Below are 55,783 nucleotides of genomic sequence, written 5' to 3'. Positions count from 1 at the left end.
GTACCTTCGCGCAAGAACTGGAGATAGCGCCCCGCCGTCATGGAAAATGACTTCAATGTCGGCGTTTCGCGCTCAAGCACAAAGCCGCTGCGCAGAAAGGCTTTCAGCGAGCGCGCGTTGTCCGGGTGGATCTTGGCGATGAGCTTCTTGGCCCGCATGTCGAGGAAGGCCAGTTTCATGCCTTCGCGGATCGTGCGGGCGCCAAGGTTTCGGCCCCATTTGTCGCTGTCTCCGATGACCAGGACCATCTCGCAATTTGAGCCGGTCTTGATGAGACGGACAAAGCCCACCGGGGCGTCATGCCGGTCATAGGCCATGAAGAATCGGCCGCCCTGATTGAATAGATGGGTCAGGATCGGCGACTGAGTCCGATCGATGACTTGCTCGATGGAGCGGGAGACATGACGCGAATCGCTCAGATAGCAGGTAACGCGCTCATCTTTCAACCAATCCATCAGCGTCAGTGCGTGTGCCCGAGTAATTTCTGGGCACAGCGAAATGAAAGGCTTGTTCATCTTCACCACAGTTATTCGTAAAGGATGAAAGCCCTTCATGGCGATGGCCATGACGGTTCTTTCGGCAACCGGCTATTTTAAGCCATTACGCGAGTAATGCCGAACAGCCTGGAGAGTTCGAGGAAAACCATCGTTGCAGCCCAGGCTGCGATTTTTTTATCCAGCCCGAGGACAGGCAATGGACCGTTTTCAGGAAATGCAGGTGTTCATGGCTGTGGCCCATGACCAGGGCTTCGCGGCGGCAGCCCGGCGCCTTGGGCTGTCGGCTGCCAGCGTGACCCGGGCGGTGGCGGCGCTGGAAGCACGGATCGGCGCGCAGTTGCTGATACGCACCACCCGCACTGTGCAACTGACCGAGGCCGGGCAGCGGTACCTGGAAGACTGCCGACGAATTCTCGCCGACCTTCAGGACGCCCAAGAGTCCGCGGCGGGTAGCCATGCCGAGCCTCGGGGGCAATTGACGATTACCGCGCCGGTGCTGTTCGGCGATTTGTATGTCACGCCGGTGGTGGTGGGTTTTCTGGAGCAGTATCCGCAGGTCAGCATCCATGCATTGCTGGTCGACCGGGTGGTGAGCCTGGTCGAGGAGGGTGTTGATGTGGCGGTGCGCATTGGCGAGCTGCCCGACAGCAGTCAGTACGCAATTGCGGTCGGTGAGGTACGCCGGGTGGTGTGCGGCTCTGCCGACTACCTCAGGCGTTATGGTCGCCCCCAGCACCCGGAGGACCTCGGTCGCGCGCGGATTATTGCCACATCGGCCATCGGTCAGCAGCGCAGTTGGCCTTTCATGGCAGCGGGCGCCTCGATAAGCGTGCGCCTGGAACCACGCATGGTGGTGACGGCCAATCAGGCCGCCATTACTGCGGCGACGCTAGGCCTGGGGTTGACCCGGGTGTTGTCCTATCAGGTGGCCGACAAGGTGGCGGCCGGTGAGCTGGAAATCGTCCTCGAGGATTTTGAGCTGCCGCCGTTGCCCATCCATGTGGTGTACCAGGGGGGGCGCAAGGCGCCGGCGCGGGTGCGCTGTTTTGTCGACTACGCCGTGCAGGCACTGCGCGAACATCCAGCATTGCGCAACTGAGGCACTATTGCAGTGGGTGAAATGACGGATTGCCTTTTCTGGTGATTCTGTTGTTTTTTCACCTGACGCAAGATGGACTTCGTCAGCGCCGTTCGCTCCTGAGCGGCGCGATTTACCCCAGGAGTCGATCATGCACAGCATCAAACTCTACAACTTCCCTCGCTCCGGCCACGCCCATCGGGTGGAGCTGATGCTGTCGCTTCTGGATTTGCCCACCGAACTGATTTTTGTCGATCTGGCGAAGGGGGAGCACAAGCAACCCGATTTCCTGGCGTTGAATGCGTTTGGCCAGGTGCCGGTGATCGATGATCAAGGCGTGGTGCTGGCCGACTCCAACGCCATTTTGCTGTACCTGGCGCAAAAATATGGCCAGGGTCGTTGGCTGCCTGCCGATCCTGTGGGGGCTGCCCGGGTGCAACGCTGGCTGTCGGTCGCCGCCGGGCCAATCGCCTATGGCCCGGCCGCCGCACGCCTGATCACAGTCTTTGGCGCCTCCCATAACGCGCCAGAAGTGATCGCCCGCGCCCACGCTCTGCTCAAGGTGATGGATCAGGAACTCGCCACCTCCCGCTACCTGGTAGGTGAAGAGCCGACCATTGCCGATGTCGCCGGCTACAGCTATATCGCCCACGCCCCGGAAGGCAATGTTGCCCTGGACGAGTACCCCAGCGTGCGCGCCTGGTTGGCGCGAATCGAAGCGCTGCCGGGTTTCGTGGCCATGCCCCGCACCGTCGCCGGCCTGCAAACCGCCTGAAACTGCGCCAGGTGCGCAGGGGAGTTGTGTGATGGAGGTTTCACCCTGGCATGCAGGCGAGCGACAGTTGCAAGCCATCGTGGGCGTTGCCGAACGCATGGAGGCGTTCGGGCCCAAGGTGATCCGCACCGAGATGCCGGAGCAACATCGCCGGTTCTATGCCCAGTTACCCTTCATGCTGTTCGGCGCAGTCGACGCTCAAGGCAATCCCTGGACCAGCCTTCTCGAAGGCCCGCCCGGTTTTGCCCATTCTCCGGGACCTGCGCGGTTGCGCCTGGACAGCTTGCCCAGTGTCGATGACCCGGCTCAACTGCGGGCTGGCGCGACCATCGGGTTGCTGGGGATCGAACTGCACAGCCGGCGGCGCAACCGCCTCAATGGCCGGGTGCTGACGGTGGACGAGTCGGGGTTGAGTGTTGCGGTCGAGCAGGCCTTCGGCAATTGCCCACAGTACATTCAGCTACGCCAGTACGAAGCCGTGCCGCTGGCCGATCCCTCCATGCGCATCGCGCAACACCTGGAGGCCCTGGATGACGCGGCCCGGGCGCTGATTCGCACAGCCGATACCTTCTTTGTCGCCAGCTATGTGGATGTGGATAACTCACGGTCTGTGGATGTTTCCCACCGCGGCGGTGCGGCCGGCTTCGTTCAGGTGCAGGGCAACCGCCTGACCATTCCCGATTTCGCCGGTAACCGCCACTTCAACACTTTGGGCAACCTGCTGCTCAATCCCCGCGCCGGACTGCTGTTCATCGATTTCACCACAGGCGATGTGCTGCAGCTCAGTGGGCGTACCGCGATCATCCTCGACGGGCCGCACGTGGCGACCGTGCAAGGCGCGGAAAGACTGTGGACGCTGGAGGTGGAGCAGGTCGTACGGCGTCCGGCGGCGCTGGCTTTACGCTGGCACCGTTCAGGCGTAGGACAGTGACCTCTCGGCCAGCACTTGCTGGTACAACGCGGCCCACTGGCGACCCATTTCATCGGCGCTGAACAACTGCCGATAGCGGGCTTCGGCCTTGACGCCCATGACGGCGGCCTGTCGTGGGTTGTCCCACAGGGTGGCCATGGCCTGGCGCAGGGCTGGTGGATCGCTGGGTGGCACCACCAGCCCGGTTTCGCCGTGACTGTTGATGTAGCTGGTACCGGTACCGATTTCGCTGGAGATCATGGGTTTGCCATACATCGCGCCTTCCAGCAGCGAAATGCCAAAGGCTTCCGAGCGCAGGTGCGAAGGAAAGACAATGGCGTAGCTCAGTTCCAGCACGGCGGCCTTGTCCTCATCGTCGAGGCGACCGAGGAACTGGATATTGCGCAGACCCAATGCGGCGGCTTGGGCGTGCAACTCGGCCTCCAGTGGCCCGGCACCGACGATCACCACCGGGTAGTCGACGCCCTTGAGTGCCTCGAGCAGGATGTGCAGCCCTTTGTAATAGCGCATCACCCCGACGAACAGGAAGAAGCGCTCGCCCAGGCGTTCCCGCCAGCGGGCCATACGCTCGGGGTCGGATTTGGGGTAGGCGGCCTTGTTCAGGCCATAGGGAATGACCCGGGTCTTGTCCGGGAATTTCTTCAGTACGTCACTGGTATGCAGGTAGTTCGGTGAAGCGACGACGATCCGGTCGGCGCTGGCCAGAAACCGTGTCATCAGGGGCTGGTAGAGTTTGAGCAGAAGCTTTTGCCGGATGATGTCCGAGTGATAGGTCACCACGCTCGGTTTATTCACGCCACTGAGAAAATGCACCACATCCATGAACGGCCAGGGGAAGTGATAGTTGATCACGTCCGCTTCGGCGGCCAGCTCCCGAAACTGTTTGAGCACGCTGTAGGAGAACCCGGTGGAGGCAACCTGCACATCGAGTTTGGCCCGGTGCACCTGGTGCTGGCCAAACGGGATAACCGCCGGTACGGGGTTGGCGCTCAATGTCAGTACCTGGCTCTGGATGCCATGGGCGGCGCCACTTTCACAGAGTTCGAACATCACGTGTTCGATGCCGCCGACGGTTTCCGACAAATAGGTTTTATAGAAATGTAGGACGCGCATTCAACCTCCCAAAACCTGGCGATAGGCGCGCGCGGTGAGCGTCGCACAGCGATCCCAGGAAAAAAGCTTCGCCTGTTGCAGCCCGGCTTCTCGGCTTACCTGCCAATGCACTTGATCGTCGGCCAGCCGGCGCATGGCATCACGCAAGCCGTGCAGGTCTTCGGGTTCAATATAGTTGCCCGCAGCCCCCGCGACCTCCGGCATGGCCGAGCGTCGGGTCAGGATGACTGGCGTACCGCTGGCCATGGCCTCCAGCACGGGCAGGCCAAAGCCTTCATAGATCGATGGAAACACCAGGGCCAGGGCGCCGGCCATCAGGTGGGCGACATCCTCATCGGGCAGGTACCCGAGCAGGCAGACATGCCCGCTGGCCAGGCCCTTGCGCAGTTCATCGTCGAGCTGCTGGGCCTTCCAGCCGGCCATCCCGACAATCAGCAAGGGCAAACGCTGGCGCAGCGATTCCGGCAGTTGGGCATGGGCGCGCAGGGCCAGCCCCAGGTTCTTGCGCGGCTCCAGGGTACCGACACACAGGAAGTAGCCACGTGGCTCGACCCCGTGAGCCTGCAGTACCTGGCGCAAGGCTGGGTCGGTACGTGGATGAAAGCGTGGGGCGACGCCCAGGGGGGCGACAACGAAGCGCTCCGGGCCCAGGCCAAAGTACGCTTGCGCCTCATCGGCAATGAATTGGGAATCGGTGAGGATCAGGCGGGCCTGCTTCATCCCCTGTTCCAGGCGTCGTTCGATTTCTTTCAAGCGTGCCGCCGGCTGGGTGGCGGGGTAGTGCACGTGCGTCAGGTCGTGCAGGGTGACGACCGTCGGCCCCTTGAATGCCAGCGGCCACAGGCTCGGTTCGTGGTACAGCTCGATGTTGCCGGGGCACCCCTGATCGAAGCGTCGTTGCTCCAGCCAGCGCCGTGCCTGATACGCACCGGGGATCTGCCGCAGCACCGGACTCAGCCGTGAGTAACCGGGCATCGCGGCGCTCGGTAGCTGGGAACTCCAGCCCCAGCCGTGGAACAACGACAGGGTGATGTCCGGCTCCTGGCCGAGGGCGTTGACCAGCTCCGCCAGGTAATGGCCAATGCCCGTGCGTGGCGCCTGCAGGATTCGCGCATTAAGAGCAATCTGCATGCTGCCTCTCAACCGCCGTCGGGGTCTTGCGCACCTGGCGCAGGACGCGCTCCACCAGTTGCGCACTGGCCTCGCGCCAGCCGAGCCAACGCCACTCCTTGACGTCGCGCTGCGCCGGGAAGGTGCCGGTGGTCTCCATCTGCGTCATCAGCTCGACCAGGGTCTGCGGCTGATCCAGGTCGAAATACGCCATGAACGGACCACCGATCTCGCGGAACACCGGGATGTCACTGCCCATCGCCGGCAAGCCGCGTTGCATGGCCTCCACCAGCGGCAGGCCGAACCCTTCGACATAGGACGGGAAGACCAGCGCGGTGGCGTTGGAGTAGGCGTACTCCAGGCTCTTGTCGGTGAGCGCATTGAACATGAACAGGCGTTGGTTGAGTTGTGGGTGCTGGCGGATCCGCTCGATCAGCGCATCGCATTTCCAGCCAATACGCCCGGCTATGCACAGCCGGGCGCGCGAACCTTTGGCCCAGGCCAGCTCGAAGGCATCGAGCAAGTAGGCGTGGTTCTTGCGCGGCTCGATGGTGCTGACCATCAGGTACACCGGGTCCTTGTTCTTGAACATCTGCTTGAGGGCCGGCTCCACCGGCAACGCGTCGTTGCACAGGTCCAGCTCGCTGCCCAGGTGAAAGTAGTCGAACCAGCGTTGCGCCACCTGTTCGGGGCCAACGCGACGCAGCATTTCATTGCGTACCTGATCAGCAATGGTCGCGGAAATGGCCACGTAGCCGTCGGCGGTTTTTGCGATCCAGTCGAACCAGTCGTTGAACACCCGCACCAGCCCGGCGTCGCAGAACTGCGGGTGGGTCAGCGGGATCAAGTCATAGATCACCGAGACAATGCCCACGCCATCGCGCTTGAGCTGTTCGGCCAGGGGGAAAAAGTCGGCGTGCCAGGAAGAGTCCAACAGCACCAGTTGATCGCCCGCCTGATGCTGCAAGGGTTGGCAGCGGGTGGGGATTTCCTGGCGTCTGAGGCAATAGTTGAGTAGCCGGATCGGCAGGCTCAACGCGGCAAATGCCGCCAGCCGGCAGCCCACATACAACACGCGGCGAGCGAACCGGGATTGGCGAAACGGCGTGCGCCGCTCCAGCGAGCGGTGCATCAGCCAGAACCGGTTGGCGAGCTGCTCCAGCCGTACGCGCACGCCCATCAGGTCCAGCTTGGGCACCTTCAGGGGCGCCAGGCTGGTCACTTGATACAGCGCGCCCTTGAGCATCACCACGGGAATGCATTCGACTGCCGGGTTGTTTTTTGGCAGCTCGGTAATGACATTGCGCACCACGCGCTGGATACCCGAGTTGGCTTCAGGGTGTTCGAACACGTAGGTGCATTCAACCAGCAGTCGCGTCATGGGGCGATCTCCGGTGCCTTCGGTTGTGCCGGGGTGTCTGATGAACGGGTGATGCTGGTATGTGCCTCCAGCCACGAGCAACCGACAAAGTCTTCCTGGCGGTTGTTGATCACGTGGAACACCAGGCCGTAATCGCGCCATTCGAAGTTGCGGTCCAGGTGCGAGTCCAGGCGTGACAGGCTCAGGGCCACGGAATAGTTCCCCTTGCCCAGGCGCATGGGGAACGCAAAGCGGTAGGTCACCCGTTCGCCGGCGTGCAGGTCGCTCAGGGCCTGGTCGAGGCGGTGAGTGTTGATGCCGTACATCGCCTGGCCAAGGCGGTCCTTGATCATGAAGCCCAGGACCAGGCGCTCGATGTCCTGGCGCACATCCACCTGCACCTCCAGCACCATGGGCTGGCCGACTTCGGCGACCTCCACCGAGCGCTGGCGCTGGTCCAGCAGGCGCACGCTGTGGATGGTCGCTTCACCGGTACCGGAGATGGTTTGCACCTGGCCGTTGGCGAGCATTTCCTGGCGCACGATCTGGCCTTCGCGCTCGGCCAGCATGGCGTTGTAGTAGTCCATGACTTCTTCCGGCTTGCCGTGCATCGCCATGCGACCCTTCTCCAGGAGGATCGCGGTGTCGCAGATCGACTGGATGGCCGAGCGATCGTGAGACACGATCAGCAAGGTGGTGCCGGCGCGGCGGAAGCTGCGGATGCGTTCGAAGCTTTTGTGCTGGAAATAGGCATCCCCGACCGACAGCGCTTCATCGACGATCAGGATGTCGGGCCGGCGCGCAGTAGCAACACTGAACGCCAGGCGCATCTGCATGCCACTGGAATAGGTGCGCACCGGGTGATCGATGGCCTCGCCAATCTCGGCAAACCCTTCGATTTCCGGCATCAGTGCCTCGATTTCCTCGACCTGCATGCCCAGCAACTGACCGGCCATGTAGGCATTCTGCCGACCGGTAAAATCCGGGTGAAAGCCCATGCCCAACTCCAGCAGGGCCGCCACGCGGCCTTGCAGGTGAATCTGTCCACAGGTGGGCTGGGTGGTGCCGGTGATCATTTTCAGCAGGGTACTTTTGCCCGCGCCGTTGACCCCGACAATGCCCACGGCTTCACCGGCCGGAATTTCGAAGTCGACGCCTTGCAGCACCCAATGCTGTTCATGGCGAGGACGGGAGAAGGGCACCAGCCATTCAATCAGCCGGCTCCAGCGGTTCGGGTATTGTTTGTAGGCCTTGCCCAGGCCAGTGACACGTATGGTTCCCATCAGAGCTCATCCACCATTTCACCGACACGCTGGCGGAAAAGCCGCAGCCCCATCGCACAGAACAGCAGGCCGATCACCAGCACGGGGGTCAGCGAACTCCAGTCCGGCCACTGGTTGTAGAGAAACACGTTCTGGTAGCTGTGCATCAAAGCGGTCAGCGGATTGAGCGCCAGGACGCGCTGGATGCCCTCGGGCAGGATCGACATCGGGTAGACGATGGGCGTCAGCCAGAACCAGAACTGCAGGAGGATGCCGAAGAATTGCCCGACATCCCGGAAGAACACATTCAGCACACCCAGAATCATCCCCAAGCCGGCCGAGAACATCACCTGCAGGGCCAGCAACGGCACCAGCGCCAGCAACGCCATGCCGGGCAAACGCCCGCTAATCAGCAAAAAGCCGAGGAACAGGCCGAGGATGATCGCGAAGTTGATCCCGGCGTTGAGCAGCACAATCACCGGCAGGCAGATCCTGGGGAAGCTGATCTTCTTCAGCAGGTTGGCGTTTTCCAGGAACATGCTCTGGCTGCGCAGGGTGATCTCGGAGAACAGGCCCCAGGTCAGCAAGCCGGCGCACAGGTACACGCTATAGGCCAGCCCGTCCTCCACGCCCGGCAACCGGGCGCGCATGATCTGGGAGAAGATCACCGTGTAGACCACGATCATCGACAGCGGGTTGAGCACCGTCCACAACGCACCGAACAGGGAGTTGCGATAACGCGACTGGAACTCGCGCTTGACGCTGCCGAGGATGAAACCCCGGTAGCTGCGCAGCGAGCGATAGAGGTTGAGCAGCATTCAGACTGTCCTGCCGTACTGATCTTCGAAGCGGACAATATCGTCCTCTCCCAGATACTCACCGCTTTGCACTTCAATGATGACCAGGTCGATGACCCCAGGGTTTTCCAGGCGATGCTTGTGGCCGGCGGCGATGAAGGTGGACTCGTTCTTGGCCACCAGGTGCGAACCCGATCCGTTGTTGGTGACCTTGGCCATGCCTTCGACCACGACCCAGTGTTCGTTGCGGTGATGGTGCATCTGCAACGACAGCTTGGCCCCGGGCTTGACCACGATGCGCTTGATCTTGAAGCGCGGGCCTTCTTCCAGCACGGTGTAGGTGCCCCACGGACGGCTCACGGTACGGTGCAGGCGGTAGCTCTCGTGCGCCTGGTCCTTGAGCTGCTTGACCACCTTGCGCACGTCCTGTGCCCGGTCGGCGTGAGCCACCAGCACCGCATCGGCGGTGTCGATGACAATCAAGTTATCCACACCCACCGTGGCGACCATGCGCCCGTCGCTCTGCACGAAGTTGTGGTGGCTGTCGATGAACAGGGCTTCGCCACTGGCGCGGTTGTTCTGCGCATCGGCGGCGATCAGGCTGCTGACCGCGCCCCAGGAGCCGATGTCGCTCCAGTCGAAGCTGGCCGGAACCACCACCACGTTGGCGGAGCGCTCCATCAGGGCATAGTCGATGGAGATATCGCTCATCTGCTCGAAATGGCTCGCCGATAGCTCCTGCTGCAGGCAGCCGCCGGCTTCCACCAGGGTACTGGCCGCCAGGCAGGCATCTGCCTGCTCCAGCAGCTCGGGGGCATGGACTTGCAGTTCTGCCAACACGCTGGCGACCGAAAAACAGAACATGCCCGAGTTCCACAGGAAATTGCCGCTCTCCAGGTAGTGGGTGGCGGTCTGCAGGTCGGGTTTTTCCTTGAACTGCGCGACCCTGGCCGCCCCGTGTTCGTCGAGCAGGGGGCCACGTTCGATGTAGCCGAAACCGGTCTCGGGGGCAGTCGGGACGACGCCGAATGTCACCAGGTGGCCGCCCTCGGCCAGGGCCACGGCATGCTTGACCGCCGCCCGGAAGGCCTCTTCGTTCTGGATCAGGTGATCGGCCGGCATCACCACCATAATCGCTTCGTTGCCGTGCAGGGCCTGCAGTGACAGCGCCGCCGCGGCAATGGCGGGGGCAGTGTTGCGGCCCATCGGCTCGAGCACGAAGTGACCACGGTGATGACCCAGGTGGGCTTCCTGATAGTGATCCTTGCTTTGAAAGTAGTAGTCGCGGTTGGTCACGGTGACGATATCGCCGTGGCTGCCCAGCAACGAGGCCGCGCGCCGATAGGTCTTGCCCAGCAGCGTCTCGCCATCGGGCAGGGTCATGAACGGCTTGGGGTGACCTTCACGCGAAACCGGCCACAGGCGCGTCCCGGCGCCGCCGGAAAGAATCACAGGTATCAGCATGACCTACTCCTTGGCGACGCGTTTGATGTCCGCTTCCATCATCATGCGGATCAGGGTCTGCAAATCGGTTTTCGGTTTCCAGCCCAACAGCCGTTGCGCCTTGGCCGGGTTGCCCAGCAGCACATCGACTTCGGCCGGGCGGAAAAACGCCGGGTCGATCTTCACGAAGTCGCGGTAGTCCAGGCCCACATGATCGAAGGCGATCTGGCACATCTCGCGCACCGTGGTGGTGACGCCGGTGGCAACCACAAAGTCGTCGGCCTTGTCCTGTTGCAGCATCAGCCACATGGCTTCGACATAGTCACCGGCAAACCCCCAGTCGCGCCTGGCGTCGATGTTGCCCAGGCGCAGTTCGTGCTGTTTGCCCAGCTTGATGCGGGCGGCGGCGTCGGTGACCTTGCGGGTCACGAACTCGATCCCGCGCAGTGGCGACTCGTGGTTGAACAGGATGCCGCTGCTGGCATGCAGGTTGAAGCTTTCGCGGTAGTTGACCGTGATCCAGTGGCCGTAGAGCTTCGCCACACCGTAGGGGCTGCGCGGGTAGAACGGGGTATTTTCGTCCTGTTGCTCGGCCTGGATCAGGCCAAACATCTCACTGGTCGAGGCCTGGTAGAAACGGGTGTGTGGACTGAACTGACGGATCGCTTCGAGCAGGTGGGTCACGCCCAGGCCGTCGACAATCCCGGTGGTCACGGGTTGGTCCCAGGACGCCGCGACAAAACTCTGCGCCGCCAGGTTATAGACCTCATCGGGTGCTGACGTGATCACCGCGCGCTGCACCGAGCAGGCGTCGGCCATGTCGCCGTCCAGGTAATGGATATCGCCCTCCACACCCATTTCCCGCAGGCGCCAGCGCGAATCGCTGCTGCGCCGTGCGACCAGGCCAAAAACCTGATAGCCCTTGTCGAGCAACAGTTTGGCCAGATAGGCGCCATCCTGGCCGGTGATCCCTGTGATCAGTGCACTTTTTGTCATTCTTGTCGTACCCGTGACTCCCAGTCGGACAGGATCGCCCGCAAGGATTGTTGTGTTGTAAGTTCAGGCGTCCATCCTGTGGTCTGGTGCAGCCGGGCATGGCTGCCGCAGACGCGACGCTGCTCTGCACGGCGAAGGCGCTCAGGGTCTTGAATCAGTTGCACCTCGACCTGGGCCAGGTCGGCCAATTGCTCGATCAGCCCGCGTACGCTCTGCTCGACGCCGGAGCAGATGTTGTACACCTGCCCGGGTACCCCCTTCGCCAGCAAGGCCAGGTAAGCCGACACCACATCCGCGACATCGAGGAAGTCGCGCGTCACGTCGATATCGCCGACCTGCAGTTGCGCCGATTGCAGGCCTTGTTTGATCCGGCAGATCTGCCGGGCAGCACTGGCAACGACAAAGCTGTCCATCTGCCCAGGACCAATGTGGTTGAACGGGCGCGCGACCAGCATCGGCCAGCCCTCGGTCATGCCCCATTGCAGGCACAACAATTCCGCTGAGAGTTTGCTCACTGCATAGGGGTTGCGCGGGCAGGGTGGCTGGTGTTCGTCAATCGGCAAGGCGCTTTCGCTGACCTGGCCGTAGACATCGCCCGAACTGACATACAGGAAGGTGCCGCTGAAACCGCGGGCCTTGAGTGCCTGCAACAGGTTCAGGGTGCCCAGCAGGTTGACTTGCAAGGTATTGGCCGGGTTGCGGAAGGCTTCGGGAACGAAGGTTTGCCCCGCCAGGTGAATCACCGCGTCCGGCAGTTCCGGCCACAGGCCTTCGAGACTTGTTGGCTCGCGCAGGTCGTAGCCCGGGGCAACGGGGAGCAGTTGCCACGGCGAGTCGACAGCGTGCAGGCGTGATTGGATATGACGGCCGACGAATCCATTAAGGCCTGTAACGAACAGACGCTTTTTCAAGCAGCAGCCCCTCAATCGGTAAACTTTGCCATACCCCAGTCTTTTCGTTGGGCGAGCCTGAAAAGTGCTTCTGACTTTTCGGAAGGTTCTGAATATGCAAAGTCGTTGTTGTAGTTGTTTGCGTCAATCTGTGCCAATTGCGCGGCAATTTCAACAGGTCTTAACGTGACCGGGCAGTTCTCGTCAGGACCGTCGGATTTATTCACCGACGGTGTTCACGAATCCCCAACGGATGTGTTTAGAATGCCCCTCAGCACGATTGCCCAGCGATCAGCAAAGTGGTCATTCGACCACACAAAGCTGACCACAAAAACAAGAACGTAGACGGGCATGCAGGCGCTGGACGAACTGCGCTATGGCGGGTCGATCCAGAGCTGTGCCGTCATAAGAATGAGGCTGCCCACAGGGCAGTTTCAGCGTGGGATGCCATGAATTTCATTCTTTACTCGGATGTGAACGACCGCTCGATCAGCCAGAGCCTCGGCCGTCCTGAATACAGCTACTACTTCGTCCTCAAGGCTTATCGTCCGGTCCTTGAGAGCCTGGGCCGGGTCCATGTGGTGGAGGCGGTCAGCGACGTCGACCCACTGTTTCGACGCCTCGCCGCCGAGGGTGAAGAAAGCCTGTTCCTTTCGTTCGCACCGCCGCACAAGACCCCTACCGACCTGAGCTGCCCGACGACCTGCGTGGTTGCCTGGGAATTCGACACCATCCCCACCGAGCACTGGGACAACGACCCCCGCCAGGACTGGAGCCGCACCTTGGCGCAGCATGGCCGGGTCATCACCCTGTCCAGCCATACGGCGCAGGCGGTGCGTCGGGCCTTGGGCGAAGATTTCCCGGTGCTGGTGTTGCCGACCCCGCTCTGGGAACGGTTTGCCGACATTCGCCAACTGTCCGCGAGCCAGCCGGTCAACCCCGGCACCACCTTGCAGACCCTGGGGTGCATCATCGACAGCCGTACGCTGGGGCTGTCGGCGGACGGCCTGATCGCGCCGATCGTCGCTGAAGCTGAGCCGCAACCCGAGCCTGAGCCGCAACCCGAGCCGGAACCCGACGTCGTGGCCCCGGCGCCACCGCTGACCTGGCGTCGCCGCCTGTTCATCGCCAAACATTACCTGCGCCAGAGTCTGCGCGAGGCTGCCGGCCAGCCCGTGCGCCGGCAGTGGTTGATCTTTCGCCATTACCTGCACCAGACCTACGGCGAAGGTTTTCGTGATCTGCTGCCGCAACGCTTGCGAGCACACCTGCGCGGCGGGCGACCTGCCGCCGAAGTAGCGCCGCCCGCCCCGGTGGTGCAAGTGCTGCAAGCACCCCCAGCGCCCCAGGAGCCGGTCGAGGATGCACACCCGCAAGCGGTGTTTCCCGACACCCATCAGGTGGTCGAAACCCAGGTCGAGGGAGTGGTGTACGTCAGCGTGTTCAACCCCGATGACGGGCGCAAGAACTGGCACCAGTTGATCACCGCTTTCTGCTGGGCGATGCGCGATGTCGAAGACGCCACTCTGGTGTTGAAGATGACCCAGAACGACCTGTCCACCTACTACGTACACATGCTGACCCTGCTGTCGCAGCTGTCGCCTTTCAGCTGCCGGGTGGTGGTCATGCACGGCTACCTGGACGACCCGCAGTTTGCCCGGCTGTACGGCGCCGCCAGTTTTTATGTCAACGCCTCGCGCTGTGAAGGGCTGTGCCTGCCCCTGATGGAGTTCATGGCCTGTGGCAAACCGGTGATCGCGCCGCGGCACACCGCGATGCTGGACTACATCGACGACCGCGTGGCTTTCATCGTCGACTCCAGCCAGGAGCCAACCGTGTGGCCGCAGGACAGGCGGATCCTGTTCCGCACCGTCTATCAGCGTCCGGATTGGGGATCGCTGAAAAACGCCTACTTGGCCAGTTATCGCATGGCCAAGGAGCAGCCCGAGCGTTACCAGGCGATGGCCAGCGCGGCCAGCGAGCGGATGCGCGACTACTGCAACTTCCCAGGGGTGCAACAACGCCTGGCGGACTTCCTGCAACTGCAACAGCCAACCCGCCCGGTGCTTGAGTCGCCGGTCGCGTCCGCAGGGGCGAGCTCATGCTAATCATCATCCATTCGGAAACCAACAAAAGTAACATCGAGCAGAACCTTGGCCGTCCCGAGTACAGCTACTACTTCGTGCTCAAGGAGTTCCGCCCGGTACTGGAACGGCTGGGGCAGGTGATCGAAGTCAGCCACCCCGACGAACTGGTCGACCGCCTGTATTTCGACTGCCAGAGCCGCGGCGAAGACTGTGTGTTCCTGTCGTTCTCGCCGCCCCATCGCACCCCGATCCACTACGCCTGTCCGACCATCCCGGTGTTTGCCTGGGAGTTCAGCACCATTCCCACCGACACCTGGCACGGTGAACCCCGGCACGACTGGCGCCTGGTGCTGGACAAGGTCGGCGCTGCGATTACCCATTCCAGTTTTACCGTGACCGCGGTACGTGATGCCATGGGCCCCGACTATCCGATCAGCGCGATTCCGGCGCCGGTCTGGGACCGTTTTGCCGGGCGCGGGCGCACTCTCGGGCAGCCGCCGGTGGCCGAACAGGTCAGGCTCAGCCTGCGGGGCCTGCTGATCGACAGCCGCCACCTGGACCTGCGCCCCTATGGCCCGGTGGCGCTGCGTGAAGGCGAGCCGATGGATTTCGACGCGCCTGTCGGCGAGCACGCGTTGGTGCTCGACGGGGTGATCTACACCTCGGTGTTCAACCCCTACGATGGGCGCAAGAACTGGCAAGACATGCTCAGCGCGTTCTGCACCACGTTCCGCGAGTGTGCCGATGCGACCCTGGTGCTCAAGCTCACGCACCACGACATCGCCGACGCCTTGAACGACATGCTGCACCACTTGTACAAGAACCAGGACTACCGTTGCCGCATCGTGTTGATCCACGGCTTTCTCGCCGATGCGGACTATGAGCGCCTGGTGCAGGCCACCCGCTTTGTGGTCAACAGTTCATTCGGCGAAGGCCAGTGCCTGCCGCTGATGGAGTTCATGTCCTGCGGCAAACCGGCGGTGGCCCCGTGCAACACGGCGATGGCCGATTACATCGATGGGCAAAACACCTTCATCGTCGACTCGACCGACGAACTCACCGCCTGGCCCCATGACCCGCGCGCCGCCTACCGCACCCTGCGGTACGTCACCAATTGGGATTCGCTGTGTTCGGCCTACCAGGCCAGCTATCAAGTGGCGCGCCACGATGCGCCACGCTATGCGCGCATGTCGGCCCACGCCGTCAGTCGTCTGCAGGCGTTCTGCAGTCAGGCGGCTACCGAGCAGCGCTTGCAGGTGTTTCTGGCAAACGTGATCGCCCAGGCGAAACACCCATGATGGGCCGTTTGCTCGACTGGCTGCGCCCTGCGGCCGCCCCGGTAGCGGAGCCGGAACCAGTACCAGTCCCGGCGGTATCGCCGCGAGACTGTGGTTTCACCGACGCGGTACTCGACGGCTGGTTTCTCGGCGCCACTGGGGAGTTGCTCAAAGGCTTTGCCATTGGCGCCGACGACACCCTGCTCGACGTCGGTTGTGGCGAGGGTGCGGCGACTTTGTTTGCGGTACGCCAGGGCGCCGCGGTGATTTTTACCGACAGCGAACAGGACAAAGTCCGCGAGCTGGCGCGACAGGTCGATGCCATGACCCAGGCCCCAGCCCTCGGCCTGGTCAGCAACAGCCTGCCGCTGCCGCTGGCGGACGGCTGTGCGAGCAAAGTGGTGTGCATGGAAGTGCTGGAACATGTCGATACCCCCGAGCAGTTCATGGCCGAGCTGGTGCGCATGGGCCGTCCCGGTGCGCAGTACTTGCTCAGCGTGCCCGCGCCGGTGGGCGAACACCTGCAACAGGGCATCGCGCCGGCCGCCTATTTCCAGGCACCGAACCATGTGCAGATCTTTTCCCATGAACGGTTTGCCGCCCTGGTCGAAGACGCCGGGCTGATCATTGAACACCGCCAGGCCACCGGCTTCTTCTGGGTGATGGGCATGATTTTCTTCTGGGCCAGCGAGCGTGCAGCCGGGCGGGATATGGCGGGCGCGGTGCGTGACCGGATTCAGGCGCCTTACCCGCCCCTGATGGAAGGCTGGGCCCGCACCTGGCATGACTTGCTGATGCAGCCCGACGGGTTGGCCATCAAGCAGGTGCTGGACCAGTTCATGCCCAAGAGTCAGGTGATCATCGCGCGCAAGCCCATGGCCGGCGACGTAACGCCTGGGAGCGCGGGATGAGTGACAAGCGGATCATGGACATCGAACTGCTGCGCGGCATCGCCGTGCTCGGGGTGTTGTTTCATCACCTGCAAGACAGCCTGTTCACCGGGCAGGTCCCACTGCTGCAGGCGATCCATGCCCTGGGCCAGCCCTGGTGGGGCGTCGATCTGTTTTTCGCGATTTCCGGTTTTGTCATCGCGCGCAGCCTGATCCCCGCATTGCAGGGTTGCAGCACACGCCAGGAGTGCTGGGAGCAGACCCGCAACTTCTGGTTGCGGCGTGCCTTTCGGCTCTTGCCATCGGCCTGGTTGTGGCTGGCGCTGATGCTCCTGGCCTGCCTGTTCATCAACCGCTCAGGCGCCTTCGGCACCCTGGCCGCCAACCTGCAGGCGACGCTGGCCGGGGTGTTGCAATACGCCAACTTCCGCTTCGCCGACAGCTTCTTCCACTATGAGTACGGCACCAGCTTCGTGTACTGGAGCCTGTCGCTGGAGGAGCAGTTCTACCTGTTGTTTCCGCTGTTGATCATGGTCTGCCGCAAACACCTGGTGTGGGCCTTGCTGGCCCTGGTGGCGGTGCAACTGCTGACGTTGCGCACGCCGATCCTGATGGTGATCCGCACCGACGCGCTGGCGCTGGGGGTGTTGCTGGCCATGTGGAGTGCACAACCGTCCTACCGCCGTTGGCAGCCGACCTTCCTGTGCCGGCCCTGGGCAGGTATCGCGGTGCTGGTGGCGATTGCCTTGCTGATGAGCTTTCTGGCAACCGATCGTTTTACCTTCACCTCCTACCGCATCGGCGCCATCGCGGTGCTCAGTGCGGTGCTGGTCTGGCTGGCGTCCTACAACGGTGACTACCTGATGCCGCCAGGGCTGTTCAAGCGGGTGATGACCTGGATCGGCAGTCGCTCCTATGGCATTTACCTGATTCATATCCCGGCCTATTGCCTGGTGCGCGAGTTGATCTTTCGCTTGCAGGCGGCTTCTTTGCCGAGCCCGGCCGGCCACCCGATCATCACGTTGTTGCTGGCGTTCGGCCTGATCGTGCTGTTGAGCGAGCTCAACTTTCGTTTCATCGAAATGCCCATGCGTAATCGCGGCGCGGCGTTGGTCAAACGCTTGAGTACGTCTCGAGCGGCCACCCCATCCCCAGGAGTCACCTCATGCTGAGCCTGTTGAAGAAGCTGACGGGGGGCGCTGTTGCCCCCGCGGCGGCCTGTCCACCCGCGCCACCTGCGGCAACGCCTGCGCCGGCACCCAAGGTCGATCCCTACATGCTGGGCCTGCGCGATGCGGTGCTCAGTGGCTGGTTCAACCAGCAGACCGGCGAACTGTTCACCGGCTTCCCGGTGACGGCCGCCGACACGCTGCTGGACGTGGGGTGTGGTGACGGTGGCAACGTGCATTTCTGTGCCACCCGGGGGGCGCACATCATCATTGCCGACATCGACGCGGCCAAGGTCGAAGCCACTCGCCTGCGCCTGGGCGATACCATCGCGGCCAGCGTCGAGTGCCACGTCACCGACTGCGCGCCGCTGCCGATCGCCGATCAGACGGCGACCCGGGTGGTGTCCACCGAGGTCATCGAACACGTCGACGACCCGGCGCAGTTTCTCGCTGAACTGGTGCGCGTCGGCAAGCCGGGCGCGCTCTACCTGCTGAGTGTCCCGCACCCCAGCTCGGAAAATCTGCAGAAAGACATCGCCGCCCCCGAGTACTTCCAGAAGCCCAACCACATCCGCATCATCAGCGAGGATCAGTTCAAGCAGATGGTCGGCGACGCCGGGCTGGAAGTGCTCAGCCACAGCCAGTACGGCTTCTACTGGTCGCTGTGGATGATGTTGTTCTGGGAAGCCAAGGTCGACCTGGGCAGTCCCGACCATCCGTTGCTCAACCACTGGACCGAGACCTGGGCGGCGGTTCTGGAGTCGCCGCGCGGCGCGCAGATCAAGCAGGCGCTGGATGGCGTGGTCGCGAAAAGTCAGGTGATCATTGCCCGCAAGCCATTGGCTGCGTAGGCTGACGAACCGGCCCGGCTGTGTGTGGATGTTGGTCTGTAGGAGCGAGCTTGCTCGCGATGGACATTAACGATGACGCGTGTTGTCTGAAGCAACGTGTCGCTCCCGAGTTTTTCGCGAGCAAGCTCGCTCCTACACCCCCATACCCAGCGGGCCAGGTCAGTCTTTCAGCCAAAGGCCCTTAATGTCAGCGATTTATCTTCTGCGTCGTGCGCTGTTGTTCAGCCTCGCGCTTCTGGGCGGTTGCCAGCAGTCGGCCGCACCACCCCTCGATCAACAGCTCTACATCTGGCAGCGCCAATGGACCCCCGCCCATGCCGAGGCGCTGGCGCAATCGCGTGCCGATTTTTCCACCCTGCGGGTCCTGGCCCTGCAGACGTATCCACAAGGTGGCTGGCGCCGAGCGCAGATCGATGGGCCGCTGCTGAAGAACGATGGCCGGCCGCTGATTGCGGTGGTGCGCCTGGATGGCCAACTCAAGCACCTGGACCCGGTCGATACCACGGCGCACATCCTGCAACTGGTTGCCGATTGGCAGGCCCTGGGCCTGACGCTGGCGGGTGTGGAGATCGACCACGATGCCGGGACCGCTCGTTTGCCGGCTTATCGCGAGTTCCTGCTGGGTTTGCGCCAGGCCTTGCCCGCCTCCTTGAAGCTGAGTATCACCGCCTTGCCCGCCTGGCTCGACAGTCCTGAGCTGGCGACCTTGCTGGCGGCGGTCGACAGCAGCGTCCTGCAGGTGCACGCGGTGAGCCGTCCGGAGCTTGGCCTGTTCGACCCGGTACAAGCCAAGCAATGGGCCGAGCGCTGGAGCCGGATCACCCGGCAGCCGTTTTACCTGGCATTGCCGGCCTATGGCATTGCCTTGCTGCCGGGAGAGGGCGGGGCGCCCCTGGTGGAAAGCGAAGTGCCGATCGAACGGGTGGGCCAGCGTCGCGAGCTGATGGCCGACCCCCAACAACTGGCGACGTTGGCCAGCCAGTTACGTGCCGAGCTACCGCCACATTTAGCCGGATTGATCTGGTTTCGCCTGCCGCTCAAGGGCGACCGTCGCGCCTGGAGCCTGACAACCCTGGGCGCCGTGGCGCGCGGTGAGCCACTGCACAGCCGCTTGGTGTTGAACCTTTCCGGCCAGCAAGGTCTGTACGACATCGTGGTCAGCAATGACGGCAACCTCGACGGCACCTTGCCGCAACGGGTAACGCTGACCGTCAGCCAATGCGTCGCTGCGGATGGGCTCAATGGCTATACCGTACAGCAGACGCCTGGCCAACTGAGCTTCAGCCGCCTCAGGGACGGCCGTTTGCCCGCCGGTGCCGAACGCACCCTGGGTTGGGCACGCTGCACACACATTGATCAAGGAGGTTCACATGTATTCCCGTAACTGGCCGCGGCATTTGCTCGCGTTGAGTCTGTTTTTGCCGCTGGGCACTGCCACCGCCTGTGGGCCGGACTTTCCGCTGCGCCTGCTGGGCGATCGGGCGATGACCCTGGGTGAGTTGCCGGAAGGCAGCTTCCAGTTCGAGGTCAATCGCCTGGGCAAAGTCATCGCCGGCCTGAAACCGGCGGCGGCAACCGGCATGAGCCGCGATTACGACAGTGATCTGGACCCCTACGTACAAGCCCGGATCCATGCGGAACAGCTGGGGCTGACCGACGCGCAGCGCGCGCAGGTAACCCGGCTGCGAACCCTGCCGGACGCGCACCAGGTGATGGCCGAAAGTGCCGGCCTGGCTCCGGAGCTCAGTCTCTATACCGCGGGCGCGGTGGCGTTCAACGCGGGGGATGCGACCACGGCAGCCGACTACTTCCGCCAGGTACTGGCGCTCCCGGCCGATCAGCGTGCCCTGCGCAGCACCTGGGCCGCGTACTCGCTCGGCCGGGCATTGATGGCCATCAGTCAGCAGGCCAGCGAGCAGAATGAACCCGTCAGCCAGGACGCCTTGCAGCAGGCCCGGCAGGCCTTTATCCAGGCCCGTCAACTGAGTGTCGACGGCTTCAGCGACCCGCTGGAGCTGGGTATCGCCAGCCTCGGCGAAGAAGCGCGACTGGTGCGCCAGGCGGGTGACTGGAACAGCGCCGTCGAGTTGTACGCGACCCAGAGCCGGCAAGGTTCGCCGGTCGGCTACAGCTCCCTCAAGCAATTGATCGATGAGCTCAATGCCATGCCTGAGGCGCAGCTCATCCCCTTGCTCGAAGGCAAGGCGGTCCAGCAATTGGTCACTGCGGCACTGATCAGCCATGTGGGCTGGTCCTTCGGTGAGCAACCGCCGGCAGAACAGAAAATCATCAAGGCCCTGGTGCAGAGCACCACCGGCAGCCTGGACAATGCTGACCGCTTGGCGGCGTTGAATTACCAGATCGGTGACTACGCCACCAGCAAAACCCTGCTGGAGCACGCCGGCGACGGCGGCCTGGCCTGGTGGCTGCGGGCAAAGATGGCGCTGCGCGACGGCGACAAAGCCCTGGCGGCCAGTGCCTATGCCAAGGCGGCCAAAGCCTTTCCACAGGATGAAGACTGGGGCCTGCGCAACACTGCCAGCGGTGACTATGAAGCGCTCAAGCCCGGCTGCCGGGTCGAGGGTGAAAGTGCCTTGCTGGCATTGGAGCGCGGCGACTACCTGCAGGCATTCGAGCAGCTGTACCGCAGCCAGGACCTGTATTGGCAGGATGCCGCGCTGGTCGCGGAGCGGGTGCTGACGGTGGACGAACTCAAGCAGTTCGTCGACCAGCAGGTGCCGGCCCCCACGCCATTGACCCAGGAGCAGCGCGACAACTACGAGCCCTTGTCGGTGGCCGCGCGCTTGCGCGACCTGCTGGGTCGGCGTTTGCTGCGCGAAGAGCGCTATGCCGAGGCCGCGGCGTACTTCGATAACCCCGGGCTGCAAGCGTTGGCCAAGGAATACGCGGGCTTGCGCGAAACCGCACAGTCGAGCTGGTGGCCGACCAAACGCGCCGTCGCCTTCTATGACGCGGGCCGGTTGGCCCGGGAACACGGCATGGAGCTGATCGGCTACGAGATGGCCCCGGACTTCGCCACCTTCGAGGGTAACTTCAGCCTCGACATCCCCGAGATCAAGGCCGCCCCCCTGATCGCCCTCGGCGAGGTCCAGCGTCAGCAAGCCAGCGTCGCCCAGCCAGACGAGCGCTTCCACTATCGCTACGTCGCCACCGGGCTGGCGAGCCAGGCCGCCGACCTGCTGCCCCATACCAGCCAGGCTTTCGCCGCGGTGCTGTGCAAGGCCTCGGGTTGGGGCACGGGGCTGGAGGACCAGCGCGCGTTGTACCGGCGTTACGTCGAGCAGGGGCCTTATGTGCTGTGGGCAGAGAACTTTGGGCAGCAGTGTCAGGAGCCGGATTTCGCCGCCGCCAACCAGCGTTACGTGACCCAGGCGCTGGACAACGTGCGTTCGGACCTGCGGCCGTACAAGCGCGTGCTGCAGGTCGGCGGGCTGCTCCTGGTGGCGGTTGTCGGCCTGTTGTTGCTACGGCGCCGGCGCCAGGCTTCCTGAACCCGCGTTGGTATCAGTTTCCGCGTACCCCGCGTTCGGCTCACAGCCAGACGCGGGGTTCCACGTGGAACATGTGGGCTGGACGAGTTGTGAGCCATCGGCTTTATCGAACTGAAATCAAAAATGACAGTCAACCGCAGTGAGGGCGTGCCTGTGCAGTTGGTTAAGTCGATAGCCAGCTAATTTTTTACGATGGTCTACCCTCTTTTCAGACGTCTGAAACAAGGGGAATTTTCATGCTTGCGCACCTTCCACCGGCCTTACAGAATCTACAACTGCCGCTTCGCTTGCGACTCTGGGACGGCCACGAATTTAACCTGGGTCCTTCGCCCAGTGTCACGATTGTGGTCAAGGACCCGCAAATGGTCGCGCAATTCACCCACCCCAGCCTGGACCTGTTGGGGGCGGCATTCGTCGAGGGCAAGCTCGAACTCGAAGGGTCGATCAGCGATGTGATCCGGGTCTGTGATGAGTGGAGCCAGGCCCTGCTCACTGAAGACGATGACGACCAGCCGGTGCGCAGCGTGCATGACAAAGCCACTGACGCGGCGGCGATTTCCTACCACTACGACCTGTCGAATGCCTTTTACCAGCTGTGGCTGGACAGCGACATGGCTTATTCCTGTGCGTATTTCGAAACCGGCAGCGAATCCCTGGAACAGGCCCAGCAAGCCAAATTCCGTCACCTGTGCCGCAAGCTGCGGCTGCAACCGGGCGAATACCTGCTGGATGTCGGCTGCGGTTGGGGCGGGCTGGCGCGTTATGCGGCGCGGGAGTTCGGGGTCAGGGTGTTCGGCATTACCCTGAGCAAAGAGCAACTGGCCCTGGCCCGGCAGCGGGTCGTCGACGAAGGGCTGGAGGACCTGGTGGAGTTGCAACTGCTCGACTATCGCGATCTGCCGCAGGATGGCCGATTCGACAAGGTGGTGAGCGTCGGCATGTTCGAACACGTCGGCCACGCCAACCTGGCGCAGTACTGCCAGACCTTGTTCGGTGCGGTCCGCGAAGGCGGCCTGGTGATGAACCACGGGATTACCGCCAAGCATATCGATGGTCGGCCGGTGGGGCGGGGCGCTGGTGAGTTCATCGAGCGTTATGTGTTTCCCAATGGCGAGCTACCCCATCTGTCGATGATCTCGGCCGAGATCAGCGAGGCAGGCCTGGAAGTTGTCGACGTCGAAAGCCTGCGCCTGCACTACGCGCGCACGCTCGATCACTGGAGCGAGCGCCTGGAAGATAACCTTGAAGCTGCAGCCAAAGAGGTGCCGGAGCAAGCGCTGCGGATCTGGCGGCTGTATCTGGCAGGCTGCGCCTACGCGTTCGCGCGGGGCTGGATCAACCTGCACCAGATACTCGCGGTCAAGGCTCATGCCGATGGCAGCCACGAGCTACCCTGGACCCGGGATGATATCTACACGCCCTAGAGAATCGGTGAAATCAGGCGGGCGACCCGCATGCCGAGCTGCCTGAGGCGGTGGGTCTCCCGGCCTTCATCCTCGTTGATCTCGTGGGACAGGGCGAAGTCGGCATTGAGCATCTGTTCCACGTCGCCGGCAAAGGCGCTGTCGACGGTCAACAACATCACTTCGAAATTCAGCCGGAACGAGCGGTTGTCCAGGTTGGCGCTGCCGATGGCGCTGATTTCGCTGTCGATCAGCACCACCTTCTGGTGCAGGAAACCCGGTTGATAGCGGAACACCCGGACCCCGGCGCGTACGGCTTCAAAGGCATACAGGCTGGAGGCGGCGTAGACGATGCGGTGATCCGGCCGGGAGGGCAGCAGCAGCCGCACATCGACGCCGCGCAGGACCGCCAGGCGCAGTGCGGCAAACACCGCTTCATCGGGAATGAAGTAGGGGCTGGTGATCCACACGCGCTGCGTGGCGGCATGAATGGCCTCGACGAAAAACAACGAGCAGGTCTCGTAAGGGTCTGCCGGGCCGCTGGCCAACAATTGGCACAGCACGCCGTCGTCGGGATAGCTCTGGGGCAGGATCAAGGGCGGCAGTTCCCGGGCCGCCCAGAACCAGTCTTCGGCGAATGACTCCTGCATGCAGGCCACCACCGGACCGCTGACCGCCACGTGGGTGTCGCGCCACGGCGATAGCGGGGCCTTGGCGCCCAGGTATTCGTCGCCGACGTTGTGCCCGCCCACGTAGCCCAGCCTGCCGTCGACCACTACGATCTTGCGATGGTTGCGAAAGTTGACCTGGAATCGATTGAGCCAGCCACTGCGGGTGGCAAACGCCTTGACCTGCACGCCCGCGTCGCGCAGCGTCTGCACATAGCGATGGGGCAGGGAGTGGCTGCCGATGCGGTCATAGAGCAGGTAGACCGCGACCCCTTGCGCGGCTTTTTTGATCAGCAGGCTTTGCAGGCGCCGGCCGAGTTGGTCGTCATGCACAATAAAAAACTGGATCAGTACGGCTTCACGGGCCTGCTCGATGGCCTCGAAGATGGCGTCGAAGGTGGCTTGGCCATTGATCAACAGGCGCAGTTGGTTGTTCGCCAGGCATGGCATGCGCCCCAGCTTTGGCATGGCGCGCAGCGAATCGTAGGCATTGGAGGCACGGGCGCTCAGCGCTTCCTCGACCCAGGGGCGCCAGTTGAGGTCGGCGATGGCCTTGCGCATTTCTTCGTTGGCCTGGCGGCGAGCCTTGATGTAGGCATCGAAGGTGCTGCGTCCGAACACCAGGTAGGGAATGAGGGTCAGGTAGGGAATGAAGATCAACGACAGCGCCCAGGCAATCGAGCCTTGGGCGGTCCTGACGGTCAGCACCGCGTGGATCGCGGCCATCGTGCCCAGGGAGTGAATGAGGGTGATCAGGTAGGCAAAAAGATGGGGGCCAAAAAAATCCATGGGGCAACCTTGCTCCGGAGAATTCAATGCGTAACAGACCATGTTCTGCGATGAATGTCGCTATTTAATTCGCCATGCAACCGAAGTGGATTGGCGACGTCTAACGGCCATTACTGACTAGGAGTTACTCGATGAACGTACGTCTGCTGGGTTTGGTCATGGCTGTTGGCTTGGCACTTCCTGTGGCCGCTCAGGCACAGATGCTGCAACCGGGTTTATGGGAATTGACCTCCAGCAACATGAAGGTCGACAACCAGAATCTGCCGGACTTGCAATTGATCCTGGGGCAGTTGGGTAACCATATGACCCCGCAACAGAAGGCCGCCCTGGAGAAACAGGGGATCAACATGGGCGGCAAGGGGATTCGCGTCTGCCTGACACCCGAGCAAGTGCAAACTGACGACATTCCCCTGCAAGACGCGCAATCGGGCTGCAAGCAAGAGATCACCGAGCGCAGTGGCAACCAGTGGAAATTCCGCTTCAGTTGCCCGAAAGCCCAGGGTTCAGGAGTGGCCACGTTCCTCAGCGATCGCGAGTTCAATACCAAGGTCAATGGCACCTTCAATGCCACCGGCATCCAGCAACAGGGCAGCATGGACACCCGTGCCGTGTGGCTGGGGCAGGATTGCGGCACCGTCAAGCCGAGGGCTTAAGCGCTCTGCTGTGGGGCGGCGCGATGCCGCCCGTCACGGGCCTTCAAATACTCACACACCGCCTGCACACTCATCCTGCCCAAGTCGTCTCCCTGACCGGTGCGCAGGCTGACAAAATCACCCTCCATCTCCCGTTGCCCAATCACCAGCACATGCTCCACCCCCAGCAATCGATGCTGGCGGATCTTGCTGACGACGTGCTCGTTGCGCAGGTCTGAGTGAGCGTGAACCCCGGCGCGGCGCAGGGTGTCGGTCAGCGCTTGGCTGTAGTCGATCTGACGTTCATCGATGTTGATCACCACCACTTGCGGGGTGGCTTGCCACGCCTGCAGTTCCTGCTGGTCGGTCCAGCACACGCCATAGATACGTTGCGCTTCTTTGCCACTTGCGTGGGTCAGGGCAAACGCGCTCATCACCCGGGTGGTCGGTACATAAGGGCCTGCGGCCAGCGCTGCGCCGTCCGTCGACCAGTAGGACGACAGCACGTAATGCAGTGAATGGTTGGCGGTGGCCAGCTCGATCATCCGTGTCTGGATCCGTTGCAGATCTTCAGGGCCCAAGGCTCGCGCAAGCGTGAAGCCGCAGTAGAAACCGTCGCCCACTGCCGCCGCGGCAACCACTTGAGCCTTGGCGTGCAGTTGCTTGAGTGCCATGCCCAGCAGCAGTGCGCACGAGCGGCGTAGAATCTCCAGGCCTTGTGGTTCGCGCGCGGTAATAAGGCTGACGCGGGCGTCCTGGCGGATCACGAACGCGCAGTCCACCAGCAGGCCATTCACCTGCCCGGCGACCGCCGCTTTGGCCAGCCCCGGACCAATGCTCGAAGCCAACTCCGATACCGAGAGCGCCTGGTCGTACTCGCGAACAGTGCCGTCGGGCAATGTGATTTTCAGCATGCTCAGTGACCCCCGGCAGTTTTACGGCAAACCGGATTCAACGCATGAACCGTAAAGGCAAACCCTGGCAGCCGTCATTAATACTTTCGGCGTGCCAGGCGAGTTGTCCCGAGACCAGGGTGGTACTCACACTGTGCCGAAACTGCCGTCCGGCAAACGGCGTCCAGCCGCATTGCGCGAGAATCGGCTGCTGGTCGACCGCCTTGCCCTCAGGCTCGGGACGGATCAGCACCAGGTCGGCCCAATAGCCTTCGCGCAAATATCCGCGGTCGGGAATGGCAAACAGATCCGCCACCCGGTGACTCGTCTTTGCCACCAGCGTCGCCAGCGGAACCAGGCCCTCGGCCACCAATTCCAGCAGTGCGGGGAGGGCGTGTTGCACCAGTGGCAAGCCGGCGGGCGCCTGTGGGTAAGGCTGCTGTTTCTGCGCCCAGGTATGCGGTGCATGGTCGCTGCCGATGACATCCAGCCGGTGACTCAGCAAGGCCTGGCGCAACGCATCGCGGTCAGCCTGGGTCTTGATGGCTGGGTTGCACTTGATCAGGTTGCCCAGGCGTGGGTAGTCACGATCATCGAACAACAGGTGATGCAGGCAGACCTCGGCGCTGATGTGTTTCTGCGCCAGGGGCCGGTCTTCGAACAGTGCCAGTTCGCGAGCGGTGGTCAGGTGCAGGACATGCAAGCGGGTGCCAAAACGCTTGGCCAGGTCGACGGCCAGGGAGGAGGAGCGAAAGCACGCCTGGGCATCACGAATCAGTGGATGAGCGCTGGCGGGCACATTGTCGCCATAACGTTCGGCGAATGTGCTTTCGTTGAGGCGGATGCTGGGGCTGTGTTCGCAATGGGCCAGGAGCAGGGTCGGCACCTCGGCAAACAGGCGTTCCAGAATGCGCGGGTCATCCACCAGCAGGTTGCCGGTGGACGCGCCCATGAACACTTTGACCCCCGCCACTTCACTGGGGTTGAGCGCTGCGACGGTGTCCAGGTTGTCGTGGCTGACGCCGAAGTGAAAGCCGTAGTTGGCCACTGAATGCATCGCCGCCCGGCGTTTTTTATCGGCGAGCGCTGCCAGGGTCAGGGTCGCCGGGCGGGTGTTGGGCATGTCCATGAAACTGGTGATGCCACCGGCCACGGCTGCCCGCGACTCGCTGTAGACACTGCCTTTTTCCGGCGCGCCCGGATCACGGAAATGCACCTGGTCGTCGATCATCCCCGGCAGCAGCCATTGGCCGCTGGCGTCGATTTCCACCGCTGCGTTTTCACCGTCGATGCTGCTGGCAATTTTCACGATGCGCCCATGGTCCACCAGCAGATCGGCGTCGAATATTCGTCCTTCGTTGACCAGTCGCGCATTGCGAATCAGCACACTGGCCATGCTTAAAACTCGTTCTGCAGGGCTTTGTAGCCACGCACCAGATCGACGTTGGTGCGTGCCACATCTTCGGAAAACTCCGAGGCGCTGACGCTCACCGGCGGGAACTGGGACAGGTCGGTGTGGGCGCCGATACGGGTGGTGGAGGGCACGTAGAAATCCCTGGGCAAGTCGCGGCCATCGACCACCGAGTTGTGCCGCACTACACAACCGTCGGCGACCGCACAGTTGAACAGCACGCTGTTGAAACCGATGAACACACGGTTACCGACGGTGCAGGGGCCGTGGACGATGGAGCGGTGGGCGATGGAACTGAACTCGCCGATGGTCACCGCTGCACCGGATTTGGAGTGGATGACCACGCCGTCCTGGATGTTCGAATTGGCGCCGATGGTGATCGGTTGCATCTGGCCCGAGTCATCGACTTCGTCGGCCCGAATCACTGCATAGGGGCCGACGAACACGTTCTCGCCGATCACCACCTTGCCGCAGATGATCGCGGTTTTATCGACGTAGGCGGACTCGGCAATGCGCGGCAAGTCGCCGGAAGGATTTTTACGGATCATGGTTGCTCCCGGCGCCAGTGACTTTCGGCTACTGCATCATGGGCGTGCAGGCTTTCGGCGTGGACCACCCGTACGTCAAACGCCTGCAGGCCCGGGAAGCGTTGCAGCGCCAGGTGCAGGCGGCGTGCGGCGTCCTCGCAGAACATCAGGTTTTGCCCGTTGGCCAGGGCGAAGGCCTGCTCATCCGCACGCTTGACAGCGGTTTGTACGGCGGTGCCCAGGGCGGCTTCGGCGTGGTTGATGGCGGCGATCAGCGGCAGATCGTCCAGCGTCTCGTCCAGGCGCAAACACAGCTGGGCGGTGCTGCGCTGACTGTGGGGTGTGGCGACAATGCCCCTGGTGGAGCCAAGCCAGGCCAGGACCTCGGCGTGCTGCAAGGAGGTGTTGGCAAAGTCATCGACGAATCGCTGCTGTATCAGTTGCCGGGACAGCGCCGCTGAACATGGACACGTGGAGGAGTAACTGACGTCCACCCGCAGTTCCACGTGGAACACCGTCCCTTGCAGACGCGCATTGAGGCTGATCGGATAACTTTTCCAGCCGGCCAATGGGCTGACTAAGGCTGGGCGCTTCAGCAGGATGTCGCTGTGAATGCGCAGGTAAGCCGAGGTCGCCAGTCCTTCATGGCTGTCGAGAAAGTCTTGCAGCACGCGGCGCAGGAGCGCTGGTGTGAGGTTTTCCTGCTCCAGCATGGCCAGCGCCAGGTACAGGCGCGACATATGAATGCCACGGGCTTGCGCGTCATCCAGGCTGACGCCGGCATCGGCTTTGGCAGTCAGGCGTTGGTCGTCGAATAGAACAGGAAGGGCGATGCCGCACATGCCCACCCAGTCCAGGGGCAAGGATTGGCGTGCGGCCTGCGCGGCGATATCCGGCAGAGTCAGCGCATTCATGAGCAGGTCCGTCGTGGGAGATGATTGCGAATGTTATAGTATAACAATCAGCGCGACGACAGCTTTTTCAGGACTCCCCCCATCGCACTCAGCAGCCCGTCAGGCGGCTGCAGGTAAAACGGGCGCTGGCCCCGCCCGAACTGGAAAACCGGTTGAGCGTAGTCCAGCCAACCCGACGGCTGTAGCCGACCCAGGCCTCGCCATCGGATGCCAGGCCAGTGAAGAACGTGAGCTGGCCGTAACGGCTGGTGGTCTGTGCCCAGTACCGTTTGCCGCGTTGTTCAAAGCCGCGCATGTAGGTGGTATTGCCCGCCGTGGCGACGCTGTAGGCATTGCCTTCGGGATCAACGCAGGCCAGCAGGGTGGCGCTGCGGGTGCAAGTGGCCAGCCCCGGTAACTGCGCACAGGCATCGGCCGTGAACAGCAGTAAAAGGCCGAACAAGGTGCATTTCAGGGCGTCGGGCATGGGGTTTCTCGAGCAGGTGGCAGGGCCAAGGATTGCGCCCTTCGTCGCGGGCGACAAGCACGGATTGGCTTATTTGCATTGTTATACTATAACATTTGACGCTTGCCTGATCTGTGATCTCCCGTGACGCCTGCTGCCCTGAGGAATACCTGATGCCCAATCGCCTTCCCGTTACCGTGCTCTCCGGCTTTCTCGGCGCCGGTAAAAGCACCCTGCTCAATTACGTCCTGCGCAACCGCGAGCATCTGCGGGTGGCAGTGATCGTCAACGACATGAGCGAAATCAACATCGACGGCAGTGAGGTGCAGCGCGATGTCAGCCTGAATCGCGCCGAAGAAAAACTGGTGGAGATGAGCAACGGCTGCATTTGCTGCACCCTGCGTGAGGACTTGCTGGAGGAGGTCAGCAAACTGGCCCGGGACGGCCGTTTTGATTACCTGCTGATCGAGTCCACGGGGATTTCCGAGCCGTTGCCGGTGGCGGAGACCTTCACCTTTCGTGACGAACAGGGGCAAAGCCTGGCCGACATCGCGCGGCTCGACACCATGGTCACAGTGGTCGACGGGATGAACTTCCTGCTCGATTACCAGGCCGCCGAAAGCCTCGCCTCCCGCGGGCAGACCCTGGGTGAGGATGATGAGCGCTCGATCACCGATCTGCTGATCGAGCAGATCGAGTTCGCCGATGTGCTGCTGATCAGCAAAATCGATCTGATCAGCAGTGCCGAACGCGAGGAGTTGATCGCCATCCTCAAGCGCCTGAATGCCCAGGCGCAGACCATTCCCATGGTCATGGGCGAGGTGCCGTTGCGGCAGATCCTCAATACCGGGCGCTTTGATTTTGCCAAGGCGGCCCAGGCGCCGGGCTGGCTCCAGGAGTTGCGCGGCGAGCACGTGCCGGAAACCACCGAGTACGGCATCGCCTCCATGGCCTACCGGGCTCGCCGACCCTTTCATCCCCAGCGTTTTTTCAGCTTCATCGACCGGCCTTGGGTGAACGGCAAACTGCTGCGCTCCAAGGGTTTTTTCTGGCTGGCCAGCAAGCACCAGGATGCCGGCAGTTGGTCCCAGGCCGGCGGCTTGATGCGCCATGGCTTTGCCGGTCGTTGGTGGCGTTTTGTACCGAAAGAGCAGTGGCCGGACGATCAGGAAAGCACCGCGGCGATCATGCAGCATTGGACGCCTGCCACCGGCGATTGTCGCCAGGAGCTGGTGTTCATCGGCCAGCACATCGACTTCGCCCAGCTCACGGCAGAGTTGGATGACTGCCTGCTCAGCGCCGATGAAATGGCCATGGGCGTCGAGGGTTGGCGCTCGCTGGTCGATCCCTTCGGTCCCTGGTTCGACGAGGAGGCGGCATGAGCCTGGCGCCCGCGCTCCAGGCCCGGCCGCGGGTCCGCCAGGCCATCGGTCAAACCCCTGAGGTGTTCACCCAGATCCTCGAGGACGGGACCAACCTGGCGCTTTGGCAGCGCCGGTTACCGTTGCACATCGTGGACTTCGCCACGCTGTTGTTGTCGCTGAACCAGCCGCTGGCCGAATCGCTGGTGGTGGAGTTGGCCGATGACGAGGCGCAACCCGACCTGCGCAGCCTGGCGGCCTGTTGCAGCGATCTGATGGGCTATGAGGGTTTCATCGCCGATGTGGCGTGGCTGGTCAGTGCCTTTGCCTGCCTGCTCGGGGCGCGGCGGATCGGGGTCCGGGTGCGCACCCTGGATAAAGCCATGTGCCCGCGCTTTCACGTCGACCATGTGCCAGTGCGGCTGATCACTACTTACGCTGGGGTCGGCAGCCAGTGGCTGGAGGAGGGCAAGATCGATCGTCAGCAGTTGGGCAATCCGCACGCCGAGCCCGGGCAGTGCCAACAGATGCTCGGTGGTGAAGTCGCGTTGCTCAAGGGGGAGAAGTGGTTGGGCAACGAAGGCGCTGGCCTGATCCACCGTTCGCCGCCCCTGGCCGCGGGTGAACGTCGCCTGATCCTGACGCTGGACTGGCTGGCGTGAGTGAGGTGGCGATAGTGAATTGGCCGGCGCTCAGGCATATTGCGTTGACCTTCCTGTGATGCCGCTCTGCGCCGTGAAATCGCCAAGCCTGTTGCAAAACATCCCCACCCATGTGATTGCCGGTCCCTTGGGGGCGGGCAAGACCAGTCTGATTCGCCACCTGCTGGCGCAGCGGCCGGCGCACGAGCGTTGGGCGGTGCTGATCAACGAGTTCGGGCAGATTGGCCTCGACGCCGCGCTGTTGACCACCGGCGCCGATGGCATTGCGCTGGGGGAAGTGGCTGGCGGCTGCCTGTGTTGCGTGAATGGCGCACCCTTCCAGATTGGCCTGGGGCGGTTGCTGCGCCGTTCACGTCCTGACCGGCTGTTTATCGAACCTTCGGGCCTCGGCCACCCGGCACAGTTGCTGCGGCAACTGAGCGAGGCGCCCTGGCAAGGGGTGCTGGCGGTCCAGCCGAGCGTGATGGTGCTCGACGCCCAGGCGCTGGCCGCCGGCAAGCCATTGCCCACCGCACAACAACAAGCGCTGCCCAGCGCCGGGCTGTTGCTGCTGAACAAGGCTGAGCATCTGACTGACGATCAGCGGCAACGGATTAGCGTGTTGTTACCAGCGTGCCCGCTGATCTGGACCGAGCAAAGTCAGTTGTCTTTGAGCGAGCTGCCAGGGGCGCAGAGCCAGGCCCAAGCGCTTGTGGATAACTTCACCGCAGCCAGGGGCGTGGCGCCTGCGCCATTGATCTGGACGGACCCGGCCTTGCCGATCTGTTTGAGTCAGGAGCAGGACGGGGGCTGGAGCATCGGCTGGCGCTGGCACTTGAGCCAGGTGTTCGATCGCCAGCGCCTTAGCGCGTGGCTGCAGGGTTTGGCGTGGCGTCGGGCGAAGCTGGTGATCCACAGCGCCGAAGGCTGGGTATCCGCCAATGCCCTGGATAATGCGGCGCTGGATTGGCGGGCCAGTGAATGGCGCCAGGATTCACGCCTGGAATTGATCTTCGAGGCACCGCAAGCGGTGGATGAACTGCAACAGGCCCTGGCCGCGTGCCGGGTGACGCTGGCGTGAAACCTCAGGGGCGCTGCTTGCTGTGATCCTGGCGCCACTGGCTCAGCTCGATCACGTCGGCGCTCGGCATCGGCGGTTTTTCTTCGTAGGGCATCGGGTAGGGTGCCAGTTCGATTTGCGCGCTGTGCGGGCCGAACTGGGTGATGGTCCCGGCATGCCGGGTTTCGCCGGTGACGGTGAACTCGAAATTATAGATCCGGGCCAGGCGGCGTCGGCCGTTGGCATCTTTGACGAACGCGATTTTCTTCAAGGCCACGTTGCCGTCGAGCAGTTCGATGTCGAGTTTGGCGCAATGCCGCTTGACCCGTTCCAGCGCTCGTTCACGCAAGCCATGGTTGTGCCACAGCCATGCGGCACCGGTCGCCAGCAGCATCAGCACGAAGATATTTCCCAGGGTCAGCATCAAGCGCACTCCAACTAATTGGCACCAGCTTAACTGCGACATTGGCCTGTCGTACAGGCTGCGTTTAGTCGCATACTGCGCGGCTCGAATTTCAATCGTTTTACGGAAATCCCGCATGAAACGTACACCTCATCTGCTCGCCATCCAGTCCCACGTGGTTTTCGGTCATGCTGGCAACAGCGCCGCGGTTTTCCCGATGCAGCGGGTCGGGGTGAACGTCTGGCCGCTGAACACGGTGCAGTTCTCCAACCACACGCAATACGGCCAGTGGGCTGGCGAGGTGTTGGCGCCGCAGCAGATTCCAGCGCTGGTGGAGGGGATTGCCGCCATTGGCGAGTTGGGTAACTGCGACGCGGTGCTGTCGGGTTACCTGGGTAGCGCGGCGCAGGGGCGGGCGATCCTCAGCGGCGTGGCGCGGATCAAGGCGATCAACCCACAGGCGCTGTACCTCTGCGATCCGGTCATGGGGCATGCCGAGAAAGGTTGCATCGTGCCCGCCGAAGTCAGCGACTTCCTGCTCAACGAAGCGGCGGCCGTGGCTGACTTCATGTGCCCGAACCAACTGGAGCTGGACAGCTTCTCCGGGCGCAAGCCGCAGTCGCTGTTCGATTGCCTGGGCATGGCCCGCGCTTTATTGGCGCGTGGTCCGAAGGCGGTACTGGTCAAGCACCTGGATTATCCCGGCAAGCTGGCGGACGGCTTCGAGATGCTGCTGGTGACCGCCGAAGGCAGCTGGCACCTGCGTCGTCCGCTGTTGGCATTCCCGCGCCAGCCGGTGGGCGTGGGCGACCTGACGGCGGGGCTGTTCCTGTCGCGGGTGCTACTGGGCGACAGCCTGGTGGCCGCGTTCGAATTTGCCGCCGCAGCGGTGCATGAAGTGTTGCTGGAAACCCAGGCCTGTGCCAGCTACGAGCTGGAGCTGGTCCGGGCCCAAGACCGCATCGCCCATCCGCGGGTGAAATTCGAGGCCACTTCGATCAGCCTTTGATTTCTCGCTGAACTCTATCGCGAGCAGGCGGCGCTCCGTCTGCTCGCGATGGATCAGACGTCGGCCTTGATTTCCTGGTAGCGCTTTTCCAGTTCCTGGCGGATCTGGCGACGCTGTTTGCCCTGGATGTAGCGGCGGCGGTCTTCGCTGTTCTGCGGTTGCAGCGGTGGCACCGCCGCGGGCTTGCGCTGGTCGTCGACCGCCACCATGGTGAAGAAGCAACTGTTGGTATGGCGCACCGAGCGCTCGCGAATGTTTTCGGTCACGACCTTGATGCCCACCTCCATCGAGGTGTTGCCGGTGTAGTTGACCGATGCCAGGAACGTCACCAGTTCACCGACGTGAATCGGTTCGCGGAAAATCACCTGGTCCACCGACAGGGTCACCACGTACCGGCCGGCATAGCGGCTGGCGCACGCGTAGGCCACTTCGTCGAGGTACTTGAGCAGGGTACCGCCGTGGACATTGCCAGAGAAGTTGGCCATGTCGGGGGTCATCAGTACTGTCATCGACAGCTGGGCATTTCCGGGTTCCATAGCACACTCACGGTTCTAGGCAGAGATTCAGGGGCGCGCCTCTGTGGGCACTTGAGCTGTTTTTCAAAGCATCCTTAACGGGACGCCGCGCCGCTCGCGGTCGTCACGCTTGTATCCATCTGTTTCCATATATTGCACCGCGTTTCTGCCGGAAGTCGCGGTGTTAACCTTCAAAAGCCCATTCGACAGGCCTTTTCTCGCGTCACGTCGACTGCCCCCCCCCTCAAGGAGCCTTCGCCATGCATGCCATCAGTTTCATTCAGGATTTGGCAGTGATCATGCTGGTGGCGGGGGTGGTGACCGTGCTGTTCCATCGCTTCAAGCAGCCCGTGGTCCTGGGGTACATCGTTGCCGGCTTCATCATCGGCCCACACACCCCGCCGTTCGGCCTGATTCATGATGAACAGACCATCAAGACCCTGGCCGAGCTGGGGGTGATTTTCCTGATGTTCTGCCTCGGCCTCGAGTTCAGCCTGCGCAAGTTGTTCAAGGTCGGTGCAACGGCGTTCATCGCGGCGTTCCTGGAAATCGTGCTGATGATCTGGATCGGCTACGAAATCGGCCGCTGGTTCGACTGGAGCACCATGGACTCGCTGTTTCTCGGGGCGATCCTGGCGATCTCCTCGACCACCATCATCGTCAAGGCGCTCAACGACCTGAAGATGAAACACGAGCGGTTTGCCCAACTGATATTCGGGGTGCTGATCGTCGAGGATATTCTCGGGATCGGCATCATTGCCTTGCTGTCGAGCATTGCGGTGAGCGGTACCGTCAGTTCGGGCGAGGTGTTTTCCACCGTCGGCAAACTCTCACTGTTCATGATCGTCGCACTGGTCATCGGCATCCTGCTGGTACCGCGGCTGCTGGCCTATGTGGCGAAATTCGAAAGCAATGAAATGCTGCTGATCACCGTGCTGGGCCTGTGTTTCGGCTTTTGCCTGCTGGTGGTCAAACTGGAGTACAGCATGGTGCTGGGGGCGTTCCTGATCGGGGCGATCATGGCCGAATCCCGGCAATTGCTGAAGATCGAGCGTCTGATCGAACCCGTTCGCGACCTGTTCAGCGCGATCTTCTTTGTTGCCATTGGCTTGATGCTCGATCCGCTGATTCTGTTGCAGTACGCCTGGCCGATTGCGGTGATCACCGTTGCCGTGGTGCTGGGCAAGATGCTGTCCTGCGGCCTTGGGGCCTTTATCGCCGGCAACGACGGCCGCACCTCGCTGCGGGTCGGCATGGGCCTGTCACAGATTGGCGAGTTTTCATTCATCATTGCGGCCCTGGGCATGACCTTGCAGGTCACCAGCACCTTCCTTTACCCAGTGGCGGTGGCCGTCTCGGTGATCACCACGCTGCTGACGCCTTACCTGATCCGCGCGGCTGACCCACTGTCGATCAAGCTCGCTGCGGTCATACCGACGCGCCTGGGCCGGGTGCTGGGCATGTATGGCGAATGGTTGCGCAGTATCCAGCCGCAGGGTGAGGGCGCGCTGCTGGCCTCGATGATTCGGCGGATTCTGTTGCAGGTAGGGGTGAACCTGGCGCTGGTGGTGGCGATTTTCTTGTCGGGCGGGTTCTTCGCCGAACGCATGTCGGCCTATCTGCAGGGCTGGATCAGCGATCCGAGCTGGCAGAAGGCATTGATCTGGGGTGGGGCACTGCTGGTGTCGCTGCCTTTCCTGATTGCCGCCTATCGCAAGATCAAGGCGCTCTCGATGCTGCTGGCGGAAATGGGGGTGAAACCGGAGATGGCCGGCCGCCACACACAGCGAGTGCGTCGGGTGATCGCCGAGGTGATCCCGATTCTTGCGCTGCTGGTGATTTTTCTGCTGCTGGCAGCCTTGTCGGCCAGTATTTTACCGACCAACAAGTTGCTGTTGCTGATTGCCGTGGTCACCGCCGCGGTGGCGGCGCTCCTCTGGCGCTGGTTCATCCGTGTGCACACGCGGATGCAGGTGGCCCTGCTGGAAACCCTGGACAACCACAAGGAGTCGTCCGGCCATTGAAGCGCTGCTGGGTCCGGGATCAGCTTTCCAGCCAGACGTCCCGCGCCCAATGCCATACCGATTCCCAGGTTTCTTCGGCAACCAGTTCGTCTTCGGCTTGCCACAGCACCACGGTGCCGTCTTCTTCGACGCAGTAGTAGTCGTCGCCGTCCTGGCAGATAGGGATCAGGCTACGGTCCACGCCCGCATCCCAGGCGTTGGCGGCAACGTCCGGCAGGTAGGTGTGGGATTGTGGGTCCGTGACAGTCACGGGCTCCAGGCTGCCGTAGACCACGTCGCTGACGGTCAGCAGGAATTCCCTGAAGACAAACGGGATGTCGATGAACAGTTGTTCTTCGATTTCCACCAGCAGGTCTTCGTCAGGCAGCTCCAAGGGCACCGGTACCGGTTCGTTGGCTTCTCGCAGTTGTTCGATGATTTCTTCCACGTCCGGGATCCTCTTGCTCAATGGCGCGGTTTGGTTGGGGCGGTTTATACAGTAGCTTGCTATAGATGCAACCGCGAAATAGAAAACCCCAGCCGAGGCTGGGGTTTTTATTACTGCATGCGAACCGCGCGAGGTATTAGCCGTTCTGGCGGATACCGGCGACCAGCCAAGGCTGGTTGTCGCCTTGCGGACGTTCCATGTTCCAGCTTTCGCTGAACACTTCGCCCTGGTCGAAACGCGAGGTTTTCGACACGCCGCTAAAGGTCAGGGTGGCGATGGTCTTGTCTGCGCGATCATCCACGCCGTCCAGTTGCACGGTGAGGTTGTCGATGTAGGTCGACTGGAAGCTGTCGCCCAGGTCGGCACGTTCGCGCTTGAGGAACTCCAGCAGTTGCGGGGTCACGAACTCGGCGATCTTGTCCATTTCATTGGCGTCCCAGTGCTGTTGCAGGGACTGGAAGTGGTTGCGCGCCGCTTCAATGAAGCGCTCTTCGTTGAACCAGGCCGGCGCGTTGATCACCGGACGAGCGGTGGCCGGAGCGGCCGAACCACCGAAGATCGAACCCATGGCAGGCTTGTTCTCGAACACTTCACGCTGCATTGGCGCGTGACCGGCCGGGGCCAGATGCTCTTGCTGCTTGCGACGACGAGCGGCGATGAAGCGGAAGATCACGAAGGCGATGACCGCCATGATCAGGATGTCGAAGATCTGCATGCCCTGGAAGCCATCGCCCATGAACATGGAGGCCAACAGGCCACCCGCGGCGATACCGGCCAACGGGCCGAGCCAGCGCGAAGCACCGCCGGCCTTGGCCGCAGCGCCAGCGGCACCGGCAGCACCCGCGGTCGCCGCAGCGCCGCCCATGCCAGGAGAAGAAGGAGCCATTTGGCTGGTCTGGTGAGTCGGCGCAGCGCCGGAGCTCTTGCCGCCACCAAAGCGCTTGGCGTTGGCGTCCAGGCTCATCGTCAGGCCGATGCACAACGCCATGGCGATGCTAAGAAAACGTTTCATAAAGGGAATTCCCATTTGTGGATGGCACGCGCGCCATGTTGCACAGGTGAAGTGTTGCTGGCTAGCGGCAGAGTGTTTCGGGCTTTTGCCTGACAGGCGGGGTTCAGCTCAACCGGCCTGTGTAGGGCTATGTACTTTTGTCTGCGGGATGGGTCGACAAGTTCAGAAGGAACGTTGCTGAACCTCGCAACGCCAGAACCGATAGTTCTTGTCTATGACTGATCCACCTGTATCCCTGATGGGCAGCCGGGCGGCTACCCCATCAGGGAGTTTGTCAGATCGCTTCCAGCTTGGCGTAGCCGAGCATCAGCCACTTGCTGCCTTCGCTGAAGTTCACTTGAACCCGGGCCTGGGCCCCGGCGCCTTCGAAGTTGAGGATCACCCCTTCGCCGAATACCGCGTGCTGCACTTGCTGGCCGAGGCTGAATGCGGTTTCCGGGATTTCCGTACCGGCGAACATACTGCTCGAGCTCTGCTTCTGGCCACCGCCGAACGGCCGGCTGATGCTATTGGACAGCCGCACTTCCTGGATCAGGCCCTTGGGCACTTCGCGTACGAATCGCGAGACCTTGTTGTAGGTCTCGCTGCCGTACAAGCGCCGGGTTTCAGCATAGGTCATCACCAGGTTCTGCATGGCGCGGGTAATGCCGACGTACGCCAGGCGCCGTTCCTCTTCAAGACGGCCGGGCTCTTCCAGGCTCATCTTGTGCGGGAACAGACCTTCTTCCATGCCCACCAGGAACACGTAGGGGAATTCCAGGCCCTTGGCGCTGTGCAGGGTCATCAGCTGGATACTGTCTTCGTGCTCGTCGGCCTGGGTATCACCGGCCTCCAGGGAGGCATGGCCGAGGAACGCGGCCAGTGGCGTCAGCTCTTCGTCTTCTTCGCTGTTCTCGAAGTTGCGCGCGGCGCTGACCAGCTCCTCAAGGTTTTCTACCCGGGCCTGGCCTTTTTCGCCTTTTTCCGCTTCGTGGTAGGCAATCAGCCCCGACTGCTCGATGACTGTCTGGGTCATCAAGTGCAGCGGCATCTCGGCGGTTTTCGCCGCCAGGTTCTCGATCAGTTCGATGAAAGCGCCGAGGGCGCCGGCAGCGCGGCCGGTCAGGCCTTTATTGGCGATCAGCAAGCGCATGGCTTCCCACATCGACACATCGCTGTGACGGGCGTGGTCGCGGATCGCTTCGACGGTTCTCTCGCCAATGCCACGGGCTGGAACGTTGATCACCCGCTCCAGGGCCGCATCGTTGCCGCGCCCTTCAAGCAAGCGCAGGTAAGCCATGGCGTTCTTGATTTCAGCACGTTCGAAGAAGCGCTGGCCGCCATAGATGCGGTACGGGATACGCTCGCGCAGCAGGGCTTCTTCCAAAACCCGTGATTGGGCGTTGGAGCGGTACAGAATTGCGATATCACTGCGCGCCAGGCCGGTTTTCAGCGCGCTTTCGATGGTTTCGACAACGTAGCGGGCTTCGTCGTGTTCGTTGAAGGCGGCGTAGAGGTTGATCGCTTCGCCTTCACCGCCATCGGTCCACAGCTCTTTGCCCATGCGCCCGGTATTGTTGGCGATCAGGGCGTTCGCCGCCTTGAGGATACCGGCGGTGGAGCGATAGTTTTGTTCCAGGCGAATGGTCTCGGCATCCGGGAAGTCGTCGGAGTACTGATAGATGTTCTCGATTTTCGCCCCACGCCAGCCGTAGATCGACTGGTCGTCGTCACCCACCACCATCAGGCTGTCACCGCCCTTGGCCAGCAGGCGCAACCAGGCGTACTGCACGGCGTTGGTGTCCTGGAACTCGTCCACCAGGATATGGCGGAAGCGCTTCTGGTAGTGCGCCAGCAAGCCCGGGTGGTCGCGCCACAGGTCGAGGGCGCGCAGCAGCAACTCGGAGAAGTCGATGACGCCGGCGCGCAGGCACGCGGCCTCATAGGCCTCATAGATGCTGCGCATGGTACCCAGGAACAGGTCGCCGCTGGCTTGAATGTGTTGTGGGCGCAGGCCTTCGTCTTTCTGGCCGTTGATAAACCACTGGGCCTGGCGGGCCGGCCAGCGCTGTTCGTCGAGGCCCAGCTCACGGATCACCCGCTTGACCAGACGCTGCTGGTCGTCGCTGTCGAGGATCTGGAACGTCTGGCTCAGGCCGGCTTCCTGCCAGTGCGCCCGCAACAGGCGGTGTGCCAGGCCGTGGAAGGTGCCGACCCACATGCCGGCCGGGTTGATGCCCATCAACTGCTCGATGCGATGGCGCATCTCGGCAGCGGCCTTGTTGGTGAAGGTCACCGACAGGATCGAGTGAGGCGAGGCGTTTTCGACCTGGATCAACCAGGCGATACGGTGCACCAGCACACGGGTTTTACCGGAGCCAGCACCGGCCAGGACCAACTGACGACCCACGGAGGCGGCTACGGCCTGGCGTTGGGCATCGTTGAGTGAGTTCAGCAAAAGGGAGAGGTCATCGCGCATCGGGGCATTCTAGGGTGCCGCGTCAAACCGGGCAAACCGAGCTTTGCATTAACCGATGAAAGAGTTGCCCAGGGCGACCGCCCGGTCACGCCGCAGCAGCCCTTACAGGCTGTGGCTCTGCGGTTTTGCGCGGTTTTGCCAGCCAGTCGCTTTCGTCGATTTTATCCGTTGCGCCAGTTTGGTCGGGGCCTTTGCTTGTGTATGCTCCGTCGACGTTTTGGGCACGTTTGCCCACTCTATAAGAACAAGAACACTGCCTATGACCCTCAGCTCCAGCCTGGCGGGATCCTTCGTGGAGCCCCAGGTTATCCGCAAGCAATACGCCATGGAGATGGCGGTCGAGCGCACGCGTCTGCTGTACCAGGGCTCGCTGCTGCCCACCTTGCTGATGTTGCTCAATGGCCTGGTCTGCGCCGGTTTGCTGTGGAACCCGCAGCGCTATGTGCTGGTCAGCGCCTGGCTGGTCTGGTTGCTGTTGCTGGTGGCATTGCGGGTGATCCAGGTCGCCGCCTTCGATTCAGCCATGCCCAGCCGTCAGGCGCAGCCGATCTGGCGGCGCATGTTCCTGCTGGGATCGGCCTTGAGTGGCCTGACCCTGGCCGCAGCCGGAATCGCCCTGGTGCCCACCGACAGTTTCCTGCAGCAAGCCTGGGTGTTTGGCCTGATCGGCGCGGCCACGCTGTGCGCCAGTGTCGCGTACGCGGTCAGCCTGCCGGCCTTCCTGTCCTTTACGTTGCCCTGTCTGCTACCGGCCATCGGCTATCTGTTCTGGGGCGGCGATCAACAACAGCAGGGCTGGGGCTGGCTCGGCCTGATTTTGCTGGGGGCCTTGAGTGTGGTGGCATGGCAGGTCAACCGGCTGATCGGGCGAGGGTTGTTGCGCCGCTTTCAGAATCAGGCACTGATCGAGCATTTGCAGCAGGCGCAAAGCGGCAGTGATCAACTCAACCAGGAACTGGCGCGGGAAATCGACCAGCGTCGCCAGGCCGAAGCCGAACTGCGCGCCGCGCAAGTAGGCCTGGAGAGCCGGGTAGCGCAACGCAGCCTCGAACTGGACGCCGCCAACCAGGCCCTGAGCAAAAGCGAAGCGCGCCTGGCGCTGGCGTTGAAGGCGAGTGAACTGGGCTTGTGGGACTGGAATCTGCAGACCGACGAAGTGCATCACACTCAGCTCAAGGAATTGTTCGGCATCGAGCCCGAGTTCATCACCGAGATGCTCAACCACCTCAAGCCGCGCCTGCACCCCAAGGACTTGCCGCCGCTGCGGCGGGCGCTGGTGGAGCATTTGAAGGGGCGCAGCGAGGATTATCAGATCGAGTACCGCGTGCGCCATGGTGACGGGCACTGGGTCTGGATCGAAGACCGGGGGCGGGCGGTGGAGCGCGACGCTGGCGGTCGTGTGCTGCGCATGGTCGGCACCCGGCGCGACATCAGTGCCAGCAAAGGCCTCGAAGAGCAGCGCCAGTTGGCGGCTACGGTGTTTGAGGCGGCCAGCGAAGGCATTGTGATTTTCGACCCGGATTACGCGTTGATCGCGGTCAATCAGGCGTTCAGCCGGGTAACCGGCTATCAGATCGAGGATCTGCTGGGGCGCAACGTGGTCGAGCTGCCCTGCAGTCGTGATGCGCGACGCCACTATCCGGCGATTCATCAGGCGCTGGAGCAACACGGCAGTTGGCAGGGTGAGCTGGTGGAGGCGCGCAAGAACGGCGAACTCTATCCGCAATGGCTGCAACTGAACGTCGTGCGCGATTCCCGGGGAACGGTGAGCCATATTGTGGGCTTCTTCACCGATCTGTCGGCCCGGCGCGCATCTGAAGAACGCCTGCGCTACCTGACTCACTACGACGAGCTCACCGGGCTGGCCAATCGTGCGCTGTTCCGTGAACGTCTGCAGGACGCCCATCAGCGGGTGCGCCAGGGCGGTCGATGCCTGGCGTTGCTGCACATCAACCTGGATCGCTTCAAATTGTTGAACGACAGCCTGGGCCATGACGTGGCCGACCAACTGTTGCAGAAAATGGCCCGGCGCCTGGTGAATGCGCTGCCGGAAGCGGACACCATCGCCCGTTTGTCTGGCGATGAATTTGCCGTGCTGTTCGATGCCTACGGCAACCTGTCGAGCCTGGCGCGGGTCGCCACCCGGTTGGCGACCAAGCTGCGGGTGCCGCTGAGCATTGATGGGCATGAACTGGTGGTCAGTGCCTCGATGGGCATCAGCATGCTGCCGGACAACGCGCGGGAAATTTCCGCGCTGGTCAGCCAGTCGAACATGGCCATGCAACACGCCAAGCACTTGGGCGGCAATAATTTCCAGTTCTACACCGACAGCCTGCAAGCCAGCACCCTTGAGCGTCTGCAACTGGAAAACCAGCTGCGCAAGGCCATCGAAGAACATCAGCTGAAAGTCTATTACCAGCCCAAGCAGTGCCTGGCCAGCGGTCGGTTGAATGCCGCCGAAGCGCTGGTGCGCTGGGATCATCCGACCATGGGGCGGGTGCCCCCGGGCGAGTTCATCGGCCTGGCGGAGGAAACCGGGCTGATCGGGCCGATTGGCGAGTTTGTACTGCGCCAGGCCTGCTGGCAGGCATGCGAATGGCAGCGCCAGGGGCTGGCGCCGATCCGGGTTTCAGTGAATTTGTCGGTGCACCAACTGCGCCAGGGCAAGCTGGTCAGCCTGGTGCGCCAGGTCCTCGAGGAAACCGGTCTGGCGCCGCACTACCTGGAGCTGGAGCTGACCGAAAGCCAGTTGCTCGACAGTGTCGAACACATTATCGCTACCTTCGAGCAACTGCGTGACCTGGGGGTGAAGCTGACCATCGACGACTTTGGCACCGGCTATTCTTCGCTGAGCTACCTCAAGCGCATCCCTGTGGACTACGTGAAGATCGATCAGGCGTTTATCCGTGGCCTGGGCGAGGGCAGTGCCGATGCGGCGATCACCCGGGCAATCATCGCCATGGCCCATGGCCTGTCGCTCAGGGTGGTGGCAGAGGGGGTGGAGCGGCCAGAGCAACTGGCGTTTCTCAAGGCCGAGCAGTGCGATGAGGTGCAGGGGTACCTGATCAGTCGGCCGGTGGAGGCCCAGGGCTTGGCCGACTTACTGCGAGCCGGTCAATGAATTTGCGATCCGCTGCCAGAATCGACCCCAAGCTGCTACATGAGGTCTGCCCAGCCAAAACTGGGACATCGAGTTACGGATTGAGCAGGCAAAAAACGGATTCTTGTAGTATAACTACAAGCTTGCTACATCCCCGGCGCCCGCCCATAACAATGAGTCCTGCCCTTTGAACCTGTTGCAACATATCGCCCAGTCCCGTCACCTGTTACGCAAATCGGAACTCAAGGTTGCCGACCACGTGCTGCTTGACCCCGCGGCAGTGATGCACAGTTCCATGGCCGATCTTGCCCACAGCGTGGGCATCAGCGAACCGACCATCGTGCGCTTCTGTCGGGCCATCGGTTGCTCCGGTTTCCAGGACCTGAAGTTGAAGCTGGCGCAAAGCCTGGCCGCCGGTGCGAGTTTCGGCCAGTTCGCGATCCACGAAGACGATTCGGTCGCCGACTACAGTCTGAAAATTTTCGACACCACCCTGCACACCCTGATGGAGGTTCGCGAGAAGCTCGATCCGATCGAACTGCAGCGGGCCGTGACGCTTATGTCCCAGGCCCAGCGTGTGGAGTTCTACGGTTTTGGTGCGTCGGGTGCGGTGGCGGCGGATGCCCAGCATAAATTCTTCCGCTTGCTGCTGACGGCCGCCGCCTATTCCGACCCGCACATGCAGGCCATGTCGGCGGTGACGCTCAAGCCCAGCGATGTGGCGATCTGTATTTCCCAGTCGGGGCGTTCCAAGGACCTGCTGATCACCGCCAACCTGGTGCGTGAAAGCGGCGCCTCGCTGATCACCCTTTGCCCGAGCCAGACCCCGCTGGCGGAGCTGTCGACGGTGAACCTGGCGATCGATGTGCACGAAGACACCGAAATCTACACCCCGCTGACCTCGCGTATCGCCCACCTGGTGGTGATCGACGTGTTGGCCATGGGTGTGGCCATGGCGCGCGGTCCGAGCCTGGTCAACCACCTCAAGAGCGTCAAGCGCAGCCTGCGCAGCTTGCGGTTGTCGCCCAAGTCGGTGAAGGCGCTGGACGATTGATGTCGACCGGGATCGTGGCAGGTCGTGGCGACCTTATCGCAAGCAGGCGTCTGCCAATGTTCACATCCCTGTAACCCACCCGCCGCCAAACCGTCATCCGCCCGGCCTATCTTGAAACTCCCGTACTCGCCTTGGGAGACTCGAAATGGCCCAGCCCTACGAAGAACGCAACAGCGCCGTCAAAACCCGCCGTCAGCAGGAAGATCAACGCCGCATGGCGTTCCGTCGCGCGATTGAAGATCGCTGTGAACGCCGGCAACTTCTCGCCGAGATTGGCGATTTTTCCGACAGCCTTGAGCTCAATTACTGGCAAGCGACCCCGGCAGTTTCGCGTCGAAGCGCTCAACCAACGCGCTGATCTGCACCCGTTCACTGCGGATAAATCCCAGGAACGCATGCGCCACCGGTGACAGGCGCTTGGCTTTGGCCTGCACCAGGCACCAGCTGCGATACAACGGCAGCTCTTCGACCGGCAACTCCTTGAGCCCGCCAGTCGCCAACTCCAGGTTCAGGGCGTGACGCGTCAACAGCGCCACGCCCAGCCCCGCCACCACACATTCACGCTGGGCCTCGGCCGACGAGACTTCCTGGGTCTGGTTGAAGTGCACGCGCTTCTCCTTGAAATATTCTTCACAGGCTAGGCGCGTTCCGGAACCAGGCTCGCGCAACAGCAAGGTGTAAGGTTCAAGGTCCTGCAAGCGCAGGGGGCCCATGTGGCATAACGGGTGGTCGGGCGGGGCAACGGCGACGATCGGGTTGTTGAGGAAGGGCAGGAATTCCAGGCCCATGTCCTGCGGCACCATGGACATGATCACCAGGTCGTCGCGGTTGTCCGACAGGCGCCGGATCACTTGCCCACGGTTGACCACCGTCAGTTGCAAGTTGACTTCCGGGTGCTGGCGCTTGAAGGCGGCGAACAGGTGGGGGACGAAGTACTTGGCGCTGGATTCCACCGCCAGTTTCAGCTGTCCTTGCAGTGAGCCCTGCATGTCGGACAGCTGCATATCGAGGTTTTCCAGGCGACCAAAAATGTCCCGACTGGCCCGCTGTAACGCTTCAGCTGCTTCGGTCATGTAGAGCTTTTTGCCCACATAATCGAACAAAGGTTGCCCAACCAGCTCTTCAAGCTGACGAATTTGCAGGCTGACGGCCGGTTGTGTGAGCGACATTTCCTCAGCCGCGCGGCTGTAGGAACGTAAATCGCAGACTTCATTGAAGATCTGCAATTGACGCAATGTCATACGCATCAAGGACTTACGCATTCTATGGGTGCTCTGGTGACGGGCCTGTCGCTCAACTATAAGTCTTTGCTTATAGCTAACCCAATAATTATTGATTTTTGTTAATCCCTTGCGCGGGATAGTGTGGCTCTGCGACTGGCTTGAAACATTTAGTCACTCGCCGACCCGGTCTAGCGGGTCGTGGGTAGCAACCGGCTCAAGGGAAACTCCAAGTGATAACAAAGATCCTGATCGCCAACCGTGGTGAAATTGCCGTACGAATCGTACGTGCCTGCGCCGAGATGGGCATTCGCTCGGTTGCCATTTATTCCGACGCCGACCGTCATGCCTTGCATGTGAAACGCGCCGATGAAGCCCACAGCATTGGTGCCGAACCGCTGGCCGGTTACCTGAACCCGCGCAAGCTGGTGAACCTGGCCGTGGAAACCGGTTGCGACGCGTTGCACCCAGGCTACGGGTTCCTCTCGGAAAACGCCGAACTGGCGGATATCTGCGCCGAACGCGGGATCAAGTTCATCGGCCCGTCGGCAGAAGTCATTCGCCGCATGGGCGACAAGACTGAAGCGCGCCGCAGCATGATCAAGGCCGGCGTGCCAGTAACCCCAGGCACCGAAGGCAACGTCGCGGGCATCGAAGAAGCCCTGACCGAAGGCGACCGCATCGGCTACCCGGTGATGCTCAAGGCCACCTCCGGTGGTGGCGGCCGTGGTATTCGTCGCTGCAACAGCCGCGAAGAACTGGAACAGAACTTCCCCCGCGTCATCTCCGAGGCCACCAAGGCCTTCGGTTCGGCGGAAGTGTTCCTGGAAAAATGCATCGTCAATCCCAAGCACATCGAAGCGCAGATCCTCGGCGACAGCTTTGGCAACGTGGTGCACCTGTTCGAGCGCGACTGCTCGATCCAGCGCCGTAACCAGAAGCTGATCGAAATCGCCCCCAGCCCACAACTGACCCCGGAACAGCGCGCCTACATCGGCGACCTGTCGGTGCGCGCAGCCAAGGCCGTGGGTTACGAGAACGCCGGCACCGTGGAGTTCCTGCTCGCCGAGGGCGAGGTGTACTTCATGGAGATGAACACCCGGGTGCAGGTGGAACACACCATCACCGAAGAAATCACCGGCATCGACATTGTCCGTGAGCAGATCCGCATTGCTTCCGGCCTGCCACTGTCGGTGAAACAGGAAGACATTCATCACCGCGGTTTCGCGTTGCAGTTCCGCATCAACGCCGAAGACCCGAAGAACAACTTCCTGCCCAGCTTCGGCAAGATCACCCGCTACTATGCCCCCGGCGGCCCCGGCGTGCGTACCGACACGGCGATCTACACCGGCTACACCATTCCACCGTTCTACGATTCGATGTGCCTGAAACTGGTGGTCTGGGCATTGACCTGGGAAGAGGCCATGGACCGTGGCTTGCGCGCCCTCGACGACATGCGCCTGCAGGGGGTCAAGACCACCGCTGCGTACTATCAGGAAATCCTGCGCAACCCGGAATTCCGTAGCGGTCAGTTCAACACCAGCTTCGTTGAAAGCCACCCGGAACTGACCAACTACTCGATCAAGCGCAAACCCGAAGAGCTGGCCCTGGCCATCGCCGCCGCCATCGCCGCCCACGCAGGCCTGTGAGGAATACAACAATGTCCAAGATCCACGTTACCGACACCATCCTGCGCGACGCCCACCAGTCGCTGCTCGCCACCCGCATGCGCACCGAAGACATGCTGCCGATCTGCGACAAGCTCGACAAAGTCGGCTACTGGTCGCTGGAATGCTGGGGCGGCGCCACCTTCGATGCCTGCGTGCGTTTCCTCAAGGAAGACCCGTGGGAGCGCCTGCGTAAACTGCGCGCCGCCTTGCCCAACACCCGCCTGCAAATGCTCCTGCGCGGCCAGAACCTGCTGGGCTACCGCCATTACAGCGACGACGTGGTCAAGGCCTTCGTCGCCAAGGCCGCGGTCAACGGCATCGACGTGTTCCGCATCTTCGACGCGATGAACGACGTGCGTAACCTGCGCGTCGCCATCGAAGCGGTGAAAGCTGCCGGCAAGCACGCCCAGGGCACCATCGCCTACACCACCAGCCCGGTGCACACCATCGAGGCGTTCGTGGCCCAGGCCAAGCAAATGGAAGCCATGGGTTGCGACTCGGTGGCAATCAAGGACATGGCCGGCCTGCTGACCCCGTACGCCACTGGCGAACTGGTCAAGGCGCTCAAGGCCGAGCAGTCGCTGCCCGTGTTCATCCACAGCCACGACACGGCCGGCCTGGCCGCGATGTGCCAACTCAAGGCCATCGAAAACGGTGCCGAGCACATCGATACCGCCATCTCCAGCTTCGCCTGGGGCACCAGCCACCCGGGTACCGAGTCGATGGTTGCCGCCCTTAAAGGCAGCGAGTTCGACACCGGCCTGAACCTGGAACTGTTGCAAGAAATCGGCCTGTACTTCTACGCCGTGCGCAAGAAGTACCACCAGTTCGAAAGCGAGTTCACCGCGGTCGATACCCGCGTGCAAGTCAACCAGGTACCGGGCGGGATGATTTCCAACCTGGCCAACCAGTTGAAAGAACAGGGCGCCCTGAACCGCATGAGCGAAGTGCTGGCGGAAATCCCGCGGGTCCGTCATGACCTCGGCTACCCACCGCTGGTGACCCCGACCTCGCAGATCGTTGGCACCCAGGCGTTCTTCAACGTGCTGGCCGGCGAGCGCTACAAGACCATCACCAACGAGGTGAAGCTGTACCTGCAAGGCGGTTACGGCAAGGCGCCAGGTACCGTCGACGAGCAGCTGCGTCGCCAGGCAATCGGCAGCGAGGAAGTGATCGACGTCCGCCCCGCCGACCTGTTGAAGCCGGAAATGACCAAGCTGCGCGGTGAAATCGGCGCACTGGCCAAGTCCGAAGAAGACGTGCTGACCTACGCCATGTTCCCGGACATCGGGCGCAAGTTCCTCGAAGAGCGCGAAGCCGGCACCTTGACTCCGGAAGTGCTGCTGCCGATTCCTGAAGCCGGCGGCGTGACCTCGGCGGGCGGCGAAGGCGTGCCAACCGAGTTCGTCATCGACGTGCACGGCGAAACCTACCGCGTTGACATTACCGGGGTGGGCGTCAAGGCCGAAGGCAAGCGTCACTTCTACCTGTCCATTGATGGCATGCCGGAAGAAGTGGTGTTCGAACCGCTCAACGAATTTGTCGGCGGTGGCAGCAGCAAGCGCAAGCAAGCCACGGCCCCGGGCCACGTCAGCACCACCATGCCGGGCAACATCGTCGATGTGCTGGTCAAGGAAGGCGACACCGTGAAAGCCGGCCAGGCCGTGCTGATCACCGAAGCGATGAAGATGGAAACCGAAGTGCAATCGGCCATCGCCGGCAAGGTCACCGCCATTCACGTGGCCAAGGGCGACCGGGTCAACCCGGGCGAAATCCTGATCGAGATCGAAGGCTGATTTCACGCCTTCATCTGCAACGTTTTACCTCGGGGGAGCACATGCTCCCCTTTTTTTGCCTGCTCTGCAGCCAACTGCAAAGGTTGGGACAGCCTGGCGGAGGGGCTTGAAAGCGCCGAACGAGAAGGCCCTAACTGCGCCTGGCGTAGGCCTTGCCGTAGTGCTTTTCCATGCGTGCCTGAATCAGCTCCAGGCCGATCGACATCAGCCAGTAGATGATCGCCGCGGTGCTGAGCATTTCGATGTAGCGGTAGCTGGAGCGGCCGTAGGACTGCGCCAGGAACATCACTTCCCAGACCCCCATCACCGAAATCAGCGACGAGTCCTTGAGCATCGAGATGAATTGGTTGGTGGTGGGCGGAATGATGGTGCGCATGGCCTGGGGCAGGGTCACGCGCCAGAAGATCACACTTTCGCGCATGCCCAGGGCGAGTGAGGCTTCGCGTTGGCCGTAGGGGACGCCCAGGATGCCAGCGCGGAAGATCTCGCTCAGGTAGGCGCCGTAGTTCAGCGACAGGGCAATGATGCCGGCGGCGATGGCGCCCGGAACGATGCCCAGTTGCGGCAGGCCCAGATAGATCAGCAGGATCTGGATCAGCAGCGGCGTGCCGCGAAAGAACGACGCGTAGAAGCTGGCGATGCCAAACGCCACTGCGCTGTTCGACAGGCGTCCGAGGGCGGTGATGAAGCCCAGCAACGATGAAGCAACAATCGAGCACAGGCACAGGAACAGGGTCAGCGCGGCTCCTTGCAGGAACCCATTGGGGGCCAGGTGCAGGCCCACCAGAGTGGGCAGCTTGTCGAGGATGATCGAGAACTTCAGGTCAAAGCTCAGGAAAAAGCTGGCGAACAACCCGAACATCGCCGCCCAGGTCAGGTACAGGCGGGTGCGGAAACCGCAGAGGCGCTTGAGCAACGAATCAGCCACCGGCTGCGGTGACTGGGGAGGTGGGAAAGAAGTCATTGGCTGATGTCGGCGCCGATCCATTTTTGCGAGAGCCGGCTCAAAGTGCCGTCCTGTTTCAGTTGGGCGAACACCTCACGCACCTTGGCGTCCCACTGGGCATCGCCTTTCTCGATGGCCACCGAGTTGGGCTCCGAATACAGCGGCTCGCCGGCGAGCTTGAAGCGCTGGTCCTGGGTCAGGCGCGGCTGGGCGCTGACCAGGTTGGTGAGGATGGCATCCAGGCGCACTCCGGCGCCCAGGCCGAGGTCATGGAACGCCACGTTGTCGGTGTCGTAGGGGGCGATCTGCACGTTCTCGAACGGGTACTGCAACTGGGTGTCTTCGGCGCCTTCGATCACCAGGTTCTTGTTCAGGTAACTTTCGTAACTGGAGGCACTGGTGAGACCCACCTTCTTGTCGCTCAGGTCCTTGGCCCCGTGAATGCGCTCATCCTTGGCGTTGACCACGATCACCGCTGGCGAGGCGTAGTACTGCACCGGGAAGTCGAACACTTCGGCGCGGGCCTTGCTCGGGGTCATGGAGCAGATGCAGATGTCGTATCGACCGCTCCAGCGACCGGCGGCGATCACGTCCCAGGACGGGGTTTCCAGGCGCAGCTTGACCCCCAGTTTGTCCGCCACGGCCTTGGCCACATCCACGTCGAAACCGTCGAGCTGGTTCTGTTCGTTGAGGAACGAGAAGGGCGGGTAACTCTCCATCAGCACCCCCACCAGCTCTTTTTTCTGCTCGACCCGGTCCAGGGTGGCGCCGCCAAATGCTTGGGTGGAGGCAGCGAGAATCGTCAGGCCCAGGGCCAGCAGTGGTTGAAATTTCACGGTCGATCCCTGAGAAAAAAAGAGGTTGTGATTAACTGAATGGTGCGTATTAAATAGTTATAAGGCTGACTCTGATAGTGAGTTATTTTCATAAGCATATGAGTGAAAAGCATATGGGCGTAGCAAGGACAGTGATTCTGGATGGCGGCATGGGCCGTGAGCTGCAACGCCGAGGAGCGCCCTTCAGACAACCCGAGTGGTCGGCGCTGGCGCTGAGCGAAGCGCCGCAGGCGGTTGAAGCGGTGCACGCGGCTTATATCCAAAGCGGTGCCAATGTGATCACCAGCAACAGTTACGCCGTGGTGCCGTTTCACATCGGCGAAGCGCGTTTTGCGGCTGAGGGTGAGGCGCTCGCCGCCTTGGCGGGCGAGTTGGCGCGGCGGGCAGTGGACGCTTCGGGTAAGCCGGTGCGAGTCGCGGGTTCATTGCCGCCGCTGTTCGGTTCCTATCGTCCGGACCTGTTCGACGCTGCGCGCGTCAGCGAATTGCTGACGCCGCTGGTCAAGGGCCTGGCCCCCCATGTCGACCTGTGGCTGGCCGAAACCCAGAGTTCGATCGTCGAAGCGCGGGCGATTCACGCCGGTTTGCCCAAAGACGGCAAGCCGTTCTGGCTGTCCTTTACCCTCAAGGACGAAGACACGGATGACGTGCCGCGCTTGCGCTCCGGCGAACCCGTCGCCGAGGCTGCCGCGGTGGCGGCCGAGTTGGGGGTCCAGACCCTGCTGTTCAACTGCAGTCAGCCGGAAGTGATCGGGGCGGCAATCGATGCCGCACGGCTTACCTTCGCCCGACTGGGGGTGGACATTCATATCGGTGCCTACGCCAACGCGTTCCCGCCGCAACCCAAAGAGGCCACGGCCAACGATGGCCTGGACCCGCTGCGCGATGACCTTGATCCGCCGGGGTATCTGCACTGGGCGGCCGACTGGCAGCAACGTGGCGCCAGTCATCTGGGCGGCTGCTGCGGTATCGGCCCGGAGCACATCGCCGTGCTGGCGCAGAAACTGGTTTAAGCAACCAGGGCAAAAGATCGCAGGCTGCGATCTTTTGCGGTCAAAGCGCTTAGGCGCGACACTCTACCAGGGTCTTCACCTGCCCCGAGTCCGTCTGGTTGTCATCCGCCAACCACTTCTCGAAGCCTGCGCCAATCGCCGGCCATTCCGAATCCAGGATCGAATACCACGCGGTGTCGCGGCTCTGGCCCTTGACCACCATGTGCTGGCGGAACACCCCTTCAAAGCTGAAGCCCAGGCGTTCGGCGGCGTACTTGGAGCGGGCATTGGCGTTGTTGCACTTCCACTCCAGGCGGCGGTAGCCCAGGGCAAATGACTCCTTGGCCAGCAGGTACACGGCCTCGGTGCTTTTCGGCGAGCGCTGCATCGGCGCGCCAAAGGTGACGTGGCCGATTTCGACGCGGCCATGGGCCGGGACAATCGACATCAGGCTGAGGAGGCCCTGCACGTCGCCGCTGGCGCGGTCGATGACGGTGAAAAAATAGGGGTCGCTATGGGCGGCGTGATTGTTCAGCCAGGCATCGAAGACGCCGCGCTCCGGGAACGGGCCGTAAGGCAGGTAGTCCCAGAGTTTCGGGTCGGCACCGGGGCCTTGCAGGACCTTGAACAAGCCCTCGGCATGGCGTGCCGGATCAAGTTTTTCCAGGCGAATGAAGCGCCCTTCGAGCCGTTGCGCCGAGGGTGGCGGCACGCCTTGCCAGTCTGCGAGTGAAGTCGACATGTTGTTCTCCTTGAACCTTAAAGGGCTTTGCGAAACTGGATGAAACCGGGGCGCTCGGCGACGCGCTCGTAGAGCTGGATCGCGGTGGCATTGGTTTCGTGGGTCAGCCAGTGGACCTTGCAGCAGCCGTCGGCCTTGGCGGTACTGTAGACGAACTCGATCAGTTGCCGACCAACGCCGGTACCGCGGGTTTGCGGCGCCACAAACAGGTCTTGCAGGTAGCAGGCGCTTTCGATGCTCCAGTTCGAGCGGTGGTAGATGAAGTTCACCATGCCGACCGCCTTGCCATCCGCCCAGGCGAGCGCCCCATGGGTCGGTTCGCTTGGGTCGAGCATGCGCTGCCAGGTGCTGTGGCTGACGGCGTCCGGCAGCTCGGTGTTGTAGAAGCCCAGGTAGGCCTGCCACAACGGCAGCCAGGCGGCGTGGTCGTCGGCGCTGACGCGGCGAATCTCGATCTGACTCATGTTCATTCCTTGGGCATCAAGAGGGCGAGTGCCTGGTCATGCGGGTCGGGGCTGGCAGCCAACCCTTCACGTACGCCGGCGATGTCTGCGGTGCTGCGGTTCTGGCTGAGCTTGCGCTTGCCTTCCAGGCGCTGGATGGGCAGGGCGAAGCCGACGATGGCCTTGAGCATGCCATCGATGTAATCGGTGGGAGCGTCGGCGACTTTCCATGGCTGGGTATTACTGGCTTCATGACGATCGGTCAAGGCGCTGACCAGTCTGAGCAGGCGATCGGCCTCGGTGAACACTTCGCCAGTGCCATAAGCGTGTACCGCGACGTAGTTCCAGGTCGGTACAACTTTGCCGTGCTCGGCTTTGCTCGGATAAAACCCCGGGCTCACGTAAGCATCGACACCGGCAAAAATCACCAGCGCTTCGGCGCCGCTCTGCAGTTCTTTCCATTGCGCATTGGCCTTGGCGAAGTGGCCGTAGAGGGTGCCATACGGACCTTCCTCCGGGTTCAGCAGCAATGGCAGATGACTGGCTTGCAGCCCTTGTTCGCCATGGGTGACCAGTAGGGCGAGTCGGGTACCGAGTATCTGCTGCTGCAGTGCCTGTAAGTCGTCGAGAGCAAAGGCGTTGGGCGTATACATGGAAATTTTTCCTTGGCGAATGCCTGCATCCTAGGCAGGCTATTGGTCTGTTGTAAGAGCCATTAATGACCAATTTCATAGGTCCATTGCCATGTCCCGCGAACCTCTGTCCTTGTCGTTCAATCCTGCGGGGATCGAACTTGATCGCCGCCAGGGCTTGAGCCGCCAGCTCTATCAGGCACTGCGCGTGCGAGTGCTGGACGGTCGGCTCGCCAGTGGCACACGCTTGCCGGCCAGTCGCGATCTGGCGGCGGCATTGGCGATTTCACGCAACAGTGTGGTGCGCGCCTACGACCAGCTCTACGCCGAAGGCTTTATCGAGGGGCGGGTCGGGGATGGCACCTATGTCGCGCAATTGCCGCAAAGCGCATTGCCCGGGAAAAAATTATCCACAAAAGTATCCACAGGGTTTTCAACAGGCTTACCCACAGCCTTATCCACAAATTGGCTGGATTTACCTGTGGTTTCATCCAGTAAAGTTATCCACAGCGGTGCGTTGGGGCGCGTGGAAAAGCACCATCTACCGAGTCCGCCAAGTGGTCCGCCGCGGGCATTTCGGGTCGGTGTTCCGGCGTTCGACCTGTTTCCCTTCGAGGTTTGGGCCAAGCTGAATGCGGCTTTCTGGCGCAAACCGGATTTGCAGCAGCTGTGTTACGGCGACCCGGCCGGCGACGCCCGATTGCGCGGCCTGATCGCGGCGTACTTGCGCAGTTCGCGAGGTATGCAATGCACGGCTGAGCAAATTGTGATCACCAGTGGTGCGCAGCAGGGGATTAGCCTTTGTGCACAGTTGCTGGTGGAGCCGGGCGACGGGGTTGCGCTGGAGAATCCGGGCTACCGCGCGGCGGGTCACGCGTTTGCCATGGCCGGCGCGCGATTGCACGGGGTGGCGCTGGACAGCGAGGGCATTGACTGCGCCGAGCTGGCGAAACTCAGTGACTGCCGCCTGACTTACGTCACGCCATCCCATCAGTACCCCACGGGCGTGGTGATGAGCCTCGCTCGTCGCCTGGAGCTGCTGGCCTGGGCCGAGCGTACGCAAGGCTGGATCGTCGAGGATGATTACGACGGCGAATACCGTTACAGCGGTGCGCCGCTGGCGCCGTTGGCCGCATTGGATCGCCAGGGGCGGGTGTTGTACGTCGGGACGTTTGGCAAAGTCGCGTTCCCGGCCTTGCGCCTGGGATACCTGGTGTTGCCGATGGGGCTGGTGGACGCGTTTTCCCAGCGTCGTGCCGTGGATGTTCGTCACTCCGAGGTCAGTACCCAGGCGGTCATGGCGGAGTTCATGGCCACCGGGCACTTTCAACGGCACATCCGCCGCATGCGCCGCGCGGCGTTGAGTCGGCGCAATACGTTGCTCAGTGGCTGGCCGATGGATATCCCGGGTATCGGCCCGTTACCCACAGTCACCGCAGGACTGCACATGACAGTACCTGTCGACAGCGTGGCGCGGGAGCGCGAACTGCTCGAATCAGCGAGCAGTGTCGAGGTCGAGATCAGTGGTTTGAGCAGCTATTGGCTGCCGGAGTCCGCCACGGCACTGGACCAACGTGCCGGGCTGGTGCTGGGCTTTGCCGCCGTGCCCGAAAAGGCCATCGAGGCGGCGCTGGAGCGATTGCGAGCGGTGTGGCGTGTTCGCTGAAGCGGGCGGATCGTCTGTCCGCCCGCGGTCGTGCATCAGGGTCGGGTTTCCAGTTT

51 protein-coding genes and 1 pseudogene (2 of these 52 only partly in view) are annotated in these 55,783 nt (G+C 62.3%); 24 read left to right on the top strand and 28 right to left on the bottom strand.

Annotation, left to right across the window (positions count from 1 at the left end; genetic code table 11):
- Positions 1-566, bottom strand: the 5' portion of a protein-coding gene (locus AACY45_RS10640) for a bifunctional GNAT family N-acetyltransferase/nucleoside diphosphate kinase regulator (RefSeq protein WP_339545413.1). 397 nt of this gene lie to the left of the window's left edge; only the first 566 of its 963 coding nucleotides appear in the window; its start codon is at positions 564-566; its stop codon lies beyond the left edge, outside the window.
- A 127-nt stretch (positions 567-693) separates the two neighbouring features.
- Between AACY45_RS10640 and AACY45_RS10635 the strand changes: the two genes are divergently transcribed.
- From AACY45_RS10635 to AACY45_RS10625, 3 genes and pseudogenes are all read left to right on the top strand, one after another.
- Positions 694-1,596, top strand: coding sequence for a LysR family transcriptional regulator (locus tag AACY45_RS10635; RefSeq protein ID WP_339545412.1), 903 nt, complete (start codon positions 694-696; stop codon positions 1,594-1,596).
- 130 nt (positions 1,597-1,726) lie between these two features.
- Positions 1,727-2,350, top strand: a complete 624-nt coding sequence (locus AACY45_RS10630; protein ID WP_339545411.1) for a glutathione S-transferase family protein — start codon at positions 1,727-1,729, stop codon at positions 2,348-2,350.
- A gap of 31 nt (positions 2,351-2,381) precedes the next feature.
- Positions 2,382-3,272: pseudogene (locus tag AACY45_RS10625) on the top strand (pyridoxamine 5'-phosphate oxidase family protein); the annotation flags it as partial.
- On the opposite strand, the gene AACY45_RS10620 reads toward AACY45_RS10625, so the two are convergent.
- Genes AACY45_RS10620 through AACY45_RS10580 form a run of 9 tightly spaced genes read right to left on the bottom strand, consistent with a single transcriptional unit; the run spans position 3,264 to position 12,479 of the window.
- Positions 3,264-4,394 (bottom strand): glycosyltransferase family 4 protein, encoded by a 1,131-nt coding sequence (locus AACY45_RS10620; protein WP_339545410.1) that lies wholly within the window; start codon positions 4,392-4,394, stop codon positions 3,264-3,266. The pseudogene AACY45_RS10625 and the gene AACY45_RS10620 overlap by 9 nt on opposite strands.
- The gene (locus AACY45_RS10615; protein ID WP_339545409.1) at positions 4,395-5,525 is read right to left on the bottom strand and encodes a glycosyltransferase family 4 protein; all 1,131 of its coding nucleotides are present in this window, start codon (positions 5,523-5,525) and stop codon (positions 4,395-4,397) included.
- A complete protein-coding gene (locus AACY45_RS10610; RefSeq protein ID WP_339545408.1) occupies positions 5,509-6,885 on the bottom strand; it encodes a glycosyltransferase family 4 protein in 1,377 nt (458 codons plus the stop codon). The genes AACY45_RS10615 and AACY45_RS10610 overlap by 17 nt, the downstream gene beginning before the upstream one ends.
- Entirely contained in the window at positions 6,882-8,147 is a 1,266-nt protein-coding gene (locus tag AACY45_RS10605) for an ABC transporter ATP-binding protein (RefSeq protein WP_339545406.1), read from the bottom strand. Before AACY45_RS10605 ends, AACY45_RS10610 begins: the two co-directional genes overlap by 4 nt.
- Positions 8,147-8,944: an ABC transporter permease gene (locus AACY45_RS10600; RefSeq protein ID WP_339545404.1), complete on the bottom strand. Its 798-nt coding sequence runs from the start codon at positions 8,942-8,944 to the stop codon at positions 8,147-8,149. The genes AACY45_RS10605 and AACY45_RS10600 overlap by 1 nt, the downstream gene beginning before the upstream one ends.
- Complete coding sequence (locus AACY45_RS10595) at positions 8,945-10,387, bottom strand: mannose-1-phosphate guanylyltransferase/mannose-6-phosphate isomerase (RefSeq protein WP_339545403.1); 1,443 nt, start codon at positions 10,385-10,387, stop codon at positions 8,945-8,947.
- A gap of 3 nt (positions 10,388-10,390) precedes the next feature.
- Positions 10,391-11,362 (bottom strand): GDP-mannose 4,6-dehydratase, encoded by a 972-nt coding sequence (gene gmd, locus AACY45_RS10590; protein ID WP_339545402.1) that lies wholly within the window; start codon positions 11,360-11,362, stop codon positions 10,391-10,393.
- Positions 11,359-12,273 carry a GDP-mannose 4,6-dehydratase gene (locus AACY45_RS10585; RefSeq protein ID WP_339545401.1) on the bottom strand — a complete coding sequence of 305 codons (915 nt, stop codon included), beginning with the start codon at positions 12,271-12,273 and terminating at the stop codon, positions 11,359-11,361. Before AACY45_RS10585 ends, gmd begins: the two co-directional genes overlap by 4 nt.
- 11 nt (positions 12,274-12,284) lie before the next feature.
- Entirely contained in the window at positions 12,285-12,479 is a 195-nt protein-coding gene (locus AACY45_RS10580; RefSeq protein WP_339545400.1) for a hypothetical protein, read from the bottom strand.
- A gap of 222 nt (positions 12,480-12,701) precedes the next feature.
- On the opposite strand from AACY45_RS10580, the gene AACY45_RS10575 reads away from it, so the two are divergent.
- The 8 genes from AACY45_RS10575 to cfaB all read left to right on the top strand — a co-directional run bounded on the left by AACY45_RS10575 (position 12,702) and on the right by cfaB (position 23,462).
- Positions 12,702-14,360, top strand: a complete 1,659-nt coding sequence (locus AACY45_RS10575; RefSeq protein ID WP_339545399.1) for a glycosyltransferase — start codon at positions 12,702-12,704, stop codon at positions 14,358-14,360.
- On the top strand, positions 14,354-15,637 hold the full coding sequence (locus AACY45_RS10570) for a glycosyltransferase (RefSeq protein WP_339545398.1): 1,284 nt from the start codon (positions 14,354-14,356) through the stop codon (positions 15,635-15,637). The genes AACY45_RS10575 and AACY45_RS10570 overlap by 7 nt, the downstream gene beginning before the upstream one ends.
- A complete protein-coding gene (locus tag AACY45_RS10565) occupies positions 15,634-16,527 on the top strand; it encodes a class I SAM-dependent methyltransferase (RefSeq protein ID WP_339545397.1) in 894 nt (297 codons plus the stop codon). The genes AACY45_RS10570 and AACY45_RS10565 overlap by 4 nt, the downstream gene beginning before the upstream one ends.
- Complete coding sequence (locus AACY45_RS10560) at positions 16,524-17,678, top strand: acyltransferase family protein (protein ID WP_339545396.1); 1,155 nt, start codon at positions 16,524-16,526, stop codon at positions 17,676-17,678. The genes AACY45_RS10565 and AACY45_RS10560 overlap by 4 nt, the downstream gene beginning before the upstream one ends.
- Positions 17,672-18,526: a class I SAM-dependent methyltransferase gene (locus AACY45_RS10555; protein ID WP_339545395.1), complete on the top strand. Its 855-nt coding sequence runs from the start codon at positions 17,672-17,674 to the stop codon at positions 18,524-18,526. The genes AACY45_RS10560 and AACY45_RS10555 overlap by 7 nt, the downstream gene beginning before the upstream one ends.
- Before the next feature lie 184 nt (positions 18,527-18,710).
- Entirely contained in the window at positions 18,711-19,910 is a 1,200-nt protein-coding gene (locus tag AACY45_RS10550; RefSeq protein ID WP_339545394.1) for a DUF3142 domain-containing protein, read from the top strand.
- Positions 19,897-22,038: a hypothetical protein gene (locus AACY45_RS10545; RefSeq protein WP_339545393.1), complete on the top strand. Its 2,142-nt coding sequence runs from the start codon at positions 19,897-19,899 to the stop codon at positions 22,036-22,038. The genes AACY45_RS10550 and AACY45_RS10545 overlap by 14 nt, the downstream gene beginning before the upstream one ends.
- Positions 22,039-22,274: 236 nt before the next feature.
- Positions 22,275-23,462 carry a C17 cyclopropane fatty acid synthase CfaB gene (cfaB, locus tag AACY45_RS10540; protein ID WP_339545392.1) on the top strand — a complete coding sequence of 396 codons (1,188 nt, stop codon included), beginning with the start codon at positions 22,275-22,277 and terminating at the stop codon, positions 23,460-23,462.
- Here the strand turns inward: cfaB and cls are convergent.
- Positions 23,459-24,898, bottom strand: a complete 1,440-nt coding sequence (gene cls, locus AACY45_RS10535; RefSeq protein WP_339545391.1) for a cardiolipin synthase — start codon at positions 24,896-24,898, stop codon at positions 23,459-23,461. The genes cfaB and cls overlap by 4 nt on opposite strands.
- 131 nt (positions 24,899-25,029) lie before the next feature.
- Between cls and AACY45_RS10530 the strand changes: the two genes are divergently transcribed.
- A complete protein-coding gene (locus AACY45_RS10530; protein ID WP_339545390.1) occupies positions 25,030-25,551 on the top strand; it encodes a DUF3617 domain-containing protein in 522 nt (173 codons plus the stop codon).
- Here the strand turns inward: AACY45_RS10530 and AACY45_RS10525 are convergent.
- The 5 genes from AACY45_RS10525 to AACY45_RS10505 all read right to left on the bottom strand — a co-directional run bounded on the left by AACY45_RS10525 (position 25,548) and on the right by AACY45_RS10505 (position 29,741).
- Positions 25,548-26,444: a His/Gly/Thr/Pro-type tRNA ligase C-terminal domain-containing protein gene (locus AACY45_RS10525; RefSeq protein ID WP_339545389.1), complete on the bottom strand. Its 897-nt coding sequence runs from the start codon at positions 26,442-26,444 to the stop codon at positions 25,548-25,550. The two genes, AACY45_RS10530 and AACY45_RS10525, sit on opposite strands and share 4 nt — an antisense overlap.
- A 37-nt stretch (positions 26,445-26,481) precedes the next feature.
- Positions 26,482-27,819 carry a dihydroorotase gene (locus AACY45_RS10520; RefSeq protein WP_339545388.1) on the bottom strand — a complete coding sequence of 446 codons (1,338 nt, stop codon included), beginning with the start codon at positions 27,817-27,819 and terminating at the stop codon, positions 26,482-26,484.
- Positions 27,820-27,821: 2 nt separating this feature from the next.
- Positions 27,822-28,382: a gamma carbonic anhydrase family protein gene (locus AACY45_RS10515; protein WP_339545387.1), complete on the bottom strand. Its 561-nt coding sequence runs from the start codon at positions 28,380-28,382 to the stop codon at positions 27,822-27,824.
- Positions 28,379-29,275, bottom strand: a complete 897-nt coding sequence (gene folE2, locus AACY45_RS10510) for a GTP cyclohydrolase FolE2 (protein WP_339545386.1) — start codon at positions 29,273-29,275, stop codon at positions 28,379-28,381. Before folE2 ends, AACY45_RS10515 begins: the two co-directional genes overlap by 4 nt.
- An 88-nt stretch (positions 29,276-29,363) precedes the next feature.
- A complete protein-coding gene (locus AACY45_RS10505) occupies positions 29,364-29,741 on the bottom strand; it encodes a glutamine synthetase (protein ID WP_339545385.1) in 378 nt (125 codons plus the stop codon).
- 152 nt (positions 29,742-29,893) lie between these two features.
- Here AACY45_RS10505 and zigA point away from each other — a divergent pair, with 152 nt between their 5' ends.
- From zigA to AACY45_RS10490, 3 genes are all read left to right on the top strand, one after another.
- Entirely contained in the window at positions 29,894-31,102 is a 1,209-nt protein-coding gene (gene zigA / locus AACY45_RS10500; protein ID WP_339545384.1) for a zinc metallochaperone GTPase ZigA, read from the top strand.
- Positions 31,099-31,743 (top strand): DUF1826 domain-containing protein, encoded by a 645-nt coding sequence (locus tag AACY45_RS10495; protein ID WP_339545383.1) that lies wholly within the window; start codon positions 31,099-31,101, stop codon positions 31,741-31,743. The genes zigA and AACY45_RS10495 overlap by 4 nt, the downstream gene beginning before the upstream one ends.
- 88 nt (positions 31,744-31,831) lie before the next feature.
- Complete coding sequence (locus tag AACY45_RS10490) at positions 31,832-32,803, top strand: CobW family GTP-binding protein (protein ID WP_339545423.1); 972 nt, start codon at positions 31,832-31,834, stop codon at positions 32,801-32,803.
- A gap of 4 nt (positions 32,804-32,807) precedes the next feature.
- Here the strand turns inward: AACY45_RS10490 and AACY45_RS10485 are convergent, their stop codons facing one another.
- Positions 32,808-33,206, bottom strand: coding sequence for a DUF3301 domain-containing protein (locus tag AACY45_RS10485; protein WP_339545382.1), 399 nt, complete (start codon positions 33,204-33,206; stop codon positions 32,808-32,810).
- A 115-nt stretch (positions 33,207-33,321) separates the two neighbouring features.
- Between AACY45_RS10485 and pdxY the strand changes: the two genes are divergently transcribed.
- The gene (pdxY, locus tag AACY45_RS10480) at positions 33,322-34,194 is read left to right on the top strand and encodes a pyridoxal kinase PdxY (protein WP_339545381.1); all 873 of its coding nucleotides are present in this window, start codon (positions 33,322-33,324) and stop codon (positions 34,192-34,194) included.
- 53 nt (positions 34,195-34,247) lie between these two features.
- Here pdxY and AACY45_RS10475 read toward each other — a convergent pair whose 3' ends face one another.
- Complete coding sequence (locus AACY45_RS10475; protein ID WP_166588811.1) at positions 34,248-34,730, bottom strand: acyl-CoA thioesterase; 483 nt, start codon at positions 34,728-34,730, stop codon at positions 34,248-34,250.
- Between the two features lie 239 nt (positions 34,731-34,969).
- On the opposite strand from AACY45_RS10475, the gene AACY45_RS10470 reads away from it, so the two are divergent.
- On the top strand, positions 34,970-36,733 hold the full coding sequence (locus AACY45_RS10470) for a cation:proton antiporter (protein ID WP_339545379.1): 1,764 nt from the start codon (positions 34,970-34,972) through the stop codon (positions 36,731-36,733).
- Between the two features lie 19 nt (positions 36,734-36,752).
- Here the strand turns inward: AACY45_RS10470 and AACY45_RS10465 are convergent, their stop codons facing one another.
- From AACY45_RS10465 to uvrD, 3 genes are all read right to left on the bottom strand, one after another.
- On the bottom strand, positions 36,753-37,160 hold the full coding sequence (locus tag AACY45_RS10465; RefSeq protein WP_339545378.1) for an SMI1/KNR4 family protein: 408 nt from the start codon (positions 37,158-37,160) through the stop codon (positions 36,753-36,755).
- Positions 37,161-37,296: 136 nt separating this feature from the next.
- On the bottom strand, positions 37,297-38,172 hold the full coding sequence (locus AACY45_RS10460) for a Tim44 domain-containing protein (RefSeq protein WP_339545377.1): 876 nt from the start codon (positions 38,170-38,172) through the stop codon (positions 37,297-37,299).
- Between the two features lie 274 nt (positions 38,173-38,446).
- Positions 38,447-40,630: a DNA helicase II gene (gene uvrD, locus AACY45_RS10455; protein WP_339545376.1), complete on the bottom strand. Its 2,184-nt coding sequence runs from the start codon at positions 40,628-40,630 to the stop codon at positions 38,447-38,449.
- Between the two features lie 259 nt (positions 40,631-40,889).
- On the opposite strand from uvrD, the gene AACY45_RS10450 reads away from it, so the two are divergent.
- From AACY45_RS10450 to AACY45_RS10440, 3 genes are all read left to right on the top strand, one after another.
- Complete coding sequence (locus AACY45_RS10450) at positions 40,890-43,751, top strand: EAL domain-containing protein (RefSeq protein WP_339545375.1); 2,862 nt, start codon at positions 40,890-40,892, stop codon at positions 43,749-43,751.
- Positions 43,752-43,917: 166 nt separating this feature from the next.
- Positions 43,918-44,784, top strand: coding sequence for a transcriptional regulator HexR (gene hexR / locus AACY45_RS10445; RefSeq protein WP_095164987.1), 867 nt, complete (start codon positions 43,918-43,920; stop codon positions 44,782-44,784).
- 145 nt (positions 44,785-44,929) lie between these two features.
- A complete protein-coding gene (locus AACY45_RS10440; protein ID WP_339545374.1) occupies positions 44,930-45,142 on the top strand; it encodes a PA3496 family putative envelope integrity protein in 213 nt (70 codons plus the stop codon).
- Here AACY45_RS10440 and AACY45_RS10435 read toward each other — a convergent pair.
- Positions 45,084-46,046 (bottom strand): LysR family transcriptional regulator, encoded by a 963-nt coding sequence (locus AACY45_RS10435; RefSeq protein WP_166588804.1) that lies wholly within the window; start codon positions 46,044-46,046, stop codon positions 45,084-45,086. The genes AACY45_RS10440 and AACY45_RS10435 overlap by 59 nt on opposite strands.
- A gap of 191 nt (positions 46,047-46,237) precedes the next feature.
- Here AACY45_RS10435 and AACY45_RS10430 point away from each other — a divergent pair, with 191 nt between their 5' ends.
- Together AACY45_RS10430 and oadA are read left to right on the top strand one after the other, a co-directional pair.
- Positions 46,238-47,653, top strand: a complete 1,416-nt coding sequence (locus AACY45_RS10430; protein WP_095164982.1) for an acetyl-CoA carboxylase biotin carboxylase subunit — start codon at positions 46,238-46,240, stop codon at positions 47,651-47,653.
- An 11-nt stretch (positions 47,654-47,664) separates the two neighbouring features.
- The gene (gene oadA, locus AACY45_RS10425) at positions 47,665-49,470 is read left to right on the top strand and encodes a sodium-extruding oxaloacetate decarboxylase subunit alpha (protein ID WP_339545373.1); all 1,806 of its coding nucleotides are present in this window, start codon (positions 47,665-47,667) and stop codon (positions 49,468-49,470) included.
- Between the two features lie 130 nt (positions 49,471-49,600).
- On the opposite strand, the gene AACY45_RS10420 is transcribed toward oadA, so the two are convergent.
- On the bottom strand, positions 49,601-50,434 hold the full coding sequence (locus tag AACY45_RS10420) for an amino acid ABC transporter permease (protein WP_339545372.1): 834 nt from the start codon (positions 50,432-50,434) through the stop codon (positions 49,601-49,603).
- On the bottom strand, positions 50,431-51,252 hold the full coding sequence (locus tag AACY45_RS10415) for an ABC transporter substrate-binding protein (RefSeq protein ID WP_339545371.1): 822 nt from the start codon (positions 51,250-51,252) through the stop codon (positions 50,431-50,433). Before AACY45_RS10415 ends, AACY45_RS10420 begins: the two co-directional genes overlap by 4 nt.
- Before the next feature lie 113 nt (positions 51,253-51,365).
- Between AACY45_RS10415 and AACY45_RS10410 the strand changes: the two genes are divergently transcribed.
- Positions 51,366-52,265, top strand: coding sequence for a homocysteine S-methyltransferase family protein (locus AACY45_RS10410; RefSeq protein WP_339545370.1), 900 nt, complete (start codon positions 51,366-51,368; stop codon positions 52,263-52,265).
- A 49-nt stretch (positions 52,266-52,314) separates the two neighbouring features.
- On the opposite strand, the gene AACY45_RS10405 is transcribed toward AACY45_RS10410, so the two are convergent.
- Genes AACY45_RS10405 through AACY45_RS10395 form a run of 3 tightly spaced genes read right to left on the bottom strand, consistent with a single transcriptional unit; the run spans position 52,315 to position 54,082 of the window.
- On the bottom strand, positions 52,315-52,986 hold the full coding sequence (locus AACY45_RS10405; protein WP_339545369.1) for a GNAT family N-acetyltransferase: 672 nt from the start codon (positions 52,984-52,986) through the stop codon (positions 52,315-52,317).
- Between the two features lie 17 nt (positions 52,987-53,003).
- Positions 53,004-53,450 (bottom strand): GNAT family N-acetyltransferase, encoded by a 447-nt coding sequence (locus AACY45_RS10400; protein WP_339545368.1) that lies wholly within the window; start codon positions 53,448-53,450, stop codon positions 53,004-53,006.
- Between the two features lie 2 nt (positions 53,451-53,452).
- Positions 53,453-54,082 carry an FMN-binding negative transcriptional regulator gene (locus tag AACY45_RS10395; protein WP_339545367.1) on the bottom strand — a complete coding sequence of 210 codons (630 nt, stop codon included), beginning with the start codon at positions 54,080-54,082 and terminating at the stop codon, positions 53,453-53,455.
- A gap of 91 nt (positions 54,083-54,173) precedes the next feature.
- On the opposite strand from AACY45_RS10395, the gene pdxR reads away from it, so the two are divergent.
- Complete coding sequence (gene pdxR, locus AACY45_RS10390; RefSeq protein ID WP_339545366.1) at positions 54,174-55,727, top strand: MocR-like pyridoxine biosynthesis transcription factor PdxR; 1,554 nt, start codon at positions 54,174-54,176, stop codon at positions 55,725-55,727.
- Between the two features lie 35 nt (positions 55,728-55,762).
- Here the strand turns inward: pdxR and AACY45_RS10385 are convergent, their stop codons facing one another.
- Positions 55,763-55,783 carry the 3' portion of a hypothetical protein gene (locus tag AACY45_RS10385; protein ID WP_339545365.1) on the bottom strand. Its footprint extends 516 nt past the window's final position, so the window shows 21 of its 537 coding nt (coding positions 517-537); its start codon lies off the right edge, out of view; the stop codon is at positions 55,763-55,765.

Origin of the sequence: Pseudomonas sp. RA_35y_Pfl2_P32, from assembly GCF_963970735.1 — a bacterium.
GTDB lineage: Bacteria > Pseudomonadota > Gammaproteobacteria > Pseudomonadales > Pseudomonadaceae > Aquipseudomonas.
This window is presented reverse-complemented; position numbering and strand designations above follow the sequence as displayed.

What these genes read in the sequence shown, in the direction of transcription:
- AACY45_RS10635 (WP_339545412.1), top strand. Translation starts at nt 694, where the DNA reads ATGGACCGTTTTCAGGAAATGCAGGTGTTCATGGCTGTGGCCCATGAC.
- AACY45_RS10630 (WP_339545411.1), top strand. Translation starts at nt 1,727, where the DNA reads ATGCACAGCATCAAACTCTACAACTTCCCTCGCTCCGGCCACGCCCAT.
- AACY45_RS10620 (WP_339545410.1), bottom strand. Translation starts at nt 4,394, where the DNA reads ATGCGCGTCCTACATTTCTATAAAACCTATTTGTCGGAAACCGTCGGC.
- AACY45_RS10615 (WP_339545409.1), bottom strand. Translation starts at nt 5,525, where the DNA reads ATGCAGATTGCTCTTAATGCGCGAATCCTGCAGGCGCCACGCACGGGC.
- AACY45_RS10610 (WP_339545408.1), bottom strand. Translation starts at nt 6,885, where the DNA reads ATGACGCGACTGCTGGTTGAATGCACCTACGTGTTCGAACACCCTGAA.
- AACY45_RS10605 (WP_339545406.1), bottom strand. Translation starts at nt 8,147, where the DNA reads ATGGGAACCATACGTGTCACTGGCCTGGGCAAGGCCTACAAACAATAC.
- AACY45_RS10600 (WP_339545404.1), bottom strand. Translation starts at nt 8,944, where the DNA reads ATGCTGCTCAACCTCTATCGCTCGCTGCGCAGCTACCGGGGTTTCATC.
- AACY45_RS10595 (WP_339545403.1), bottom strand. Translation starts at nt 10,387, where the DNA reads ATGCTGATACCTGTGATTCTTTCCGGCGGCGCCGGGACGCGCCTGTGG.
- gmd (WP_339545402.1), bottom strand. Translation starts at nt 11,362, where the DNA reads ATGACAAAAAGTGCACTGATCACAGGGATCACCGGCCAGGATGGCGCC.
- AACY45_RS10575 (WP_339545399.1), top strand. Translation starts at nt 12,702, where the DNA reads ATGAATTTCATTCTTTACTCGGATGTGAACGACCGCTCGATCAGCCAG.
- AACY45_RS10570 (WP_339545398.1), top strand. Translation starts at nt 14,354, where the DNA reads ATGCTAATCATCATCCATTCGGAAACCAACAAAAGTAACATCGAGCAG.
- AACY45_RS10565 (WP_339545397.1), top strand. Translation starts at nt 15,634, where the DNA reads ATGATGGGCCGTTTGCTCGACTGGCTGCGCCCTGCGGCCGCCCCGGTA.
- AACY45_RS10560 (WP_339545396.1), top strand. Translation starts at nt 16,524, where the DNA reads ATGAGTGACAAGCGGATCATGGACATCGAACTGCTGCGCGGCATCGCC.
- AACY45_RS10555 (WP_339545395.1), top strand. Translation starts at nt 17,672, where the DNA reads ATGCTGAGCCTGTTGAAGAAGCTGACGGGGGGCGCTGTTGCCCCCGCG.
- AACY45_RS10550 (WP_339545394.1), top strand. Translation starts at nt 18,711, where the DNA reads ATGTCAGCGATTTATCTTCTGCGTCGTGCGCTGTTGTTCAGCCTCGCG.
- AACY45_RS10545 (WP_339545393.1), top strand. Translation starts at nt 19,897, where the DNA reads ATGTATTCCCGTAACTGGCCGCGGCATTTGCTCGCGTTGAGTCTGTTT.
- cfaB (WP_339545392.1), top strand. Translation starts at nt 22,275, where the DNA reads ATGCTTGCGCACCTTCCACCGGCCTTACAGAATCTACAACTGCCGCTT.
- cls (WP_339545391.1), bottom strand. Translation starts at nt 24,898, where the DNA reads ATGGATTTTTTTGGCCCCCATCTTTTTGCCTACCTGATCACCCTCATT.
- AACY45_RS10530 (WP_339545390.1), top strand. Translation starts at nt 25,030, where the DNA reads ATGAACGTACGTCTGCTGGGTTTGGTCATGGCTGTTGGCTTGGCACTT.
- AACY45_RS10525 (WP_339545389.1), bottom strand. Translation starts at nt 26,444, where the DNA reads ATGCTGAAAATCACATTGCCCGACGGCACTGTTCGCGAGTACGACCAG.
- AACY45_RS10520 (WP_339545388.1), bottom strand. Translation starts at nt 27,819, where the DNA reads ATGGCCAGTGTGCTGATTCGCAATGCGCGACTGGTCAACGAAGGACGA.
- AACY45_RS10515 (WP_339545387.1), bottom strand. Translation starts at nt 28,382, where the DNA reads ATGATCCGTAAAAATCCTTCCGGCGACTTGCCGCGCATTGCCGAGTCC.
- folE2 (WP_339545386.1), bottom strand. Translation starts at nt 29,275, where the DNA reads ATGAATGCGCTGACTCTGCCGGATATCGCCGCGCAGGCCGCACGCCAA.
- AACY45_RS10505 (WP_339545385.1), bottom strand. Translation starts at nt 29,741, where the DNA reads ATGCCCGACGCCCTGAAATGCACCTTGTTCGGCCTTTTACTGCTGTTC.
- zigA (WP_339545384.1), top strand. Translation starts at nt 29,894, where the DNA reads ATGCCCAATCGCCTTCCCGTTACCGTGCTCTCCGGCTTTCTCGGCGCC.
- AACY45_RS10495 (WP_339545383.1), top strand. Translation starts at nt 31,099, where the DNA reads ATGAGCCTGGCGCCCGCGCTCCAGGCCCGGCCGCGGGTCCGCCAGGCC.
- AACY45_RS10485 (WP_339545382.1), bottom strand. Translation starts at nt 33,206, where the DNA reads ATGCTGACCCTGGGAAATATCTTCGTGCTGATGCTGCTGGCGACCGGT.
- pdxY (WP_339545381.1), top strand. Translation starts at nt 33,322, where the DNA reads ATGAAACGTACACCTCATCTGCTCGCCATCCAGTCCCACGTGGTTTTC.
- AACY45_RS10475 (WP_166588811.1), bottom strand. Translation starts at nt 34,730, where the DNA reads ATGGAACCCGGAAATGCCCAGCTGTCGATGACAGTACTGATGACCCCC.
- AACY45_RS10470 (WP_339545379.1), top strand. Translation starts at nt 34,970, where the DNA reads ATGCATGCCATCAGTTTCATTCAGGATTTGGCAGTGATCATGCTGGTG.
- AACY45_RS10460 (WP_339545377.1), bottom strand. Translation starts at nt 38,172, where the DNA reads ATGAAACGTTTTCTTAGCATCGCCATGGCGTTGTGCATCGGCCTGACG.
- uvrD (WP_339545376.1), bottom strand. Translation starts at nt 40,630, where the DNA reads ATGCGCGATGACCTCTCCCTTTTGCTGAACTCACTCAACGATGCCCAA.
- AACY45_RS10450 (WP_339545375.1), top strand. Translation starts at nt 40,890, where the DNA reads ATGACCCTCAGCTCCAGCCTGGCGGGATCCTTCGTGGAGCCCCAGGTT.
- AACY45_RS10440 (WP_339545374.1), top strand. Translation starts at nt 44,930, where the DNA reads ATGGCCCAGCCCTACGAAGAACGCAACAGCGCCGTCAAAACCCGCCGT.
- AACY45_RS10435 (WP_166588804.1), bottom strand. Translation starts at nt 46,046, where the DNA reads ATGCGTAAGTCCTTGATGCGTATGACATTGCGTCAATTGCAGATCTTC.
- oadA (WP_339545373.1), top strand. Translation starts at nt 47,665, where the DNA reads ATGTCCAAGATCCACGTTACCGACACCATCCTGCGCGACGCCCACCAG.
- AACY45_RS10420 (WP_339545372.1), bottom strand. Translation starts at nt 50,434, where the DNA reads ATGACTTCTTTCCCACCTCCCCAGTCACCGCAGCCGGTGGCTGATTCG.
- AACY45_RS10410 (WP_339545370.1), top strand. Translation starts at nt 51,366, where the DNA reads ATGGGCGTAGCAAGGACAGTGATTCTGGATGGCGGCATGGGCCGTGAG.
- AACY45_RS10405 (WP_339545369.1), bottom strand. Translation starts at nt 52,986, where the DNA reads ATGTCGACTTCACTCGCAGACTGGCAAGGCGTGCCGCCACCCTCGGCG.
- AACY45_RS10400 (WP_339545368.1), bottom strand. Translation starts at nt 53,450, where the DNA reads ATGAGTCAGATCGAGATTCGCCGCGTCAGCGCCGACGACCACGCCGCC.
- AACY45_RS10395 (WP_339545367.1), bottom strand. Translation starts at nt 54,082, where the DNA reads ATGTATACGCCCAACGCCTTTGCTCTCGACGACTTACAGGCACTGCAG.
- pdxR (WP_339545366.1), top strand. Translation starts at nt 54,174, where the DNA reads ATGTCCCGCGAACCTCTGTCCTTGTCGTTCAATCCTGCGGGGATCGAA.